Genomic DNA, 57,671 nt, shown 5'->3' with positions numbered 1-57,671 from the left:
CCAGTTAAATGTTTAAAATTATAGTTGTTATATGAATTTAGGTTATTTATAAAATGTGAGTATAGCTAACATACTCGCAAAAAATACCTTACATAAGTATTGACGATGTCAGGTTTTAAAATTTATAATGACGACAGAAAAAAATTCGAATTTAGACATTTTCTTAGTGGGGTTGTTTAATGTTCGGAATATTTGGGAGGACGAATACATGTCGGTTGAAAACGTATTGAAATCAATTCAAGAGAACAACATCGAGTGGGTAGATTTTCGTTTTGTAGATTTAGCTGGTCGTGCACATCACATCTCGTTGCCAGCTTCGGCTGTTGATGCAGACACGTTCGTAAATGGAGTAGCTTTTGACGGTTCTTCTATCCAAGGTTTCCGCGGAATTGAAGAGTCCGATATGGTTATGATGCCAGACCCTGAAGCGACTTATGTCGATCCGTTCACTGCACACCCTACATTGAATGTTATGTGTGATATCTTCACTCCGGATGGCGAGCGTTATGAGCGTGACCCACGCAGCATCGCTGTTAAAGCAGAAGCTTATTTGCAAGAGAGCGGTGTAGGTACAGCGGCATTCTTCGCACCTGAATCCGAGTTCTTCATCTTCGACGATGTACGTTATGAGAGCGGAACGAACAGCTCTTCCTACTATGTAGATTCCGAAGAAGCTTCATGGAACACCAACCGCAAAGAAGAAGGCGGTAACCTGGGCTTCAAAGTTCGCACTAAAGGTGGATATGTTCCAGTAGCGCCAGTGGATACACAACAAGATATTCGTAGCGAAATGTGTCGTCTTTTGGAAGAAGCAGGCCTGTCGATCGAGCGTCATCACCATGAAGTGGCGACAGCGGGTCAAGCCGAAATCAACTTCCGTTTTGATACACTGAAGAAAACAGCAGATAACCTGCTTGCATACAAATACATCGTGCACAACACTGCACGTCAATATGGTAAAGTAGCAACATTCATGCCAAAACCATTGTTCGGTGATAATGGTAGCGGAATGCACGTTCACCAATCCATCTTTGATGGCGATTCCCCATTGTTCTATGACAAAGCGGGATATGCTAACCTGAGTGAAATGGCACTGCACTACATCGGAGGTATCTTGTACCATGCTCCGGCACTGATCGCTTTGACTAACCCTAGTACAAACTCATTCAAACGTCTTGTACCTGGTTACGAAGCACCAGTAAACCTGGTTTACTCCAAAGGTAACCGTTCCGCAGCAGTTCGTATTCCGGTTGCAGCTGTGACACCAAAAGGTTGTCGTATCGAGTTCCGTACACCAGACTCCACAGCTAACCCATACTTGGCATTCTCCGCAATGTTGATGGCTGGTCTGGATGGAATCAAACGCAAAATCAACCCAACTGAGCTTGGATATGGTCCTCTCGATAAAAACATCTATGACCTGTCTGATGCAGATAAAGAAAACATCCGCAGTGTGCCAGCTTCCCTCGAAGAAGCACTTGATGCATTGGCAGCTGATAACGAGTTCTTGACTGAAGGCGGCGTATTCACAAAAGAATTCATTGAAAACTACATCAACCTCAAACGTGATGAAGCAAAAGCAGTAGCGATCCGCATTCATCCGCACGAGTACAGCCTTTACTTCGACTGCTAATCGGTCGGGGTCGGAACAGTTCTTGTTCCAACTTAAAGCCTCCGGGACACGCTCTCGGAGGCTTTTCCTTGAATTAAACAATGTAGTGCTTTAACTTTGCAGGGTGATAAAGGAATTTGATGACCTGAATTTAACACTTCAGTGCATATTGCCCTTGAAGCAGATAGAGAATACTGATATCATAGCGATAATATTTACTTTGAGTGCATTTTGCACAAATCCATAGAGCGACTTTCAATAAGTAAGATATAGATCAAAATGATTCAATTTGTCTATATCTTATACCCGTGAGCGATTCTAATCGAATTGTGTAAAATGCTGTTTGTATGTCAGAGTTACGGATGGAAAGGGCGGGGGATTTTGTGACAAAAAGAGCGTATAACTTTAATGCAGGACCTGCGGCGTTACCACTTGAGGTACTGGAGCGTGCACAGGCGGAATTTGTAGATTTTCGTAATACAGGCATGTCGATTATGGAGATGTCTCACCGTGGAGCGGTGTACGAGTCTGTACATAATGAAGCTCAGGAGCGGTTGTTGTCGCTTCTAGGCAATCCAAAAGGATACAAGGTTCTCTTTCTGCAGGGCGGTGCAAGCACTCAGTTCGCGATGTTGCCAATGAACCTGCTCGGAGCAGGACAGACAGCTAGTTACGTAATGACTGGCAGCTGGGCCAAAAAGGCTCTGTCTGAGGCGAAGTTGATCGGCGAGACACATGTTGCTGCATCTTCAGAAGCAGAGAAGTTTATGAAATTGCCGGATGTTTCGAATCTGAGTTTGCCAGAACGTACGGCTTATGTACATCTGACCTCCAACGAAACGATCGAAGGTACTCAATTCAAGTCGTTCCCGGATACCGGTTCAGTACCTCTGATTGCGGACATGTCGAGTGATATTTTCTGTAAACCATTTGATCTTAATCAGTTCGGCATGATCTACGCGGGTGCACAGAAGAACCTGGGTCCATCCGGAATTACAGTTGTAATTGCTCGTGAGGAACTGGTGAGCGAATCGCCTAAAACGATTCCAACTATGCTTCGTTACAGCACACATGTTGATAACAACTCCCTGTACAATACGCCGCCATCCTTCTCGGTATATATGGTGAATGAAGTATTGAAATGGATTGAAGAACAGGGCGGACTGGCTGGTATTGAGCAAAAAAATACGAAAAAAGCGGAATTGCTCTATAACACAATTGATGCTTCCGGTGATTTCTACCGTGGTTGTGTTGAACAAGAAGATCGTTCCCTTATGAATGTAACCTTCCGTCTTGCTTCTGAGGAACTGGAGAAAAAGTTCATCAAGGCATCGGAGGAAGAAGGATTTGTAGGTCTGAAAGGACATCGCAGTGTGGGTGGTCTCCGTGCCTCCATTTATAATGCTGCTCCTTATGAGAGTGTTAAGGCACTGACAGACTTCATGAGCCACTTCCAGAAGACAAATGGATAATTAGTATAGGTACGGTGTAATGGACCTTCGTGTCTAATCCTGTGCCTTACCAGAGCCTTCCACATTGACGTGTGGAGGGCTTTTCTTTAAGATTAGAGGGTTGTCGTCAACATGAAATGAAAAGGAGATTGAACACATATGGCTTTACACATCGTTCTGGTTGAACCAGAAATTCCGGCGAACACAGGCAATATTTCGCGTACTTGTGCGGCAACCGGGACCCATCTGCATCTCGTACGTCCACTTGGATTTCGAACAGATGATGCTACATTGAAACGTGCAGGGCTGGACTACTGGCATGCTGTTCATATTGAATACCACGACTCATTTGCTGAGGTTCAGGACAAATATCCGGAAGGTCGTTTCTTCTACGCAACTACGAAGGCCAAGAACCGATACAGTGATTTTAATTTTCAGGATGGAGATTTCCTCGTTTTTGGTAAAGAGACTAAAGGCCTGCCACCTGAATTAATTGCTGCGAATCCCGATACATGCATGAAAATGCCAATGACTGGTGACGTTAGATCATTAAATCTGTCCAATTCGGCAGCAATTATTGTATATGAAGCGTTACGCCAGCTCAATTTCCCAGGATTAGAAGGATAGATTCAGGGTATAAATGACGGCTAGAATTCGGTAAAAAAACATTTTTCAAAAAAAAGGACAAAAAATGTTTATTTCCAGCAGGATTCGACAAAATCTTGGCGAATCTATAAACATAGTACAAATGTACCTAGAAATTTAGAGTAAGATAGGAGAGGTGTGCCGTAGCTATGAAGCCAGCTGGAGTAGTTCGCAAAGTTGATCAATTAGGTAGGATCGTATTGCCTAAATCTTTGCGTAAAAGGTATCAAATGAATGAGGGAGATCCTGTAGAAATCTTAGTACAAGGGGACCATATTATCTTGGAGAGATATCGTCCAAAATGTATTTTCTGCGGATCCATCGAGGAAGTCAACGAGTTCAAAGAGCGTTACATATGCGCACAATGTTTAGATGAAATGACTCAGCTTCCACAACACGGATAAGAAGTAACGCCATGGGGTTTATTAACCCCGTGGCGTTTTTTTTGTTTTATTCTCAAGTGGATGGCATAATTGCAAATTGAAAAAAAGATAAAATACGTAGACTAACGCCGGGTGTAAAGGGGTAAAATCTTATCCCATACAGCATTCAGGATGCCTTGCATATTTTCTTCCTCACTATTAATACTTATGACAGCTTCCTTTGAGGGAATTACGATACACAATTGACCATAGGCTCCATCGGCGCGATAAGCGCCATGAGAACACATCCAGAACTGATAGCCGTAGCCTTTTCCCCAATCTCCGTCTCCAGTCGTTTCGATCTGCTGGGACGTAGCCTGTCTGATCCAATCTGCAGGTACAAGCTGTGTGCCTTCCCAAAGGCCCTCCTGCAGCAGTAACTGTCCAAACCGACTCAGTTCCTCATTGCTTATCCAAAGACCTGCACAGCCAAGAGTTACCCCCAGTGGAGAGGTTTCCCACTCTACATCATGGATGCCAAGTGGATCAAATAATCGTGGAGTCAGGTAATCTTTCACGGTTTGGCCGGTAGCAGCCTGTAGCATGGCTGAGATCATAAATGTATCCCCACTGCTATATGTAAATTGTTCTCCAGGTACCCGGTCCAGAGGCAGAGACATATAATATTTCGCCCAGTCCTTTTCGGTCAATGAAGCTCGTTCATCAGCCCAAAGAGGGGGAGAGTCATGGCCCGAAGACATTCGGAGCAGATCACGTAACTTCAATTCCCGTGGAGAGGGGAGATTGTGCTGTGCAATGAGTACATGATCATAAGAGAAATAATCACCAAGTGTCGCATCCAGATGTAACAGACCTTCTTTAAGCGCAAGTCCAACGGCCATACAGGTGAAGGATTTGCTGATGGAATGTTGTACCCTGCGCTGATCCTTATCCCGGTCCCAATGGGCAAGCAGATGCCCTTTTTGTAATATGCGAATGGAAAAAACGTTCAATTGTTGCTCAGTAATCGTATGAATGAATCCTTTGAGTTGCTCAGACATATTAACCTCCCTAATATCAGGTGAAACCTGAGTAAAATCGGTTGGTGAAACGTTTCCGTAATTCGAATGCAAAATCAGAACCCATGTTAGTATAAACCTGGTTTGGTGTCAATTAAAGTTGTAATAGCACTGACTAAATTTTCATTTTTTCGTAATAATAGTGTCTTTCGACGCAAATTTAGACTTGAAACAGCATTTTTTCGAGAAAAAAACGCGAAATTTGTAAAAAGGTTATTGACAGGATTTACTCATCGGGCTTATGATTTATTCGAAACGATTCGAAGAAATCGCTTCCACATTAAAAGTGTTGTAATGAAGTCCATGTGAATCAACGTTGGCTATGTTTTGAAACGATTCGAGAAAATCGTTTCGATAACCCATCGTAATACAAGGGAATCTACAACAGCCTGCGATCCAACGCCAGAGAAACGAATGAGTAAGACAGCAGGCGATGATGAGAGGGGTTACATTATGGCACATATAACGATCGAAACTGGATCGCCAACCTTATGCATGAATACCAGCATACATGTTGTGTCCAGTGACTCCGGAGAGACTTCAGGCGGTACACTATATCTGTTGCACGGGGCAGGCGATAATGCGAGTACCTGGCAGCGGTTAACCACAATTGAGATGTATGCAGCCCAATATGGCTGTACCATCATTATGCCGGAAGCGAATCGAAGCTATTACACGGATATGGAATACGGCCTGAATTACTTCCACTACATCACTCAGGAGTTACCTGAAGTATGCAAGCGTCTACTCAATCTGAATCCTGATCCGGAGAAAACGTACGTCGCCGGTTTATCCATGGGTGGATATGGTGCACTGAAATGTGGACTAACTTATCCAGAGCGATATCGCAAAGTCGTGTCTCTATCCGGCGTAACGGATATCCAGACACGACTTCATGATCCCCATATGCCAGCGACCATGATCAAGGAAATGAAAGCGGTTTTTGGAGAACGTTTACAGGTAAAAGCCGATCAGGATATTTACGCACTGTCGGCCAAGCTGCTGGAACAGGGTGTTCCTTTACCGGATATCCTCAGTTGCTGTGGCGATAGTGACCCCTTCGTAGAGATGAATCGCGACTATGCGAAATACATGCAGGGGACTGCCTTTGATTTTCGGTATGTGGAGACGCCAGGGGCTCATGAATGGAGATTTTGGGAGCACCACCTGAGAACGATGTTTGATTTTCTGTACAACGACAAGACCAAAGTAGAGTGAGGAGATGCAATGTGAAACCTGCAGCCGAAGGACCTAGCAAAAAGCTGAAGGGAAACGTGAAGGGCAATTCGCTCTGGACTGAAATCTGGAAGCACCGAATGACATACACCCTGCTTATTCCGGGGCTTGTCTGGCTAATCCTGTTTGCCTACATGCCGATGGGTGGCCTGTCTCTGGCATTCAAAGATTACAAGGCCAACCTGGGCATCTGGGGAAGTCCATGGAGCGGATTCGAGAACTTCAAATATGTTTTCCGTGATCCAACCTTTATCGACGCAGTATGGCGTACGCTGTACATCAATATTCTGAAACTGATTATTCAGTTCCCATTCCCGATCATTCTGGCGTTGTTGCTGAATGAATTGCGGATGCGCAGAGGGAAAAAATTGTTCCAAACCGTTCTTACGTTCCCGCACTTCCTGTCCTGGATCATCGTATCCGGGGTGGTCATCAATGTGCTGGCATATGACGGACTGGTAAACAGCGCGCTCGGATTACTCGGATTGCCAACGATTAACTTCCTGGGATCCGAATCCAACTTTGTACCAATGTTGCTGTTGACTGATATTTGGAAATCAAGTGGATGGGGCGCGATTATATTCCTGGCTGCCATTTCCGGTATTGATCAGGATCAGTATGAATCAGCACAGATTGACGGGGCTTCTCGTATGCAACAGATGTTCAAAATTACTTTACCGAACATCCTTCCAACCATCACAATCATGTTTATTCTGTCGGTTGGTGGATTGATGTCTTCCGGGTTTGACCAGATCTTCAACTTGGCAAATGCCGCTACCAAAAATGTATCGGAAGTACTCGATGTATACATCTATCGGATTACGTTCCAGTCATCAACCGATTTCTCATTCTCGACAGCGGTCAGCTTGTTCCGTTCCCTGGTGAATATGGCCTTGCTGCTTCTTGCTGACAGATTTGCCAAGTGGCTTGGCGGAGACGGTTTGTTCCGATAAGAGAGGAGGAAAAATGAGATGAGCAAGAAAGCTAACAAAAAACCGAGAATTGGTACAGAAAAAATGACACTTCTCGATTACATTATCTTTGCCGTATTACTAGTGCTTGCCCTGATGATCCTGATTCCGTTCTGGAATGTCATCATGATCTCGTTTGCAACACAAAAAGAATATGCTGACAATCCATTTTTGATGTTCCCTAAAGAATGGACATTGGATTCCTATAAGGCATTGTTCGCTGACGGAACGATTCTGTCGGGGTACAAAAATACAATTATTTTGCTAGTCATCGGCTTGCCACTCAGCTTGTTCCTGACAACAAGCATGGCATATGGCCTTAGTCGCAACAAATTTCCATTTAAGAAATTTATATTTTTCCTGGTACTGTTCACCATGATCTTTAATGGTGGTATCGTACCGCTGTACCTGATCATGAAATCACTTCATCTTACTGGTACGCTGTGGTCTGTTATCCTGGCGGGAAGCTTTAGTGCTTTTAACATGATTCTGATGATGAACTACTTCTACACCTTGCCTGAATCGCTGATGGAATCGGCGAGACTGGATGGAGCCGGAGAGTGGAGAATTTTGTTCTCTGTTGTTCTTCCGCTGGCTACACCAATTATGGCTACAATCACGTTGTTCTACGGTGTAGCTTACTGGAACAGTTGGTATGATGCGATGATATTCCTTCGAAAAGCGGATCAGTTACCGCTCCAGAATGTACTCCGAAATATTATCGTGACATCTACGACGAATGCATCCAATGCATCCAGTGTGGATGCTGCCCAGGCAAGCAACTTCTCAATGGGCATGAAGATGGCAGCCGTATTTGTCACCATGGTACCAATTATGTGTTTCTTCCCAATGCTGCAAAAACACTTTGCCAAAGGGGTATTAACAGGGGCAATCAAGACCTGATTATACGTATAGGATTTTGCAATAAAATTCTACTAAAAACATGGGGGTAAAACATGAAAACGAACAAAAAGTTGTCAGTAAGAGCTCTCTTTGCCATCACGCTTAGTGTAGTTATGCTGATGGTGACCGCTTGTTCCAGCCAAGGAGCTTCAGGTGGTAACGAAAAAGATGCAGAGGGAAATTACAAAGACAACCTGACCATCTCTGTAGCTAACCTGACAGAAATCAAAAACGGGAACCTGGATAATGACTTCCACAAGTTCTGGACAGACAAATTCAATGTAACTTGGGACTACAACTATATCGATTGGGATTCATGGGGCGAGAAGCTTCGTCTGTGGATCAACTCTGGCGACTTGCCGGATGTAGCGGTATGGAACTACGTACATGGCGATGCCATTAACAGTATTGAACAAGGTTTGTTCTACAAATTCCCGGATGACTGGAAAGAACGCTGGCCTAACGTGGCAGCAGCTTACAATTTGACGGGTCTTGGAGACAAGTTGGAAGAATTGACAGGTGGAACATACGTCCTGCCTAGACCAATCTATTTCGAGAACAAACCAGCTGACCCACTGACGAACCAAATTGGTGTCATTGCGCTTCGTAAAGACTGGGCTGAAGCGGTTGGTTTTGAACTGAAAGATGCTTATACAACAACCGAATTGAACGAATATGCTGCGCTAGTGAAAGAAAAAGATCCAGGCAAAGTGGGTAACAAACTTGTACCTCTGTCCTATAATGCGGCAGATGCCATGACAAACATGATTATGCCTAACAGTGTGCATGCCATGACTGACTCTCCGTTCTACAAAGGTGAAGATGGCCAATTCCACTGGGGACCAGCAGATCCTGAAACGCTGACAGGACTTAAATTGATGCAAAAAGCCTATAAAGATGGACTGCTCAATCCTGAGTTCTACACATGGAAAAACAATGAAGGTCAAAACAACTTCAAAGTAACAGGTACAGCTGCTGTAACAAGTCTGGGCGGACTGGCTTCGTACAGACAAGGTCTGGATTCCGATATGAAAAAAAATCTGGGTGTAGATAGTGATGAACTGGTACACACAGCAATCGTAGTAGGCGATGACGGGAAATACCGTAACATGGAGCAAGCCAACTTCTGGTCTGCATTGATCTTCAATCCGGACATCAGTGACGAGAAATTCGAACGGATCATGGATCTGATCGATTACTCTGCAACAAAAGAAGGACAGTTGCTCATCAACATGGGCTTTGAAGGAAAAGATTGGAAATATGATGAAAACAACGAACTCGTTAGCTTGTTGCCAGAAGGAACGGTATTGGAAGATAAATACCCAGCACGTTTCGAAGGTCTGTATCTGCTCGGTGACGACTTCAGTGTTGTAAACCCTGCAATCAAAAAAGATTACCGTGATAGAGCCGTGAAATTGTTCGAAGAAAAAGCAAAACTTGGTACAGAAGGCAAATCGCTTGCACCATACGATTGGGATGTCAACCTGTACGATTCCAAAGCTAAGAGTCAGGCTTCATTCGACTACCAGAACGAATATGCCAACTTGATCCTCAAAAACGGAGATCTAGAGGCGAACTGGAAAGAATGGGTAAACAGTAAAATGTCCCTGGTTCAACCTTATCTGGATGAGCTAAACGATAAATTCTAGTAATCATTCAGTAATTCATTTTGAACCCGGTGCGCGGTCTCTCCCCGAACGCAGCCGGGTTCTTTATTTCAACAACTTATAGTGGAGGATACGATCAGATGAATAACGAGCAGTTGCTAGATCTGGTAAAACAGATGACGTTGGAGGAAAAAACAGCTCAGCTTCTTCAGTTGACTGCCAACTTTTATGAAGGAACAAATGTTGAAGGTCAGATCACAGGGCCGATGGAAGAGATGGGAATTACGGAGCAGTCCGTGGATGCCAGTGGGTCCATTCTGGGGTTGTCCGGTGCGCAGGCCATCATTGATGTACAGCAAGCTTATATGAAAAAAAGCCGTTTGGGCATTCCGCTTTTGTTCATGGCTGACGTAGTTCATGGATTCAAAACCATTTTCCCGATTCCACTGGCGATCGGTTGTTCATGGGACACAGAACTGGCTGAGAAAAGTGCTGAAATTGCAGCACGTGAATCAGCTGTATCCGGTTTGCATGTTACCTTTGCACCTATGGTGGATCTGGTTCGTGACCCACGCTGGGGTCGTGTGATGGAAACGACAGGAGAAGACCCTTATCTGAACAGTTTGTTTGCGGCTGCGTTTGTACGTGGATATCAGGGCGATAGTTTGAAGGATGAGCCAGATCGTCTTGCAGCCTGTGTTAAACACTTTGCGGCGTATGGGGCGGCTGAGGGTGGTCGGGATTACAATACGGTGGACATGTCTGAGCGTAACCTGCGTGAGTACTATTTGCCAGCGTACAAAGCAGCATTGGATGCGGGCGTGGAGATGGTCATGACTTCGTTCAATACGGTTGACGGTATTCCGGCAAGTGGCAATGAGAAGTTAATGCGCGGCATTTTGCGTGACGAGTGGGGCTTTGATGGTGTATTAATCTCGGATTGGGCTTCCATTCGCGAGATGATTGCACATGGTGCTGCAGAAGATGATCGTGAAGCGGCATATCGTGCCATTCGTGCAGGGGTAGATATGGAGATGATGACACCGTGTTATGTTCATCATTTGCCTGAGCTGATTGAGAGCGGTGAAGTGGAAGAAGAGCTCATTGATGAAGCCGTTCTGCGAATTTTGCAACTGAAAGAAAAGCTGGGATTGTTCGACAATCCGCTGCGTGCAGCCGATCCGGAACGTGAGCGCGAAATTGTTTTCTCCAAAGAGCACCGTCAGGTATCGTATGAACTGGCAACAAAATCAGCTGTCCTCTTGAAGAATGATGGCAATGTTCTTCCACTTCAACCGGAAGCTAATGTAGCCCTCATTGGTCCTTTTGCACAGAGTCCAGACATTCTGGGCTGGTGGTCCTGTGAAGGGGTTAAGGAAGATGCAGTTAAGCTGGGAACAGCTCTGCAAGAGCGCCTGACAGGTGGGAAAGTTCAATTTGCTCAAGGCAGTAATGTTCATACGATTACAGCTGAGCAGATTGCCGAAGCCCTGGAAGTGGCAAGCAAAGCAGATCTGATTGTTCTCGCTCTGGGTGAAGACTCTGAGATGAGCGGAGAAGGTGGCTCACGCACGGATATCCGTCTGCCAGCAGCCCAATTGGAATTGGTTAAACAGCTCAAAGCAGCGGGAAAACCGATTGCCACCGTTATTTTCAACGGCCGTCCATTGGATCTGCATGGTGTAATCGATGAATCGGATGCCGTTCTTGAAGCCTGGTTCCCAGGTAGTGAAGGCGGAGCAGCGATCGCAGATGTTCTGACAGGTGTAGTGAATCCATCCGCACGTCTGACGATGTCCTTCCCGCAGTCCGTAGGTCAGATTCCGGTCTATTACAACCATTTCAATACAGGTCGTCCACTGAACCCGGAGAAGACGGAAGAACGTTACGTATCCAAATACATTGACAGCCCGAATGAACCTTTGCTTCCGTTCGGTTATGGTCTTTCATACACTTCGTTCTCTTATGGTGATCTTGAAGTGTCAAGTAATGAGATGACTGCCGAAGAGTCCCTGAGCATTCAAGTACGTGTAACAAACACGGGTGAGCGCGCAGGCGTGGAGACCGTTCAGTTGTACGTTCGTGATGTAACAGGTGAAGTCGTTCGTCCGATGCGTGAGCTGAAAGGATATGTGAAGCTTGCACTGGCGCCAGGCGAGAGTGGTACAGCGACGTTTACGTTAAATGAAGAACAGCTTCGTTATCACCATTCCGACTTAAGCCACCGCAGTGATCGAGGCGAGTTCCATATTCTTGTGGGTGCAAACAGTCGGGATACTCAGAAGAAATCATTCAGACTTGTTTAATCCGGTGAATGGAAAGAGTAATGTGTCAGGCCTTTTGTTATGAAAGGCCTGATAAACATAACAGGGGAGCGAAGAATGTGGTCAGTATCAAGGATATCGCCAAACAGGCGGGAGTTTCCATCTCTACTGTGTCATATGCGCTGAATGGCAGCAACAAAGTGACCGATGAGACGAGTTCCAAAATTTTGGCCATTGCCAAAGAACTGAACTATGTTCCAAATGCCGCAGCAAGAACACTGAAGAAGAGGGAATCCAAAATTCTAGGTGTATTCTTGACCGATTTTAGAGGAGATGTGTACGGAGACTTGCTGAGTGGCATGAAAGCCGTATGTAATGCTCAAGGTTATGACCTGATCGTGTGCAGTGGTAAACAATCCCATCGCATGCTTCCAGAGAGAATGATTGATGGTGCGATCATTCTGGATCATACGTTTGCAAGTGAGGAACTAATGCAGTATGCCGATCGTGGGCACAAAATCGTTGTATTGGACCGTGAGATGGATCATCCCAACATTAATCAGGTTCTGCTGGATAACAAAGCCGGGGCGACACTTGCGATGGAACATCTGATTGAACAGGGACATAAGAAAATCTACGTGGTGACCGGACCGGAAGGTTCGTTTGACTCTGTGCAGCGGTTAAAGGCTGTGAGACAGGTTGCTGAACGTGAAGCCGATGTGGAATGGATTGAGATTACGGGAGATTTTGAAAAGAGTGGTGGAGAACAAGCCGCAGATCAGATTGTGCAGGTGTATGATGGACCCACAGCGGTATTCTGCCTCAATGATGAGATGGCTATTGGCTTGTGTGATCGTCTGGCAGACAGTACACTTGGCGTTGGTCAGGAGATTGACGTCATCGGATTCGACAATATTGAATTGAGCAAGTACGTCCAGCCGAGATTGGCAAGCATTGATTATTCCAAACGCAAGTGGGGATCACTCGCTGCTGAACAATTGATCAAAATTATTGCTGGAGAACCCGTCGATCATGAACGAATTTATGTGACATTAGTTGAGGGTGGGTCGGTGAGTGGGCCTATTCCATCTGATTCGGTTATATCTATGCGGAATGACCGGGCGGTTAGCTATTGATCCCGAATACAGCAAGAGACAAGGCTTAGAAGAATTGAATCATTCTTTTAAGCCTTGTCTCTTGCTATTTCGAGGATGAAGCAATAGAAAAAGCCTCTCCGGAGAGAGGCTTGGCCTTTACAAGCCTTTTGTTTTGTCATTGTTGTAGGATGAAGTGAGAATGCCTGTAATGAAGAGAGTCAATACGATTGCAATAATCCAGAATGTCAGTGAAAATGACATACCCTTCGCACCTCCTGCACAAGCTCATTTTCTTCTATTATAACCATTATAGGTAGAAAAGAAATGCTTCACCCTATTATTTGTAAAATAAAAAGTGTGTGGGCACCGGTCTGAGGCTGCCATCTGAAGGGTTATTAACGACCCGATTATTCAGAATAAGCGAGGATGATCCACCGCCATCCAGATTATAGGCGTCGATCACCCCAAGCTTGTACAACCGCCCTTGCAACTCTTCAAGGGTAGCACCGGAACTTCCGCCCTCATTATATCCGTCAACTACAATAATCAATAACTGATCATCCTTATAATTGCCAATGACTGTACGTGGTGCTCGTTTGGGTGATACTTTCCATTTGTCGGGAATTGCGGTTTTACGTCCATTCTGTAGCAGCACGGGTACAAACGTAGCCCCAAATTGTGGTTGCAGGCGATCCAGTGAGTTTTTGTCGAAGAACTTGCCTCCAACCAGTTTGCCGGCATCGTTAAGTCCTACAAAAAACAGATCTTTGAAACTGGCCTGGAAACCGTTCACGTATTTCCCATCCATGACGGTTGTGCTAAGTGGATAACGTTTGCCGCCACTGTCAGCAAATCCACCTGCGTTGATCCCGGCAATTGCGCCGTTACGCTTCACAGCCTGCATGGTCGTCTCAGAACGCCCAGGCTCACTGTCTAGAGCCATCTGCATGGCCGTAGGGTCTTTTAGCTTGATCTTCATGGCATAGCCCTTATAGCTGCCAGGATTCACTCTGTACATTTCAATCGTTAGCCGGTCACTGTCTACCCGTTCAAATGGAACGCCAAGCTTGGATGAAATCCGTTTGTTGTAGATCGTTTCCGGACGATCCGCTTGGGCGGAAGCCTTCTGCACAAGTGTAGACATCGTACTTGTTGTTTTATTATAGAGCTGTGTCGTTCTTTTAATAGAAGAAGAAGTCTGGACAGCAGCATCTTTTGCCCCCGCAAGCTCTTGGCTAATTGCTTGGGTCCGGGGTGTAATCGTATCCTCTGACAGTTCGGTAGGCATCAAACCTCCGGGTTCAAGTGGGGGACGAAGCAGCAGCAGGCATAATATCAATCCAACAAAAGGAGCGAGTGCAAGCATAAAAAAACGATTAACCTGTTTGACGGGTGTAATCATTTGAGCAGGTCCATCTTTTTCTGGAGTGTCTCCAGTTGTTTTTTGACTTCGCTCAGCTGGGTATACAGTTTGTTGCTGTTATCCGTTTTGTCACTTGCATTATCCTTGGTGAAAGTCAGCAATTCATTGAAGGATTGAACCTGTCCCTGCAGGTCTTCTACTTCCTTGGATATCGTTGTTAGCTGATTTTCGTAGTCGGTTTTTAGCGCTGCAATCTGCTGCTGATTATGGGCTTGAAGCTGGTTAATCATCTGTTGTTGGAGATGGTTACTATAATAGTAGGTTCCAACGACTCCTAGTGCAATGAGGACAATCCACATTACCAGAAACAGCTTGATTGAAGATCCAGCCTTGCCTTTGGCGCTCCGGGTGTGATGGATGTCAGAGGACGGGGCAGATGGTTTCATATCATCACTCCTGGTCATTTATAGGTACAAAAAAATTTCCAGTCCTCATTCTATCATGCCCCTATTGATTACGCAAAAATGAAATTCTTTACTTAATAGAGTAAAAAGAGATTGCATCGGAAGGAAGTCCTAGGATACAATTTCTTATAGATGCAATAAGTAGGAACTTTGGGCAGGTTTTTCGACTTTTTTAGATAGAAATGCAGGAAATTTATACTATATTTTGACCTTTCCGGGGATGGGAAGAGGGACGTCATGGTGTTTTTATAACAAAATACAGTGAAAATAGAGCTTTTTTATCGGCTTCCTCCTGTATTTTTCTGTTTTTCGACATAATCCGACCTATGCTTCTTCTATACTCGGACTGTCGCATAGACAATGGAATTATCATGACAGAAGCTAGAAGTTATTTGTCCAATACATAACAGGGGGAACAACAATGAAAAAAGTATGGCAGGTGGTCATCATAGATATCCACCCCACCAGCATGCTCGGTACAAAATTGATTTTGGAAGAGCAGCAAGATCTGACGGTACGTGGCATGACTTCGACCGGAACAGAAGGGCTCGAACTGGTGAATATTCACCAGCCTGATCTGATTCTTATGGATTATCGTCTTCCGGAGGGTCAGGCAGATCAATATATTGCCCAGATGAAGAATCTGTCAGCTCACAGTCACATCATCATTTTGACGGATGAAGACAATGTGAAGTTGTTTCGTCATCTGATGAGTCTTGGTGCAAGCGGCATGTTATCCAAACAGGCTTCCCCTAGCCAGCTGATTCATCTGATCTCTGGGTTACGTGAGGGCCATGTGTCCATTCCATTGTCGTGGTTAAACAGTGCGGAGTGGGCGCAACCTGTGGAGTCTCCGACAGAAGCACGTGTCATTGAATTAACAGAAACCGAAACTTTTATCATGGAAAGAATTGTTCAGGGTGTAACCTATGATAAAATAGCGAATGAGATCAACGTTAGCAGACGTTCCATTGATAATTACCTGCGTAAAATATACGTGAAGCTGGAAGTCAGCAGTAGAGCACAGGCCATTGAACGTTATGCCTTGCATGCAAGACAAGTGAAGACGGGATCCTGACGAAACAGGTTTGTTCTTCCCATGATCACAACAGTTCGGTATGCATCCGGTCATATTCGATGGCGCGCAGGAATAGGTTGTAGGGCTGCGGACTGCGAGTACAGTTTCGGAATAGGGACGAAAGGGGAACGGATCGATGAAATATTTCTTTGCTTCCCGTACCAACAGGCTTTTGTCATCACCACTGAGGGATATACGTGAGATGTCTGGCAGGGATTATTTCATTTCTCTGGCAGAAGAATTGCCTGCGGAGGAGTTGTTTCCTTTCAAATTGTTGGAAGAAGCAGCCGTGTCTGTCTTTAGTTCAGGCCCCTCCGCACTGCAATATGGAGAGCCAGCAGGCTATACGCCCCTAAGAGAGTGGTTGAACAAAGACTGGAATGCACGCAAAGGCATACGAACGGTACCCGAGCAGATTCTGTTGACCACTGGTACCCAGCAGGCCATCGATCTGGTGATGCGTCTATTACTTGAGCCCGGAGATTCTGTACTGGTTGAACATCCCACATCTCCAGGCTGTCTTGAGGTTCTGGAGATGCAAGGAGCCAAGATTGTGCCCGTAATGGGTGATCGGGACGGCATATTGCCAGACCTTTTGGAGCAACACATGCAGCAGGTTAGACCGAAGCTGCTTTTTGCTGCACCCAGTTTCTCGAATCCGACCGGTGCTTTGTGGAGTATGGAACGGCGGGAGGCTGTCCTTGAGCTGTGTTCGCGCTATGGTGTACTGCTTGTGGAAGATGATTCTTATGGAGAGCTCCATTTCGATGGCCTTGAGCCAACGGAATTCTATCGTAAATATCCTTCACTCTTTGCACTGGATACTGCCGATCAGGGTGGACATGTTCTCTACATTGGTTCATTTAGCAAAACGGTAGCGCCCGCTCTTCGAACCGGATGGGCCGCTGGACATCCTGCGCTGATTCAGGCAATGGCCTCGGTTAAACGGATTGCAGATGGTCAGTCCAGTCCGATGAATCAGCGGCTGTTATATCAACTGCTTGCCCATTCCCCTTTTCGTTGGAGTGATCACCTATCCATGTTGAATCGGGAGTATAAGACAAGACTCAAACTGATGCTTGAACTGTTGAAAAGACCGGGCTGGAAAGGGTGTCAGTACAATATCCCTGAGGGCGGAATGTATCTGTGGGTACAGTTGCCGGAAGGATTAGATAGTGGCGCTCTGCTTAAGGCGGCTTTGCCCAAAGGTGTATCTTTTCTTCCTGGATCACTATGCTCCACAGGTGTACAGGATCAACGTTACATTCGATTGAACTTTAGCCATCCGGGCCGTGATGAATTGCTGCTCGGCATGAACCTGATCAGTGAAGCCATTTCCGAATTTACGGCTCGTAGCTAAGTCAGATCAAAATTAGATTTTGTAGCAAAAATTAAAATTGGTTCATGACCAAAGTGATTACGTTATTGCATCCACTAACATTTTTATATATAATATGAATTAATGAGTTGTTGGTTTCTTTATATAAGCTACAATGGTGGCCAGTTCAGAAAAAGCACTCATATATTTTATCTAACGGGGGAAAATTCAACATGTCTAATATTTTATTTGTTAAAGCAAATGACCGTCCTGCAGATCAAGCAGTCAGCGTTAAATTGTACGATGCATTCTTGAGCGCATACAAAGAGTCCCACCCAGGTGACACAGTTACTGAGTTGGATCTCTACAATACAGAATTCCCATTCTATGGTAACACTGCTATCACAGGTACTTACAAAGCAGCTAACGGTTTTGAACTGACAGCTGACGAGCAAAAAGCAGCTTCACTTGCAGCACAATTGCAAGATCAATTCCTGGCAGCTGACAAAGTTGTATTTGCATTCCCACTGTGGAACTTCACTGTTCCAGCTCCATTGGTAAACTACATTGCTTACCTGAGCCAAGCTGGTAAAACATTCAAATACACTGCTGAAGGTCCTGTAGGACTTGCTGGCGACAAAAAAGTAGCTTTGCTTAACGCACGTGGTGGCGTTTATTCCGAAGGCCCAATGGCAGCTGCTGAAATGTCCCTGAACTTCCTGAAAACAGTTATCGGCTTGTGGGGCATTCAAAACCCTGAAGTGGTTATCGTTGAAGGACATAACGCTTCTGCAGATCGTGCTGAAGAAATCGTTACTGCAGGTCTGAAATTGGCTTCCGAAGTAGCAGTAAAATTCTAATAACACTCTTCTATATAAAACACATCAAAACACCTGTAGTCTCCAGTGGAGATTACAGGTGTTTTTTGCATTCTCATTTTTTTCACATCCGTTACTTCAGATGATTCGGTTCAGATCTTGCCTGTATTTTTTAAGTAAAACTCCGCTGCTTCAGCAATGTGTGCAAGGTCGTCGTTATTTTCACCAGATACAGAATACGTTACATCAAGTTCATTAATGGTTCGTTCAATCATATCATTATCCTCAAGCATGTGTGCATGCTCGGTTAACGCCTGTACTCCCTTAATCGTCAAAATATACTTTCCACGAGAGAGGCGTTCAAACCAGCCATAATAATTTTTTTGCAGAATCGCTGCGGCAGAACCTACGCCTGTCTGTCTGGCAAGGTTGGCCGGAGAGGCTTCTCCGTTCGTCCGTAGAGCGGATGCGACACGCAAAGCCTTCTCACGATATGCTGTGACCAGCTGTCTTCGTGTGCTGCCTCCCGTATTGTAGTCTCCGCTGCGTTCATCGAATTCCTTGAGCAATCGTTTCCGCCGAACACCGCTTTTACGGGCAACCTGATTGCGGCCAGTGAGGGGGATCAGGGCAGAGGGCTCGCACAATACATCAATCAGGGGGGCTTTGGTTTTGTAAAATGTGACAGTCAGCAGCCCTAGACCAAGTTGTCTGCATAGTGCAGTCAGTTCGCTCCAGCGTTGGTTCACGGCTCCACGTTTGCTGCGATTGCGCTCGACGGCCAGATACACGAACGGGCTAAGCTTCAAGCGCTGCATGCCCTGCAGCAACAGGGAGAGGTTAAATGTTTTTTTCATTTCCACAATGAGTGGTTCGTCCTGGTCTGATCTGACTCCGACGAGGTCACAATGTCTGACTTCCGCCTTGACGTCGAAGCCACGCTGCTCGAAGAAAGCCTTCACAGGTGAATATAATTCGGTTTCGTATTTCACTGCCATCGTCCGTGCTCCTTTCCAGAAGTGGCCTGTCTCTGACCATGTGTTGTCCGGTTTCCTGAATTTAGAACCCTCATTATATCATATTCGTTCTTTTTTTTCTGAAGGCACAAGATGTCTGATAGAACAGGGAAAAGCCAAAATTCGAAGCGGTTGATTGAAAAAAAGAGGTCAACTTATCCGAATTGCCGCATAGGTATGTAATACACTTTTCACAACAAAACAAGACGTTTGGACAGAGGGTGGCGGGACTACACAGGACCGCAAGATTGGTATTCAAGCAGGAGCCGCAATTCTATTGATTTCTTCATACCATTCGGAATGGTTGACAATCACACTAAAGGAGCCATGGGAGGTACCAAGCATGAATATTTTTGAACGCGTTGCGGAACATCGGGCAGAGAGTGACCGTTTGACATGGAACGGAACATTTGAAGATTATATTGCACTGCTGAGAGAGGACCCGACTCCGGCAATGACGGCTCACGCCAGAGTGTATGAGATGATTGAATCGTTTGGCGTGGAAGAAGTAGGTGGGCATAAGCGGTACAAGTTTTTTGAACAGGAGATCTTTGGACTGGATCGATCGATTGAAAAGCTGGTTGAAGAATACTTCCACTCGGCAGCACGTCGTCTGGATGTACGTAAGCGGATCTTGCTCCTGATGGGTCCTGTAAGTGGAGGGAAATCGACGCTGGTGACACTGCTGAAGCGGGGGCTTGAACAGTTCTCGCGGACAGAGAAAGGTGCCATATACGCCATTGATGGATGCCCGATGCATGAGGAACCGCTGCATCTGATTCCACTGGAGCTTCGCCCTGAAGTGGAAAAGGAAATTGGAGTCCGCATTGAGGGTAACCTTTGCCCATCCTGCCAGATGAGACTGCGTACCGAATATGGTGGTGATATCAGCAAGGTGCCGGTGGAACGGGTCATTGTTTCCGAAGATAATCGGGTGGGGATAGGAACATTCAGTCCATCCGATCCGAAATCACAGGATATTGCCGATCTGACGGGTAGTATCGACTTCTCCACCATTACCGAGTTTGGTTCCGAATCCGATCCACGTGCCTATCGTTTTGATGGGGAGTTGAACAAGGCGAACCGTGGGTTAATGGAGTTCCAGGAGATGTTGAAATGTGATGAGAAATTTTTATGGAATCTCCTGTCGCTCACGCAGGAAGGGAACTTCAAAGCAGGACGCTTCGCCTTAATCAGTGCGGATGAGATGATTGTGGCGCATACGAATGAATCGGAGTATAAGTCTTTTATCTCCAACAAGAAGAATGAGGCACTGCAATCCCGGATGATTGTCATGCCGATTCCGTACAATCTGAAAGTGTCCGAGGAAGAGAAAATCTATGCCAAGCTCATTCAGCAAAGTGACATGAAGCATGTTCATATTGCACCGCATGCACTGCGGACTGCAGCCATTTTTTCCATACTTACCCGCTTGAAGGAAACGAAAAAACAAGGCATGGATCTCGTTAAAAAGATGCGCATGTATGATGGTGAAGAAGTGGAAGGATACAAAGAAGCCGATCTGCGCGAGATGCAAAATGAGTATTTGGATGAAGGGATGTCCGGCATTGATCCACGGTATGTCATTAACCGGATCTCCAGTGCTTTGATCAAGCAAAATCTTCAGTGCATTAACGCGTTGGACATTCTGCGGGCCATCAAGGACGGTCTGGACCAACATGCTTCGATCACAAAGGAAGAGCGGGAGCGTTATCTGAACTTTATTGCTCTTGCACGCAAGGAGTATGATGAACTGGCCAAGAAGGAAGTACAGAAAGCATTTGTGTACTCATTCGAGGAATCCGCAAGAACGCTATTCGAGAATTACCTCGATAACATTGAAGCATTCTGCAACTGGTCCAAGATTCGTGACCCGCTCACGGATGAAGAGATGGACCCGGATGAGCGTCTGATGCGATCCATTGAGGAGCAGATCGGGATCTCCGAGAATGCAAAGAAAGCGTTCAGAGAAGAGATTCTGATCCGAATCTCGGCATACTCCCGCAAGGAGCGCAAGTTCGAATACAGCAGCCATGACCGTTTGCGTGAAGCGATTGAGAAGAAGTTGTTCACCGATCTGAAAGACATCGTCAAGATCACAACCTCAACCAAAACACCGGATGCAACCCAATTGAAACGTATGAATGAAGTCATTAAACGCTTAATTGAGGAACATGGATACACCGCAGCCAGCGCGAATGAACTGTTACGTTATGTGGGCAGTCTGCTTAACCGCTAATCGGCAACGAACCATTCCGGATCAGGCTCCTGATGCCTGTTGTGAGGCTCCTTCACAGCAGGGTCAGGGCCTTTTTAATTACATGAAGGTCATATTAATCTAAAAAAGCTGACAAATAAGGTTAATTTTAAAGAGAATTAGTTCTAATGGTATATGTATATTTAGGTATTTTAGTCTATAATCAATACATATATTTACAATTTAAAGTAATTTAGTGTTTATTAAGGAGCTGACTGAACCAGATATGAGCAGTATTTCCGCAACAAGACAGAAGCAACTTGATTACATGGGATTAACCGCAGGGGATCTAAAACTGCTTGCCGATCATCGGCCTGTTTTTAAAAAAGTCGTTAATGAAGTGGTAGATCATTTCTACAATCATGTGGGAAATTATCCTGAATTGGTAGATCTGATCGCAAGATTCTCTACCATTGATCGTCTAAAAGAAACACAGAAGATGTACTGGTTATCAATGACTGACGGAATAGTGGATGACGCATATATTGAGCAACGGATTGCGATTGGACTTGTGCATTCACGGATTGGTCTGTCTGAAGATTATTATCTGGGTACCTATATGGTCTACCTGGATATTGCAACGAGCATATTCCAACAGGTTATCCCTGATTCCTGGCATCTTGTCATTCAAGCGCTCAGCAAAATGTTTAATCTGGATTCACAGCTTGTCCTTGAAGCCTATGAGAAGAAAGAAAAAGAAAAGTTACATCAGCTTGCCGATGACCAACAACATACGTTACAGGCGATTACGCAGATTACCCAAGAGCTTACAGGCATGATTAGTGAATTAAATGAGAGTGCAATGGCTATATCGAGTGTAGCCAAAGAAACAGCGGCTTCTCAGGATCAGGCTCAAGTTCTGCTCACGGAATTAACAGGGGAGATCCAGCAGATCGGAAAAATGGGTGAACTCATTCGGGAGATATCGGATCAGAGTCATCTTGTCGGTCTGAATGCAGCGATTGAAGCTGCTCATGCAGGAGAGTTCGGACGTGGCTTCGAAGTGGTTGCCAGTGAGGTGCGCAAGCTTGCAGCCAGTTCTCGGGACGCCCAGGGTAAAATTCAGTCTAATCTGGAGCAGATCATGAAGAAACTGAGCAGTGTGCAGCAGGAGTCAGATCATACCTCTCGCGGAGCACGTAGCCAAGCTTCACGCTCGGCTGAACTCGCTGTATTTGCAACAACAATGGAGAAACTGTCTCTGGATTTGAAGAATCTGGAACAGCAGGAATAGAGCTTAAAAGCATTAGGAACCTTCCATACCGTTTCAGGCTGTTTTAAGCTATAATGGGTAGACAAACCTGCCGATGTTATAGAAAAGCAGCCGGAGACAGGGGATTTGAAAGAGGTTGAGGTGATCAGATGGCTTCTATCCATGATGTAGCCAAGGAAGCGGGAGTATCTGTTGCAACCGTTTCCAAAGTGATAAACGATTATCCTGATGTAAGTGAAAAAACACGCAAAAAAGTCAATATAGCCATCGAATTATTGAAATATCAACCCAATGTGGTCGCACGTGGACTTGTCAAACGCCGTTCATGGACGGTGGGAGTGCTGTTAACGGTTCCGTTTACGAACCCTTTTGTGTCGGAGTTGCTGGAAGGGATCAAAACAGCGCTGGAGAACAGTGGATATGATCTGGTCCGGTTGTCTACTCGATTCGATGATCCGGCGTACTCGTTCATCAAACATTGCCGCAGTCGTAATGTGGATGGCGTTGTGGTATTCGGGGAAGGCAGAGAAAACGCGAGTATTCAGGAACTGGTGGATGCAGAGATTCCAACGATGTTTATCGACACGGATATGTTGGGCAAGCGTGCCGGTTACATTACTACGGATAACGCGAACGGGATCTCAATGAGTGTCAAACATCTGTATGAGCTAGGACATCGCAAGATTGCTTATATCTCAGGGACGTTAGGACCTGCCGTAGCTAATCTGCGATTGGAAGGATATCGGGAAGGGCTGCGAGAATGCGGCATCCCGTATTCTACGGTATATCTGGAAGTCTGCGATTATTCCTTCGACGGAGGAAGCAAGGCTGCCCGACGATTGCTGGCACTTCAGGATCAACCAACGGGAATTGTCTGTGCATCAGACATGTCTGCTTTTGGTGCGATTCATGAAATTGAAAAGCATGGATTGAGTGTACCAGAAGATATCTCGGTTGTCGGGTTCGATAACACGTATTATGCTGAGGTATTCAAACCGGGGTTGACCACGGTGAATCAGAATATCTATTCCATTGGCATTAAGTCCATCGAATATCTGATTGCCATGATCGAGAATCCATCTTATTCTCCTCCTGTGGTGACGGAACCTTCCAATCTGGTCATTCGTCAGACGACAGCACCCTTAAAAGCCTAAAAACGTAAATAGTAAAGATGTTTACACGAAGCACAGCTAATAAGCTGTGCTTTTTGTCGTTCTATATCTCATTTGGAAACATATGGTTTATGGAGTGGTGCAAGTCCTATAGTTTAACGGGTAAACAAAGTTTACTGGCAATCGTATAATGAAAGTGCTTACAATTTTCTGTCCATTAGCATCTATCCATCCTGTATAACGATCTTGTAAAGGGCTGGCACATGGCAGAGTAAAGGTTATTCTTCACAAACAACGAACCAAGGAGGAGATCGGATGCATTTGAGAAAATGGTGGAGCTTGTGCTTATCGGCTGTATTGATCTTCAGTTTGTTCCCAAGTGTGGGAACAGGAGGGACACGTGCTGCGGCTGCGGACGTTAAGACTGGCGAGGATGAAGTACTGTTCGAGGCTAATTTTGAAGATGGTGTGTTGGGACAATGGCGTCCACGTGCGAGTGAAAAGCTTGATATCGTAACGCAAGTAGGTCACGACAGTACACGCAGCCTGAGAACCTCTTCCCGTACCGAAACGTTTCATGGACCCTTAATTGAAGTAATAGACCATGTAGAGAAGGGCAGCACGGTTCATATTTCGTTTTGGGCCATGTACGATGAAGGACCGGACAGTCAGGTCATTAACGGTTCACTGGAGAAAGAGTACAATAACGACGCTTCAAGTCGAGAATATGCTACGTTTGCCTCTGCAACGCTGAACAAAGGACAGTGGAAAAAAATCGAGGCAGATGTGGTGATCCCTGGAGAAAATAGCGGCATCACCGGATTCCGCATGTATGCAGAGACACCTTGGAAGACGTCAGCGGAAGTGACGCCGGCGGATACGATTACTTTTTACGTGGATGATGTTCTGATTACGGAAGCCGAAAAAATTGAAATAGAGCCGAACATTCCGAATCTCGTGGATGTTGTGGGACAACACTATGCAATGGGAGCGGCTATCGACCAGTCTGCACTGGATGCGGAAGATCCGCATTCCCAGCTGTTGACGAAACATTTTAATAGTATTACAGCTGGAAACTTTATGAAAATGGATGCGATGCAACCTCAGGAAGGACAGTTTGTCTGGTCAGAGACAGATCGCCTGGTGAAGTTTGCCGAAGCAAATGACATGGAAATCAGAGGTCATACGCTGTTATGGCATAGTCAGGTGCCGGACTGGTTCTTTACAGATCCAAATGATGCATCGAAACCTGCCACGCGGGAACAGTTGCTTGCACGGATGAAAACCCATATTCAAACCATCGTGACCCGGTACAAAGGAAAGGTTCATACATGGGATGTCGTCAATGAAGTCATCTCAGACGGAGGCGGCTTGCGGAATGAGGCCAGTAATTCCAAGTGGAGAGATATTATTGGGGATGTGGATGGCGACGGAGATGACAGTGATTACATTGAGCTGGCTTTCCGATATGCACGTGAGGCTGACCCTGATGCTGTACTGGTGATTAATGACTATGGAATGGAGGGCAATGGAAACAAGGTGAATGATATGGTGAAGCTTGTAGAGAAGCTGCTTGCCAAAGGAACACCGATTGATGCGGTTGGATTCCAGATGCATGTATCCATGTACGGACCGGATGTAAAGCTTATTCGTGAGGCTTTTGAGAAAGTGATCGCTCTTGGTGTGAATGTACAGGTTACAGAGCTGGACGTTTCGATCTATTCGAGTAATTCTGAACTGGAGATGCCTGTCACAGATGAATTAATGCTGCAACAAGCTTACCGTTATCGTGAACTGTTCGACCTGTTCGACGAGCTGGGAAAACGCGGCGTAATGGACAGTGTTACAGTATGGGGACTTGCGGATGATGGTACATGGCTTGATAATCATCCAGTCAAAGGACGCAAAGATGCACCATTGTTATTTGATCGTAAATTAAAAGCAAAACCGGCATTTTGGGCACTGGTGGACCCTACCACCCTTCCGATCTATCGTAATGAATGGACAGCATTGAAGGCCAGCCCTTCTTTCCCGAATCACAAAGGACAGGAAGATATTCTTTGGGGTGCTGTGAAAGGACTTGAAATTAATCATCTGGCAGATGGTACATCTGCGGTTACGGGTGAGGCTCGTATGATGTGGGATGCCAAAAAGGTGAATTTACGAGTGGAAGTGAAGGATACCACACGTCGCAAAGGGGATCAGGTGCAGGTTTTCCTCGCGGAAGAAGTCAAGGGGACAGGCGCTGCAACTTCTGAAGCTGATCTGTCTGCCAAGAAGAAAAATCCGCCGTCTGCAAATGGTCAATATACGTTCAAACGGGACGGCGGTAAAGGCCAAGACAAAAATACTTACAACGTACAGGAAACAAAAACCGGGTATGTTGTATACGCATCACTTCCTATGTCAGCTACTTTACTTACCGAAGGCCAGGTCTTGTCTCTGGATTTTCGGATTACGGATGAATATGCTGCTGGAAAGACAGCGACCATCGTTTGGAATGATATTTCCAATCAACAGCCCGACAAACCAGCCAACCGGGGCAAACTGAAGCTGGGTTCTGTATTGAAACAAACCAAAGTCACTTATGGCAAACCTGTAATTGATGCGAAAAAGGATAACATCTGGAAAAACGCTGCATCTGTTAAAACGGATGTCTGGGTGGTCGGAAACTCCGGTGCAACGGCAACGGCACAGCTGTTATGGGATGAGAAATTCCTGTACGTATTGGCAGATGTGAAAGATCCTTTGCGAAGCAAATTAAGTTCTAATGCACATGAGCAGGATTCGATCGAGATTTTTATCGACCCGAGCAAAGATCAGACAACATTCTATCAGGAGGATGACGCCCAGTACCGGGTCAATTTTGATAATGAGGCTTCTTTTGGAGGAAATGCACGTAAAGAAAGCTTCAAATCAGCTACCCGATTAACAAGCGGAGGGTATACAGTTGAAGTGGCAATCCCACTAGATAGCGTTCGTGCTGAAGGCCAAAGATGGATTGGATTCGATCTGCAAGTTAATGATGATGGTGCGGGGGATGGCAAGCGAAGCAGTGTGTCCATCTGGAGCGATTCATCAGGTAATTCTTATCAAGATACTTCCGGTTTTGGCAGTCTGTTACTGACTCGCAAATAGAATATTCAGTTGTGAATTAGAATATGAGAATGTTAGCTATTCGACATCGTATATCTGGAAATAAGTGTTGATTTTAAATGCTGGGACGTTTAGACTATATACATTCAAATAAACGGGTTCCAATGTATGACAACGGCTTCAACTAAGTCTGTGGTCACGAGTCAAATGATGCGGAGGGAGTGCCTGTCATCCAGACAGCGCACTCGCTTCTTTTTTACATTTTTGCATACATACAAGGCATTTCCCGGTTGAAAGGACAGAGTGAGTGGAGCACCTACATGGTACGTACAACTTAGAACTTGTTATTTTATCCTATATTATTGCATCGTTAGCTTCATACGCAGCCCTTGACCTTGCAGGCCGTGTAAGTCAGGCTAGCGGGGTGGCGCGGAATGTATGGCTTACCTGCGGTGCAGTCTCGATGGGGCTGGGAATCTGGTCCATGCATTTCGTAGGTATGCTGGCTTTTGTTCTGCCTACGCAAGTCTCCTATTCCACCGGTAAGGTTGTTTTATCTGTTCTACTTGCTATTGTCGCATCGGGGGTGGCCTTGAACATTGCGGGTAGACAATCCGGCAAGATAAGCAAGCTCATGATTGCTGGAGTACTGATGACAGTGGGGATCAGCTCGATGCATTATGTAGGAATGGCAGCGATGTCGACTCCGGTTACGTATGAACCAGGCAGAGTGGTGTTATCCATTCTGATTGCAGCGCTTGCTTCATTTGCGGCATTGTGGCTCATGTTTTTCTTCCGTTATCATCAATCAAGACATACCTGGGTTTACAAGATGGGCAGCGGTCTCATTATGGGTGTTGGAATCTCTGGTATGCATTATACCGGGATGTCAGCTGCACATTTCCATCATTCACATGGCTCGATGGCAAGTTCAGGTATGCAGATTGAGCCAGGCATTCTCGCCTACTTGATTGCATCGGGCACATTTATTGCTTTGGGCTTGACGTTGTTTGGCATATTTATCAATCAGCGAATGTCACAGAAAGATCGACGGATTCATGAGAATGAGCAATGGTATCAGGCCCTGTATCATAACCATTCGGATGCTATTATTTCAGTGAATAAGGAAGGTATTGTCAAAGGGATTAATGCTGCTGTAACAACAATCACCGGATATCCTGAAAAAGGGGTCATGGATCGTTCCATTGATGAGATTGCTCAGCAAATCGATATAAAGTGGATAAGTGAATTTGATTCCATCGATTGGAATGATCATGGGCTGGAGCAGGCGCACTACATGGCCAAAATGAGAGACGTGCAGGGTGAACTTCTGGACCTTAGTATTGTTGTAGTTCCTGTTGTCATTGATGACAGACATGTGGGAAGTCACATTTTGATCAAAGACGTTACGGAGGAGAAACAGGCTCAGGAGAAGATTCGTCACCAAGCTTTGCATGATCCGTTGACGGGGCTGCCCAATCGGCGCAAGTTGGATGATGTGCTGGCTTGTACGATTCACGATTCAGCAGAAAAAGGGAATACTTTTGCCGTTATGGTGATGGATATAGATCGTTTCAAGATGATTAATGATTCGCTGGGACATTCCATTGGAGATGTATTTCTAAGAGAAGTCAGCAGCCGGATCATGAAAGCCATAGAAGCTTCTGATCCCTTGGCTATGGAGAATGTCATGCTGGCCCGCATGGGCGGTGACGAGTTCACACTCGTTGTGACCCAGGATCAAGCGACAGAAGTACGAGTGTCAGAACTTGCAAAACAGATTGTTGAGGCCATTCAGTTACCTTATCGACTGAAGGAGAACGACTTTTACGTAACCGCCAGCATTGGAATTGCGATGTATCCGGATCATGGAGTGGGCGTGGATGCTTTGCTGAAACATGCGGACTCCGCCATGTATGAAGTGAAGAAAAACGGCAAAAATGGTTTCCAATTCTACACTGCCCAACTGGATTCCGAACTATATGAACGCATTGAGCTGGAGGGTTATCTTCGTAAAGCTTTGGAACGCGATGAGATGGTCCTGTACTATCAACCACAGATTCGTACCGAGGATAGCCGCATGATTGGTGTAGAGGCTCTTATACGTTGGAACCATCCACTCAAAGGTCTGCTCGCACCCAATGTGTTTATCCCGCTTGCAGAAGAGACAGGCATGATCTATGAGATTGGCAATTGGACGCTGCGGGAAGCATGCAGGCAGATGAAACTCTGGCATGCCAGCGGCGGACCACTCATTCCGGTATCGGTTAACTTGTCCAGCCAGCAGTTCCACCAATCCAACTTGGTAGAACAGGTCAAGAATGCACTCTTGGAGACAGGGCTGGATGCTCGATATCTGGAGTTGGAAATAACAGAGAGCATGATGATGGATGCAGCCGTATCCACGGCGATTCTTAATGAACTGACAGCACTGGGTGTCAAGATCAGCCTGGATGATTTCGGTACGGGATACAGTTCACTCAGTTATCTGAAGCATTTCCCGATTCACAAGCTTAAGATTGATCGTTCGTTTGTGACGGACATTACAGAGAGTCACAGTGATCAAGCCATTGTGGCGACCATTATATCGATGGCACAGAATCTCAAGATGGAAGTGATTGCCGAAGGCATTGAGACGAAAGGCCAATTGGATATTCTGATGCAGAATGATTGCCGCGAGATTCAGGGATATTATTTCAGTCGCCCACTGCCGGCAAGTGAAGTGGAGCATGATTTTTTTGTGCCGTTGCGATTGCAGGGTAATGGTACACCGCCGGTACCATCCTGATTTTATGTATGCCAAGCGGCAAGTCCCCGTGTATGTCGGGAGCTTGCCGCTTTTTTTGTTTTTTTATGGTATGTCGCCATCCTTCATACGTGATACGAAGGTTCTCTTTTTTAAAAGGGAAAGGGCTGTTGGAACCTCACATAAACTTGCGGTGGTGTTTCTTGCCATCATACGTAAACCAGATCGGTTTATCCTCGACACGTGTCTCCACATGTACGGTGCGTCCCCAGAGGCGATACAGATAAGGCAGGGTACGTTCCATATATTTCAGATCCAACTCGATGCCTTCATATTGATGTTTGAGCACGAGTTCCCCGGTCCGCAGATAATCAGCATCTTGCACGACTAAGTAAGGAGAGCCGCCGTTGACACGTGAAAATACGAGCTGATCCCGTATGTTCTCCCAGGACTTGTCGGTGATTTTCCAGTCCGGGCCTTTTTTCTCAAATACGTAGAGGTCCAGATCCTCGGTTAATTGTTTGGTCATGTAATTGCGGATAAAGGAGGTATCGGAATCGAATTCACGCACCTCGAACATTTTGGCACGACCTTGGCCCGGTTTGCGGCCCCAGCGTTCCTGTTCTTCACGGGTTGGGTTATCCCAGCGCCGTTCAATATCCTCGAAAATCTTCAATCCCAAATAATACGGATTCAGACTTTGTTTGGATGGCTGCACCACGGAGGAGTTGAGTTTGGCAAATTCGATGGTATCCTCACTGTTGAGATCGAGTTCACGGATAATGCGTTGATGCCAGTAGGAGGCCCAGCCTTCGTTCATGATTTTGGTTTCCATCTGTGGCCAGAAATATAACATCTCTTCACGCATCATACTCATGATATCCCGCTGCCAGTCGGTCAACACTTCCGAGAACTCCTGAATAAACCACATGATATCCTTCTCCGGTTCAGGTGGAAAGTGATGAACCTGAATACCTTCCGCGGGTGCTTCTTCGGTCTGCACGTCATCAAGTGACCACAGATCATCATAGCGACCTTCCGGCCGTGGTGCTTTCTCACCGCGCTGCTCCCGCATTTTCATCTCCATATAGCGTTGTTTGTCCAAATGACGGGGTTTAATCAGCTGTGGGTCTACATGTTCCTGAATTGCAATCACGGCATCGATAAATGCTTCAACGGCTTCCGTTCCATACTCCATCTCATAATTGCTGATCCGATCCGCCGTAGCGGCCATGCTTTCGACCATATTACGGTTGGATTTGGAGAAGCGGGCATTGTTTTTGAAAAAATCGCAGTGTGCCAATACGTGGGCTACGATCAATTTGTTCTGAATCAGGGAATTGCCATCCAGCAAGAAGGCATAACAAGGGTTAGAGTTGATGACAAGCTCATAAATTTTGCTGAGTCCAAAATCGTATTGCATTTTCATCTTATGAAATGTTTTACCAAAGCTCCAGTGACTGAATCTGGTCGGCATGCCATAAGCTCCAAATGTATAAATAATATCCGATGGGCAGATTTCGTACCGCATGGGGTAATAATCCAGGCCAAAACCATTGGCAATCTCCATTATCTCGGCAATAGCGTATTCTAGGTCGCGGATCTCATCTGTCATCTAACGCTGCCTCCTTCCCTTTTCTGGAAAAAGCTGCGCAAAGCTTTGTACACTTCGCCTTTTTCTTTGATCACATAATACATGAACTGATCCATCTTGATATGACGGTAAGCCGACATCAGTGTGCTGCTGCGGTTGTACTGATTCACTTCGCCGTATCCAAACATATTGCTACGCTTCATTAACTCGCCGATCAGCTTCACACACCGTTCGTTATCCGAGGTCAGATTATCCCCGTCAGAGAAGTGGAAAGGGTAGATGTTGTAGCTTGAAGGTGGATACCGACTGTCAATAATATCTAGTGCCTTCATATATACAGAGGAGCAGATGGTGCCTCCGCTCTCGCCACGGGTAAAGAACTCTTCTTCGGTTACTTCCTTGGCTTCCGTATGATGGGCGAGGAAAACAATCTCAACTTTCTCATACTGACGGCGTAGAAAACGGGTCATCCAGAAGAAAAAGCTGCGCGCGCAGTATTTCTCAAACGAACCCATGGACCCGGATGTATCCATCATGGCAATGATAACGGCATTGGATTGTGGAATGATTTTATCTTCCCATGTCTTGTAGCGCAGGTCATCCGGACTGATGTGATGGATGCCTGGCGTACCGGTCGTTGCATTGCGACGCAGATTCTCCAGAATGGTACGTTTCTTGTCAATATTGGACTGCATGCCTTTTTTGCGAATATCGTTGAAAACTACGGTATGTGTCTCAATCAGGTCTTTGTCTTTCTGCTTCAGATCGGGTAATTCCAGCTCAGCGAAGAGCATATCTTCCAATTCCTCAATACTAACTTCGGCTTCCACAATATCATGACCAGGCTGATCGCCAGCTTTTTCGCCTTTGCCGGGTTTCTGCGAAGCAGAGGGATCACGACCGATGACGTCTCCGACCTGACTGTCACCGTCTCCTTGACCGACATGTTTTTGCTTCTGGTAGTTATACACAAAACGGTACTCATCCAGACTGCGGATTGGTACCTTGATGATTTGTTTTCCATCAGACATGATGATGTTTTCTTCCGTAATCAGATCAGGCAGATTCTGCTTGATGACATCTTTCACCTTTTGCTGATGGCGCTGTTGGTCCTGGTACCCTTTGCGGTGAAGCGACCAATCTTCCTTCGACACGACGAACGAGTAAGGCTGGTGTGAATTTGACATGTAGGCACCCCCCATTGATTACGCGGCACAGTTTGGCCTGTCGGTAATTAAGTATATTCACGGGCGAGGACGATATGTGATGAGAGTGGATATAAAATGATACAATTACGCAAGTTCACCTCAGAGGTAAGGTGTGTCGTAAGAACAGAACTGCTCCATTTTTTACAGAAACAGTGAACAAGTGTGATATCCTTCCTTTACAATAGGAGAAAGACATCGATCTGGCATCTGATAGAGGTTGTTTAAAAAGGCCAATTACACTTTCTGAACACAGACTATAGAGATGCATGAAAAGGAAGGATTCATGTGAATAAAAAGGCGATCAAGGCTTGGATTATGTATGATTGGGCCAATTCGGCTTATGCAACAACAGTACTGGCGGCAGTATTGCCCGTATTCTATGCTTCGGTGGCTGCCGCAACACTGGATACGGATACCGCCGCCTCCTACCTGGCTTATACACACTCCATTGGCATGTTGTGCGTAGCTCTGCTAACACCGTTGCTAGGCACGCTGGCTGATTTGTCTGGACGGAAAGGCGACTTCCTGCGTGTATTTGCAATTATAGGCGTCCTTGCCACATTGGGATTCAGCGCAATCGGTGAAGGGGACTGGTTCCTTGCTTCCGCGTTGCTGGTCATATCTACGATTGGTTTTGCGGGTGGTAATACCTTTTACGATGCAATGCTGCCGGATCTGGTACCTGTGGAACGAAGGGACATGATATCCTCCAAAGGTTATGCCTATGGTTATATTGGAGGAGGTTTGCTGCTTGCGATGAACCTGCTGATGATTCAGCAACCGGGCTGGTTCGGGATGAGCAATACACTGGCAGGCACAAGACTTGCATTTATCTCCGTCTCGCTGTGGTGGTTATTGTTCTCGATACCGATCTTTCGTCATGCTCCGAGACGGCCTGCTTCACCGGATTTTCCCGTAACGTGGAAAGGGTATGCTGCGGTGGGCGTGCGCAGACTGCGGCAAACCTTTCGTCAGATGCGGCGTTTTCCCCAGTTAATCCGCATGCTGGTGGCTTTCTGGTTTTTTAATGACGGCATTAATACCATCATTCTGATGGCTACGATCTATGGGACAAGTATAGGCATAGGCACAGCCGACCTGATGCTCGCGCTACTGTTAACCCAGTTCATCGGGTTCCCGTGTACATTGTTACTGGGAGCATGGGCACAGCGTTGGGGAGCAAAGCAGGTATTAATCGTTAGCTTATCGGTCTACATATGTATTGTAATTCTCGGTTATTTCATGACACAAGCGATCCACTTCTATGTGCTCGCCGGGTTGGTTGGTGTTGTGCAGGGTGTGAGTCAATCCACAGCGCGTTCCCTATTTAGCAATCTGATGCCGGCAGGCAGAACAGGAGAGTATTTTGGTTTTGTGAATATTACAGGCAAATTCTCTTCGATCTTTGGTCCATTTGTGTTTGGTTATGTTGGGCAAATAACAGGTTCCACACGTTGGGGTATTCTGTCGTTAATTTTCTTTTTCGTCGCGGGTATTGCCGTATTGTTAACCGTGAAGGTACAGGAGGGAATGCAGGATGCTACACGGGCAGATCAGGAAGAAGAGCGAAATAGTAGCGCTGGAGCTCCTGGGAGGAGTTCAAATGTAAGGTTTACCTGATGGTTGTTCACCCGTTTTCATATTAAGTTTCTCAACGGATTACGTATGGCTTCAGGCATTGTTCCTCACAGAACATGTCTGGAGCTTATTCGCGTTTGTGCAATCAGAACATAATTGATTATGAATAAGTGCTTAAATGACAGACAGCAGAATACAGTGAAAGAGTATGAATTTATGAAAAGGTGAAAATAAAAGATTGACATGATACATTTTGTATCATAGAGTAAAACTATAAATACATATTGTATCTGAGAGTTGTCGAATGTAACCATGTGTTTTGCCTCATTCCGGGGGGAGCTTCCGACGGAATATTGCAAAATGCTGACCTATAGCTTGCATATTACTCGTTTTGCCAAACACAAAGGTAGAGTCTGGTCTATCCCAGCTACATATTTATACTAATGAACAGAGGAGAGGCTGCCATTGATCGACGCTCAAGGTAACGGACTTGTTTTCTTACTATGTGTTCCCCGCAGTGGTAGTTCCTTATCCACCGTAATGCTGCAAAATCATAGTCGTATATTTGCCACCCAGGAAATGTGGTTTCTGATGAATCTTGTCGATTTGCCCAAGGCTGATTCACGTGCTTATGGTGGTAGCTCCATCATTCGTCAGTTCTACAATGCCATGGTATCCGAGGATGTTTTCGAAAAGGCGTGCAGAAGTTTTGCTCTTGAAATCTACAATGGATTCCTGGAAGGGAGCGGAGCAGACTTCATCGTTGATAAATCTCCACGGTACTATTACATGCTGGAATGGCTGGATCGTCTGTTCCCTCAGTCCAAGCGTATTCATCTCCAGCGTAATCCTCTGGCCATAGCAGCATCATTCAAAAAGGTAAACCGCCACACAGGAGAAGGATTCGACCTGATTCATAGTCTGCAGAGCCCCAAATTAAATATGAAATCCGTAGATCTCACACTTGGGATGCTCCGCTTGAATGATTATTTTGCCAAACCACATCCCAATGCGTATGAATTGCAATATGAACGATTGGTATCCAATCCTCAGGAAGAACTTGAGAAACTATGCGCGTTTCTGGGAATTCGATATGAACAGGGTATGGAGCAGTATGGACAGTTTCTGGACAGTGCCAAGTCTGACATGTTCTACAGTATGGGCGTGGGTGATCCATTCCTCTCTTCGCATCAAGAGGCACATCAGGGTTCTGTTAACAACTGGAAAAACATATTAGAACCCCATGAAGTTGAACTGTATTGCCGTGTGATGGGGGCAGATCTGTTCCACCGGATGGGATACAGTGAACAGCTGGCAGAAGCCGAACAATGGACGGGTGTACATTATGATGCAAGTCCGGATCAAGAGGTCATTGACCGAATCACGCATCAGTTGACAGCAGCGACCGGTTGTCAGTGGCAACCGCAATACCAGATGCAGCCGGCAGATTCTGTCGTTCATGATCCGCTTGGGAATCTCAATGACCCAGTTGTTGAAGAACCGGAAAAGACAGACCCGACGCTAGCTGCACTGGTAACGATCAGACAGCTGCAAGCCGCATTACGTGCGGCAGATCATCGTCTGGAGCGGGGATACAGTGAGCGAGAACGCTTGAAAGTCCAGCTGGCTTCTGCTCAAAGCAAAATACAGCGTATCAAATCATGGGTACCATTTGGTCATCAGATCAGCGCCTGGGCTTCACAGCGCAAGATTCTACGGGGAGGCAAGTCATGAGCGCCATAGCAGGAATTGTTCACAACGATGGTCAGCAGGCGCTATGGGAAGACAGCTGGCGCTTGTATGCAAGCCTGGGGCATGTCCCTGCGGATACAACAGGGGTGTGGAAAGGCAATGAGGCGTTCCTCAGCTGTCATGCCCAATGGATTACACCGGAATCGGTTAGCGAGAAATTACCTTTATATGATGAGGAAAGTGGTCTGACGATCACGGCAGATGCCATTCTGGATAATCGGGAACAGTTGGCTGATCAATTACAGATATCCAGAGCTGAACTGGCAATGTTGGCGGATAGTGAACTGATCCTGCGTGCCTATCAGCGCTGGGGAGACGATGTGGCTGTCCGATTGCTGGGGGATTTTGTATTTGCCATATGGGATGAGCGGAATCGCAAGCTGTATGCAGCGAGAGACATTACAGGTATGAGAGCTTTTTATTACCGACATGATGGTTCACGTTTTGCCTTCTGCACACTCATGAATCCGTTGCTCGGGCTTGAAGGGGTACATAAGGAACTTGATGAGACCTGGTTGTCCGAATTCCTTGCCATTCCTGACATGCATGATTCAGCAGATATCAATTCGACCGTATATCGGGGAATAAGCCAGCTGCCTTCTGCACATACACTTGTCTTCCGGGATGGGAGACTGGAGCTGAAGCAATATCATCGCTGGAATGAAGTGGAACCTCTAAGGCTGAAATCCGATGGCGAGTATGTAGAAGCGTTTCGGGAGGTCTTTGGGCAGGCGGTTGGATCACGCTTGCGAACGCACAGACAGGTGGCTGCTGCATTAAGTGGCGGACTGGACTCGGGAGCCGTGGTTGGTTTTGCTTCCGGAACACTGAGAAGTCAGGGTAAACGGCTGCAGGCCTACAGTTATGTTCCCGTACCGGATTTTACAGATTATACGTCGAAAACGTTGCTCGCAGACGAACGGCCTTTCATACGTTCAACCATTAATCACGTCGGCAATATCACGGAGAACTACCTTGATTTTGAAGGCAGAAGTCCACTTAGTGAAGTAGATACCTGGCTCGACATTATGGAGATGCCTTATAAATACTTTGAAAATTCGTTCTGGATTCGCGGATTCTATGAAAAAGCGAGCCAGCAAGATGCGGGCATCCTGCTCACAGGCGCACGTGGTAATTTCACCATCTCCTGGGGCCCGGCTCTGGATTATTACGCCAGTCTACTGAAAAGTGGCCGCTGGTACCGCTGGTTCCGTGAGATGCAGCAGTATAGTGAACGAACCGGCATGCCCTTCTCCCGTATAGCCAAGATCACCGGGAAAAAGGCATATCCGGATTGGTTCAAGGCTCAGTCCAAAGGAGCCAGCCAGGCCGCTTCTGTACAGTTGATCCATCCTGATTTTGCGCAAAGAACAGGTGTACTGGAACGACTCAAATCCATTATTGTTCTGCAGGGCGGTGCCCAGGCTGATGCACTCAAAGTCCGTGCCGAGAAATTCAATAATCTGGCCATTGCGAACAAAAACGGTGCTGTAGCCACAAAATGTTCTCTCCGTTATCGGGCTTGGGAACGTGACCCGACCTCTGACGTCAGAGTCATCCGATTCTGCCTGTCTGTACCGATTGAACAATATGTGAAACACGGGACGGATCGTTCATTGATTCGCCGGGCTACTTCACCGGAGTTGCCTGACAAGGTCAGACTGAATCAACGGGTACGGGGTGTGCAGCCGGCAGATTGGTTACATCGCATCATTCCCAATTGGGATGCCTTTACGGCTGAGTTGCGTGCTTTGTGTTCTGACAGCAAGGTCGCTGGCATATTAAACACGGAGCGTATCAAATCTGCCCTGGCGAACTTTCCGAGTCCGAGACCAGAGCTTGCTTCACATCCAGATCTGCGATTGATGATGCATAGTCTGATTGTCTATCGGTTCATTCGGAAATTCTGAATGAGGGCACATGAAAGGAGGTGAATACGATGCAAATGGAAAAAAAGGAATGGCAAGCACCAGCTCTTGAAGTGTTGGAAGTCAATCAAACGATGGCCGGTACTGGCTACAGACAAATTGACTGGGTAACGGTTCACGATGCGGATCTGTACGATCCAACTTCCTAAGTTGTTAAGTTTTATGAAGTGTCATCATACTTAAAGGGCGGAAATGCAACAAATCCAGCTTTTCGCCTCCGCCCTTATATTGAGCAACATGAATATAAGGGCTTTTTTTACATTTTATCACGAAGGAGGCGTCGTTCATTGTTGCCTGTGCATTATGTGGCGTATGGTCTGCGCTGGTCGAGCCAAATTCGAATGCCTGAACTACAGATCGTACCCAAGGATACAGAGACTGATTTTGATGTCGTGGATGTGCACATCGAGTCTTTAGATCTGACCCCATTGTGGGAGGATTGGGATGTAGGCAACGACAACTTTGTGGCACGAGAGGGCAGTCTTTTTTTCAAAATCGAAGATACAGGTCTGTTTCTAATGGAGCAAGGAAAGCGCATTGTCGTATCCCCTATACCGGGTGCAGATGAGAAAAAGGTCAGATTATTCATTCTGGGCACATGTATGGCGGTCATTATGATGCAGCGTGGCATTCTTCCATTGCATGGTAGTGCAGTGGTTATTGATGGCTGGGCTTACGCATTTGTCGGACATTCCGGAGCAGGCAAATCGACACTGTCGGCCGCACTGGCATCACGCGGATATCCGCTTCTCACCGATGATGTTGTTGCACTGACCTGGGATGCCGGAGGAAGAGCTATCGTATCACCTGGTTACCCGCAACAGAAGTTATGGCAGCCCAGTCTGGACGGTTTCGGCATGAAGGAGCAGGATTATGCAACGGTTCACGCTGAGATTACGAAGTATGCGATACCTGTTCAGCACTATTTTCATGAGATGGCCGTACCCCTAGCTGGGATATTCGAACTTGCTCCACAACCAGAGGAGAACCATACATCTGTTCAACTGGTTGAAGTGACGGGGCTAGAACGACTGCATCTGTTATGCTCGCATACGTTCCGTGGTGGACTCGTTGCAAGGCAGGGGCTAGCACAGTGGTTGTTCGAGACGGCTTCAAGACTTTCAGCAAGTGTGGAGATTGGCAGATTGGTCAGAACGGGTGCTGAGTTTACAGCATTTGAGATGGTGGATCGGATCACAGATCATATACGCAAAGGAGTGCATACAGGACAATGACAGCAACTACGCCGATGAATGTGGAAGACCGGGTAACCCGGAAGGAAGGCAATCTGGTCAGTGATATGGGCAGTGAGAAAGTCATGATGAGCATTAGCTCTGGAAAATACTATAATCTGGGGAGTACCGGTGGACGAATCTGGGACCTGATCGCAGAAGAACGCACGCTGGGTGAAGTTGTTGAGGTACTTGCAGCGGAGTATGAGATTGAGCCAGATGTATGTCGTGAGCAGGTGGTGCAATTCCTGGAACATCTGTCCCGTGAAGGTTTAATCGACGTTACTCGCGGAGTGTAGAATCATGTTGCGAAAAATAAAGGTTTATCTCTCGCTCCCGCGGTCGATGCGTCGACTGGTATGGGAGGCCTATATCCTCCTTGGCTGGGCACGCATTCAGAAGGCTATGCCATTTGCCAAAATCGCGCCAGGGCTGGGTACGCCTATGGTAGAAACACCGATGACAGGACTCGAACGCAGCGAGGTCATCACCATACGGAATATTTCCAAAGCGATTTCGCTCGCCAGTAAATATACGTTATGGGAAAGCCGCTGCCTTGTAATGGCGATTGCCGGGATGAAGATGCTTGAGCGACGCAAGATAGAGAGTACGTTATACATGGGGACTGCACGGAATAAGCAAGGACATATGATGGCTCATGCCTGGCTGCGAAGTGGTAAATTGATCGTGACCGGAGCTGATACTATGGACCAATATACGGTTGTCGGTGTGTTTGGCAAACGGTGTCCGGAGAAGGGATCTGGGGAGATTGTCTATGATACATGAAAGTGAACTCTATTCATCAGGGTTTCCGAAGGAGCTTAAGCTGATTTTGAGCATGATTAGAGGTGATCTGACGGCTCTATCCCCTGAAGAATTCAAGGCGGGTTTGCAAGGAACCGATTGGCAGCTCTTTCTGCGGCTTGTCTATCATCACCGCTTATACTCTGTCCTTTATTTGAAAATGAAAGAATTAAACTCTGCAATCATTCCTGTAGATGTTATGGAGAGTCTGAGACAACAATATACGGTCAATACGTTTCGCATGTTACATCTAACAGCTGAAATGGAGCAGGTGTGTGGAGCTTTCCGTGAACGCGGCATCCGCAATATTACACTAAAGGGGCCAGCGCTGGCTCATGACCTCTATGGGGACGTATCCATGCGAACCTCCAAAGATCTGGATATCCTGATTCCTTTGGCTGATGTAGAAGCAGCTGAGAACATTCTGGCTACCCTCGGATACGTATCCAAGGAAGGGGAGCGGGCACCTACAGTGCGCAGCTGGAAATGGCGGGAACATCATATCTGTTACACCCATCCGGTCAAACGGACTCAAGTGGAGATCCATTGGCGTCTGAATCCGGATTCGGGTAAAGAAACCGATTTTGAATTGCTGTGGAAACGCAGCCGGTTCAGTTCATACACACAGACACCTGTCCGTATGCTTGAACAAGAAGATCTATGGGCCTATCTCGTAACCCATGGAGCACGTCATGGCTGGTTCAGACTGCGCTGGTTACTGGATATCGACCAGATGATCCGCAGCATGCCACTTGATGTGAAGAAAGTAGAACGGCGGCTGAAAGCGGAGGGACGTTTATCAATCGGTTCACAGGCTCTTTATCTGGCCTCGGAGCTGCTGAATACGCCGCTGGATGTAGAGTACAGGTCCTTAATGTCCTTGAGTGACCGTACAGGCAAGCGATTAGCCAGCGAAGGCGCAAAGTTCATGAACGATATGCTGGAAAGTCCGGCTGATATGAAGTCTTATCAATCGTATTTGTTTAAACTTCGAAGTACAAAACAGAAATGGTTTTTCTTTATTGAACGTTTATATCCAAGTACATGGGATGTGGATCAATTGCCGCTTCCGCGTTCTTTGTTTTTTCTGTACTTTCCGTTACGTCCGTTTCTCTGGTTCTGGCGGCGAATTAAAAGGTATACGGTGACGGAAAGGGGTAAAGTATGATCTCGGAATTAAGGTATTTCATGCGAAAGTTGCATCATGTTACGGGGCCCATTTTATATTGGAATCTGCTAGGGATGATCTGTATCAGTCTCATGGAAGGGATCGGCATCTATATGCTTGTTCCGATGCTGAGTCTGATTGGCATATTTGAGATGGGCTCCACAGGCTTAAACATTCCCTGGCTTGGCGACGTGTTGAATCGTTTTTCTGAAAATAGCCAATTGTTACTCGTATTGTTCACCTTTGTGTTGATTGTCTCCGGACAGGCCTGGATGCAGCGTCTCCAGACGATCCGTAATACTCGAATCCAGCAGCAATTTGTACGAACGCTGCGCATGGAAACCTATGGTGCCATTATCATGGCGCAATGGTCATTTTTTCTCCAAAAACGAAAATCCGATTTTAACCATATATTAACGACTGAACTTGCACGTGTGAGCCAGGGAACAAGCATTATGCTGCAAATGGCAGCCTCTCTGATCTTTACGGGAATTCAGATTGGTCTCGCTTTCTGGTTATCCGCCAAGTTGACGGCACTTGTGCTGGTCTGTGGATTGTTATTATTTTTTGTATTACGAAAATTCGTCAAGCGGGCCAAGCAGATCGGGGACCAGACCTCTGAATTCTCGCAAAGTTATTATAACGGTATTACCGAGCATTTCAACGGCATTAAGGATATTAAGAGCAACATGCTAGAGCGGTCACATATGAACTGGTTTGAGCGTATGTGCAGACAGATTGAACGCAACGTCATTCAATTTAGTCAATTGAACAGTGGAACACAGCTGATTCACCGGATGTCCGCGGCAATCATTATTGCGGCATTCATCTATCTTTCTCTCCGTGTAATGACGGTGCCTCCAGCAAGTCTGCTGCTCATTATCCTTATCTTTTCCCGATTATGGCCAAGATTTACGGCGATTCAGTCCAATCTGGAGTACATCAGCTCCATGCTGCCTGCATTTCGGGTAGTCAGAGAACTGCAAGCGCAGACGGCGAAGAGTCGTGAGATTAGTGCAGAGATTGCTTCGGCGGAAGACTCTAGTCTTCATAGGATTGAACCAATGATCCTGAAGGAATCTATCACGTGTGAGGATGTCTGCTATCGCTATGAGGGAAGTGATACGTACTCATTGAGAAATGTGCAAGCTTCGATTCCAGCAAGGGGAATGACCGCAATTGTGGGGAAATCCGGAGCAGGAAAGAGCACGCTGATAGATCTGATTATGGGCCTCGTGAGGCCTGAAACTGGTCGTATTCTGATTGACGGTGTTCCTCTGTCAGAAGAACGATTATTGAGCTGGCGAAGTTCCATCGGATATGTCTCCCAAGACCCATTCCTATTTCATACAAGTATTCGTGAGAATCTGCGTCTGGTTGATCCAAATGCAAGTGAAGAGCAGATGTGGCAGGCTTTGCAATTTTCCTCTTCTGCGGCTTTTGTGAGGAAGCTGCCTCAGGGTCTGGATACGATTATTGGTGATCGGGGTATTCGGCTATCCGGGGGCGAACGTCAGCGATTGGTGCTTGCTCGGGCCATGCTGCGTAATCCTTCGGTCTTGGTACTTGATGAAGCAACAAGTGCGCTCGACAGTGAGAATGAACAGTACATTCATGAGGCGCTGGAACGGCTAAAAGGACATGTGACCATTATCGTGATTGCACACCGATTGTCCACGATTCGGACGGCAGATCGTGTCATTGTGCTTGATGAAGGTCGGGTGATTCAAGAAGGCGGGTACCAGCAGTTATCTACTGATCCGGTAGGGACGTTCAGCAAGCTTCTTAATATGCAAGCGGGTGTTGTGGGGCAGTAAAGTAGGTTATGACATAAAGTAAAGAGGCGCGCCACTATGGGCGCGCCTTTCATGTAAGTAGGTTAGTATAATGAGCAAGAATTAATGGACCAGTTCTGTATTGGAAGGGCGCGGAAGCTGGAGAGCTCCGATCTGTTCCAAATGTTGTACGATCTCTTGCACGGCTTTCTCAATGGAAGATTGCTCCGTATCAATGATGAATGAAGGAGATTTTGGTACATCATAGGGGGCGGAAATGCCTGTGAAATGCGGGATGTCACCGTTGCGAGCTTTTTTATACAGCCCCTTGGGATCACGCCGCTCACATTCTTGAATTGAACAGCGCACATAGATTTCAATGAAATCATCTGGTTCAAATAACTGTCTGACCATCTCCCGATCCTGTTCATGAGGAGAGATAAAAGCCGAAAGTACAAACAACCCGGCATCTACCATTAACTTTGATACTTCACCGATTCGCCGCAGATTTTCTTGACGATCCCCTGCTGTAAAACCGAGATCACGGTTCAGTCCATGACGTACATTATCCCCGTCAAGAACATAACAGCGTACGCCTTGGTCGTAGAGATATTGCTCCAGGGCAAATGCAAGGGATGACTTTCCTGCACCTGATAACCCGGTAAACCATATGGCACGACTCCGGTGCCCATTATGCTTCTCCCGGTCTTGTCTGTTGATGCTGGATGATTGCCAGGTTATATTGCGCTCTTCCTTCGACATGAGTATCCCGCCTTTTCCCTACCATGGTATGTATAATATTTTAACATATTTACAAGATTATAGCACCTTACAGATTTCTTCAAAATAAGCGTGAATCGACAAAATATCGGGTATAGATGTAGTACATACATAAGCAATATGCATATATCCAAGGAGTATTTGCATTGAATGATGCAAATGCCCACAACGCAGGAGGAACAATGTCATGAACGAAAACATACAAAACATACAAGTTGGATTCAAATGCCCGGATTGCCAGCAGGATGTCCGAGCGGAATTTATAGATGAACAGGTCCGCACGGTTCGTTGTAAAGGTTGTGACAGAGCGTATACACTTTTGAAGCCAACCATTGGTGATGAAATTCTACTGGATTGGGAGCAGGAGGCTTTGTATCACAAGCTGAGGGCAGAACGATCTGAACTGGATAATCACAATATGTCGGCCTTGATTATCAAAGTTATCGAGCTGCTTACATGGCGTGATCGAGGAGATGGACAGACCCGTGCCATACAGACCGTGAGGGAATGGCTTGCTTCCAGTGGGAAACCCCAGACCTTACTTGAATTGTTTTATCAATCTCCGCCACAACCTGAAAATAAACGTTTCGATCGCTAATGATTTACATACATTGGCCGTTCCTGTGGCATATTACCTGAAGGTATTCGTGTGTGCAAACGACTAACCGAATTTTTCAGGAACAGGAGCGGATAGAATGAAGCGAATGATTCTATATATACTGTTGGGACTGTTATCCATCAGTATGGTACCGGCACAGACTGAAGCATCACCGGTTACCGGAGCGTATCACTTTGGCTTCAAAAAAAGTCAAAATGGTCAACTGCCCTCCATTGATCAGGAAGGCTTTAAATCGATCTTACAACATAACGATGCCATTTTCCTGGGGGATACAAAACAGAAGGAATTGTATCTTACGTTTGATAACGGGTATGAGAACGGATTCACACCTGCCATACTGGATGTTTTGCGTACCAAGAAGGTGCCAGCTGCTTTCTTTGTGACAGGTCATTATCTGAAAGATCAGCCTGAGTTGGTCAAACGTATGGCGGCTGAAGGTCATATTGTCGGTAATCATTCATGGAGTCATCCGGATATGACCCGCATCTCCAATGAAAAACTTAGAGAGGAACTTGAGAAGGTTAAGTCGGAGGTTAATCGGCTGACGGGTCAACAAGCGACCTTTCTACGTCCACCACGAGGGATCTTTAACAATCGCACGCTTGCGGAGAGTCATGCTCAAGGGTATGTGAACGTGTTCTGGTCTGTTGCTTATAAAGATTGGGATACTAATGTGCAGCGTGGTGCACAATATGCTCATCAAGAGGTACTGAAGCAACTTCATCCGGGGGCTGTCATTTTGCTTCATTCGGTATCCAAAGACAACACGGAAGCACTGGCTTCCATTATTGATGAGGCACGTAAGCAAGGTTATGCATTTAAAAGTCTGGATGATTTACGGACCAAAACTTATTGATCCATTATCATAATGAGCAATGGACCAAATGCAGGTCATACAAAAGTTTAGCAAAATATTAAAGGGCATCCTGAGCGATTAAGCTCGGAATGCCCTTTTTGGTTGTATCGGTACGCCCGTCCAAGTATTGGATGTAACCACATACAGAGCCAGAAGAAAGGATTTGGATAATATGATCCGATATTACGTGTAATACTATAAAACAGTGTTATAGATGATTCCAATCGTTTTTGGGCCGCAGTGACTGCATATTACACATCCAGCAGTGGTTAGTTCCACTCGGGCACCCGTTTGTTCCTGCAAAGACTTCTGCAAGTCAAGCGCATCCTCTTCAGCCATGGTGTGCACAACAATCAGCAGGTCTGGATCGATCTGATCCTTCTGGCTGAGTGTATTATTCAGCATTTGTTCCAGAGCTTTCTCCCGTTTACCGCGCACTTTATAGGCAGGTGCCATCTTGCCATCCGTTACCCGGATGACAGGACGAATCTTCAACAGGCTTCCAATCAGGTTCTGCATGCCCGAACAGCGTCCGCCTTTATGCAGATACTCCAGTGTATCGATGACAAACTCCGTGCGTACATTTGATTTCATCGCCTCAATCAGGTGTGTAATCTGAGTCAGGTTTTGTCCTTTATCAGCAGCATGTACAGCTTTCATCACCATCAGCGCAATTCCTGATGAGAGATTCTGTGAGTCAATGACCGAGATTCGACCTTCCGGGAACTCGGAACTCGCTAGTCGTGCATTTTGATAGGTAGAGGAAAGTTCAGAAGATAAGCTGATATATAGAATCTCATCCCCTTGATCTATGTAAGGTTGAAATGCCGTTATGAAATCAGCGGGGGAAGGTGCAGCTGTTTTGGGAAGACGCCCATCTTGGCTGACACGTTCATATAGCTGTTCAGGCTTAATCTCAGCACCGTCTTTCAGTGATTCTTCACCGAACACGACATATAAGGGGATGATACCGATATCGTGCTGCTGGATCCATTCTGGAGCCAGATCACTTGTGCTATCCGCAAAAATTTTGATTCGTGACATGTCAATCTCCTTTGAAAACAATGATTTTGGCAAAAAATATAGATTATACTTATGTGTAAACCCATTCATTTTAATTATAAGGAAACATGACGTTGATGCAAAGCGTTACATCAGCGTTATGCCTACCAAAATAAGTCCAACGAATAACAGAATCATGATTCCATTTAATATGGTTCCGATAATGGCAAAAACTTTCTTTCGATTCTTGAGGACAAGACCAATAATTCCGACGATGCCTCCGGCCAGATTGAGTATCAGGCAGACCAGAATGGCTAATGAAGCCAGAACCACTGCTGGATGCAAGGCTATCTCTTCTGTCTGCAACGGGGTTAGAACTCCGATGGACTCGTTTACAGCCATGGTGGCAATAAAGAATATCAGAATATAACCCAAGATTGCAACCAATCCAATGACAAAGCTGGCGATTCCAGGTCCGGAATGTTTCAGAGGTACCATTGGTTGTCTCTCATGATCTGGCGGGTATGCTTCATACCCATTGTTATTGTATGGATCTGCATGGCCAGGGTTCTGATCCGTGTTGTTATAACCTGAATTATAAGAATCGCGATTATCCATAATGTTGACTTGCCTCCCTTAATCATCGTACTGAGTGTTATTAACCTAATCGATGAGTAATGATTCTCCTTTTAGAGGTTGTTCAAAAAGTCCGCTTTTGATTACGAAAGATGCCTAACGGCATCATCATCATCGAATATGGGATTCACCCGAAATGTCCGTTGCTCACGTAGTTTTCCCTACGCTCCGCTACTCCATTTCTAGCTTCATCCCATCTTCTCGGTACTGAAAACCAATCTTTTTGAACTTGCACTTAAAATACAACGATGACATACCTGTTTACTTTTCCATAAATATCGATAAAAATCAAGGATTTACGCCAGTTTTCTATGATATATTACGATATATAGGGTAGGGATAGGATTAGTAAGTATAAACAGACATATGATCTATGAAGCTCCACCCCGACTGGTAAAGAAGGAGTGGATTCGCTACAATAATAGGAGTGAAGAGTAGTTGAATTAAGGGAGAGAACTTACATGCAACGAAGATGGATGATGCTTGGAGCTGTAATGACCATGCTATCGGTGGCGATCGGCGCGTTTGGTGCTCACATGCTCAAGGATACGATTGGGCCGGCGGCCATTGCTACATATGAGACGGGTGTGCAATATCACATGATTCATGCATTGGCTTTGCTCATTATTGGTTTGACGGCTGGTCAACTTGGAGCATCGACGAAACTGAAGTGGGCAGCGCGTCTGTTGTTTATCGGAATTATCGTGTTCTCGGGCAGCCTGTATGTGCTTAGTATTTCTGGCATCAAGATTCTGGGTGCCATCACACCGATTGGTGGGGTAGCCTTCATTGCCGGATGGTTGTTATTGGCATTAGATGTATGGCAACGAGGTAAGGATCGCTCCTGATCGGTCCAAACCAATCTTGGAGGGTTCAATCCTGCATGAACTATAGAACTAAAAAAGCAACTTGCGTTAGAATGTCCCGTCATTCTAACGCAAGTTGCTTTTTGTTTTAATCCGATGAAGTTAGTTACAGAAACTCATCGATTTCATTGGTTCGGAACGTATACACCTGTTTTTCATCGACATGGTAGATGCTCACAATACTGGTATCTCGATCAAAATTCAGAATACGGCAAGGAATGCTCTGATGTTTACCGTTTTTGTTATTGACAACAATACGGGTGAGTTTATTCTCTTTAATGAGCGTGTCAATCCACGCGTCAAACGAGTTTCCATCGGAAACATTGGATGTTTGGGTGGCAGGCTTTTTCTCGCTAACCGGTTTTTCTTGCTGATTCTGTGTTTTGACTGGAGCAGGTGAGGCAGGTGTCTGAGGTGCAGTGGACGCCTTCTGTGCTGCGTTGGCTTGTGATTTTTTGCGTTCGTTGTGAAGTGTAACGAAAGAGTCCTTCTTGGACTGGAGTGTCGCTTCAATAATTTTGCCTAGCTCTATGCCGGATTGAATCCGAAAGTCCGCAATTTGTTCTTCATTGTTTATGAACTCCAACAGGGACTGCAGTGCCAATGCATTTGAGCGGCTCTTAATAAGTATATCGACATTAAATAAAAAGCCGATGTCCTCTTGATTGGATAAGGTTTCTTTCATTCATCCCAGCCCCGTTAAAAAGTATGTCAGCTCAAAAAAACGCTTCAATTCACTATATCATTAAAAAGGAAATTATCATAGTGCTAGAGGCGCAGAAATATGCCGAAACAATTGGGTGAATATCACAAATAAACCTTATTATTCACGTCTTTTCGAAGATGTCCACAAGACAATCCAGATGAGGAAAACAACATTCGTGAACTGTGGAAGAGGAGGTTGAACGAGAAATTTGTTGAAAGATGCAGTCCATTATTGTTGGAGAGCACGTATTGGCATGTGCGGAGCAACTTATCGTACCTCATTTTGGAGTAGAGTGGCAAAGTGCTGGTACATGTAAATAATGAACCCGTATGAGACAATATTCATTAGTTTTCAAAAGTGTTTAAAGGGAGTTGAGAACGCAAAAAGAAATCAATTGTGACTGTATCTTATGACGAACCCCGTAAAGGCTGTGCTTTTGCTTAGCATCCCTTTAATATGTTGATCTCCAATAGGCTCATGCCCACTCTAATTGTTTGTACTCTGACGTTTAACAACCGTCTTCTCGTTATTATGTTACAATATGCTCATCACACATTAAGGAATGAAGACCATGCATCAAGAGGACAGTGTATTTGAACAGATTATGAAGCAGAAAAGATTGAAGCCTATCAAGCCTGCAACTGCAAAAGTGCAAGTAAAACCAATACATAAAAAGAAACTAGCTCAGGAGCAATTAAGTGAATTGGATGTCCAGTTCAAAAAGTCGGTAGCTGAATCAATAGATCGAAGTGTACTTCATAGACGTGTACTGGGAATTAGAAGAGAGTTAACGGAGATAAGGAAATTAAAGAATGATGAGCATATGTTTTAAGGTAGGCCGAATTTGATTCACCTTGGGTGAGGGGTGCTTTTATTAGTGTTTATTCCCTGCGTTCTAATACCTTCTATCGAATCCCATAGACCCGCTCCTTTTGGCATGGTATAATAATTCCATAATTTAGGAGAAGAGGTCTACATATGAAGAAGTTGGTTTTATCGTTTTTAGTTTTATTATTGTTTGTCGTTTCAACTACATATGAACCAGCAACAGCAGCTACTAAGTATGATTTTAAGAACGTAAATTGGGGTATGACAGTTAATCAGGTTAAAAAGAAAGAAAAATCTAAATTGCTAGATCAATCAAAAATAAAGGATATTTCGTTATTGGAGTACAAAACAACGGGATTCAGAGTCAACGCAAAACTAGTATACATATTCTACAAAAACAAATTAGTACGTGCAGTATACGAGATTTATCCTAATGATTTTAAGAAAACGACTATGGACAGAGTTTATAAATACTTCAGTATAAAACGTGACCTCTTTGACGAATATGATGCTTCAATTAACTTCCAAGATGGTTTAACTCCAAATGGAAAGCGAGTTCATTATGACGATGACATAGAAAAAAATCTACTCTCGGGTGCGGTTGCTTTGGAATGTAATTGGGTAATTGACAAGAAAAAAACCAGTATTAGTTTGATGTTGGCTAGGGTTACTGATGCTGTAAGGCTTAGAGTGATATACACTGATTATAGTTTGAAGTATGACCTTGATGAACTTATAGACGCTCAAAAATATTAACGATTATTATGAGAGCTGCCTCATTTCTGAGGTGGCTTTTTATATTTCATTGAAAGCTCAGTTCTACTATCTAAGTCTGCGAAAAGACTTACCAACAATATATTTGAACTGTAAGTACCTACATTTTCTCAAACACGGCAGGTGTCCACACGACAATACAGAATGAGGCATACAATTATCGTGACCTGTGGAAGAGGAGGTGGATCGGGAAATTATGGTGACGATGGAGCCCATTGTAGTTGGAGAGCATGTATTGGTAGGGGTAGAAGTCAAGCTGCCCAAAACAACGTTGTTGACCATTAACACATCCAAAGGATATATCATGTGCGGAGCACTCGACGTGGGGTTACTTAATGAGAAGCTCGGGGATCGTAAGATTATTGCGGCTCGGGCGGTTGGTGTGCGTACACTGGAGCAATTGTTGCATGCACCTATGGAGTCGGTAACAACAGAAGCCGAGGCGATGGGCATTACGGTTGGCATGACGGGTGTAGAGGCTTTGTTGAAAATGATCTAAGCACTAACAAAAGGGCTCCCCATATGGGAAGCCCTTCTTTAGCGTCTTAGCGTTCTAATACAGAGCCGGGCACATCAGTAGCCACTAGCTCTATACACGAACTTTTTCTTGAATACTCTTATTAAATTAAGCTTCTTCCTTCGCGAACAAGGCAGCCAGGTTTTCTTGGAAAGGTGCGCGAACAACACCTTTTTCCGTGATGATAGCTGTTACATATTCGTTAGGCGTTACGTCAAATGCTGGATTGTATACTTTAACACCTTGAGGTGCTGTGCGTTTGCCAAATCCTTCGGTCACTTCCTCCGCAGCTCGTTCCTCAATCGGAATAAGATCTCCGGATGGAGTAGACAAGTCGATAGTCGACAATGGGCTCGCTACATAGAACGGAATATTGTGTGCTTTGGCAAGCACGGCTACGCTGTAAGTCCCGATTTTGTTAGCTACATCACCATTCGCAGCAACACGATCCGTTCCGACGATAACGGCTTGAATCCAGCCTTTGGACATCACCATGCCTGCCATGTTATCACAGAGCAGCGTAACGTCAATGCCGGCTTGCTGTAGCTCAAAAGCAGTCAGGCGTGCACCCTGAAGTACAGGACGAGTTTCGTCTGCAAATACTTTCAGGTGAATGCCACGTTCCTGTGCGAGATACATTGGAGCAGTTGCCGTACCGTATTTTGCCGTAGCCAGTCCGCCTGCGTTGCAGTGAGTGAGTACACCCATACCATCTTCGAATAAAGGCAGTGCATTCTCGCCGATCATGCGGCATACTTCTTCGTCTTCCTTCTGAATCAACAGAGCTTCTACTTCAAGAGCATCATTGCCCTCATCCAGGCTCAGGCCGGATTCAACGACCTCATTTGCTTTTTGCATCATGCGATCCAGTGCCCAGAACAGGTTCACCGCTGTTGGACGGGAAGTAGCCAGATGAGTACATATGGATTTTACGTGGTCTAACCAACCTTGAACGGTTGTTCCGTCATATGATTTGGCACCCAATACAACACCAAATGCAGCAGCAATACCAATCGCCGGAGCACCGCGTACTTTCATGGAGTGAATGGATTCCCATACTTCCTCGGGTGTGTACAATTTCAGCATGAGGATGGTCTCGGGCAGCAGACGCTGGTCAAGCATTTCAAGCTTGTCCTTTTTCCAGATTAGAGAGGACAGAGGCTGATATTCAGGGGTTGTCATGGGTGGTTCCTCCGTTCCTTATGTTAAGCCTTAGTAGTAGTAACAGCTGTGGATACAATATCCAGTACTTCGCCGATGGTATTCAAGCGACGATTGTTCTTGATCAATGCTTTACCAATGGACAACGCTTTACGCTGAGCATGTTCACGTTCAGTCGCATTTGGAATAGTATCTATATCCGCCACGTGAGCGAGTCCCACGATACGACGAACCATTTTGGCACCTGCGAAGCCAATGGAATCTCTGAACAATTGTTGCACATACAGATCCTGATACCCTGGCGTTTTTGCCATCGGATCAACGAGGTCATTAACCCAGAGGGCACGGAAACGAGATTCGAATTCAGTCCATACATCACGAACCATATTCAGCAAAAGCGTCTCACGCTCACGCAAAGCAGTCTCATCCTGAATCCATCCTGGCAGGGATGCGTAATTCAAGAGCAGGTTCGCAAGGACTGCACCAACATCGAATCCCATGGGGCCGTAATATGCAAATTCGGGATCGATGACCTTGGTTGATTCAGGTGTAACAAAAATGCTGCCTGTATGCAGATCTCCATGAAGCAGTGCCTGTCCATGTGTCAGGAATTTTTCCCGTAGCAAGGCCACTTCAAGGTGAAGCTCTTCATCCGTGCGAAGGGCTTCAGCCTCGTCTTCAATGGAAGCATCATAATTATTTTTCTCGGCGATCCGGTAGGGTTCATCAAAGATCAGATCCTCCGTTATTTTGCATTGATCCGGATTAATGAATCTGCCCTGTTGTTCCTTCTTCAATTGCTGATCCATGCCCAAGTCGGATGTGAAGAACAGCGTTCTTGCCATGAATTCCCCGATATGCTGTGCAAAAAGAGGATAGGAAACACCTTCGATTAGGCCTTTGCGCATGATCACATGATCACTCAGATCTTCCATTACCGTTAACGCAAGGTCATCATCGTAATGATACACTTCGGGTACCATCCCTGGACACAGACGATACTCTTCCTGAAGAATCTCACGTTCAATGCGGGCACGTACCAGAGAGAGCGGCCATGATTCTCCAACCACTTTCGCATAAGGAAGCGCCTGTTTGATAATGATACTTTTATCGGAGTTCTGATCCGTGATGTGGAAAACCAAATTCAGATTGCCGTCGCCGATCTCGTGACAATCCAGATTTGCATCTGCCGCAAATGGACCCGGTAATGTTCTGGCTAGTTCAATTGCATCCTGGGGGGTAAACGGGCGATATTGGGACAAAGGTGCCACCTCCATATATATGAAGAAACAGGAAAACCCACTTCTTTGCTTGGTATATGTCAGTATATCGGAAATAACGCGTTTTTTGAACTTTTTTTTGAGACAAGCCAAGTCGATCCTGATTCGAACTTCCTGTTCCAGGGTAAAAACAAATAGGCCGGACGGTTGAGAGAAACACCGTTAGCAAGCCTCTCCGCTACATGCGGTGACACATTATTAACTCTCTGTTATGCATTGCGGGACAACCTGCTTATCATGGCATGACAGACTAATTTTAAATAAAGGATGGGATTAATATGGCTACAAAAAACAAAACAGATCAAGCAAAATCGGTGGAACAAGTACTTAATCGTCAGGTAGCTAACCTGAACGTATTGTATGTCAAAATTCATAACTATCACTGGTACGTTAAAGGACCTAACTTCTTCACGTTGCATGTGAAATTCGAAGAGTTCTACAACGAAGTTACAGTGCAAATGGATGAAATCGCAGAGCGTATCCTCACGCTGAAAGGTAGCCCAGCAGCTACAATGAAAGAGTATCTGGAGCTTTCCTCTATCCAGGAAGCAGCAGGTGGCGAAGACGCGAAAACAATGGTGCAAAACCTGATCGAGGACTTCGCTACACTTTCGAATGAATATCAGGAAGGTATCGAAGTTGCAGATGCAGCTGAAGATCAACCAACATCCGATATGCTGACAGGCTTCAAGGCTGACCTTGAGAAACACATGTGGATGCTTCGCTCTTTCCTGGGTTAATACAGCCCAAATTTAATCTAAAACTAGCATGTTTCTTACGTAAGCCTTCTGCTCCCCGATTTGTTGTCAGAAATGCCCTGAGCGTCTATACTGCTGACAAGAACGATTGGGAGGGAACCGCTTATGTTAGAACCAACGATGCCGGCTTTAAAAGAATGGGCTTCTGCGATCAAAGCACTGGAAACGGGTCGCCAAATAATGGTGATGCGCAAAGGTGGCATTGTAGAGGAAACCCGACATTTTGAGCTGAAAAGTCCAGCGTTTTATCTGTATCCGACTTATGAACATCAGCGTAAAGAACTGATTAAGTCCTCGGATCAATCCTATGTTGAAGAATCACTGGCCGAATGGGTGCCCGAAGCTTCGACAATCCGTATTACTGCATATGCCGAAGTAACGCAGGATCTGGAGATACGAGATCAGGAGATGCTGGATCGACTTCTTGACTTTCATATGTGGACAGCGGATTTTGCCGAAGACCGTTTGAAATGGAAACGCAAAGATCCGCTCCATGTATTGATTTTACGTGTGTACCTTTTGAAAGAACCGATGGAAATCCCCATACTGCCTGAATATAACGGTTGTCGTTCATGGATTTCTATTCCGAATGGTCCGGTGCCGCGCGAAATGACGCCGGTGGTGGACGTTGCGGATTTTGACGAACAGGTACAGAAGATTAACGAGATGCTCAAATTGTAAATGGTAACGTTATTTAACGGAGGGACTTGTCCATAATATGGATGAGTCCTTTTTTTAGATTAGTGTATAGCAGATGACATAAAAGCTTGAATTGCTGTGATTTTTCTCACTGTGCATTTGTGCGTAAGATGTTTTCTGATTTGATTCAATTTGTCTTTTACTATAGAATCAGAAAGAATAAGGTTTCATGCAAGAGACAAAGGTTCTTAGGAAATGACTTGATTATCATTGAGAATCAGTTTAGAATTATTCTAAAGTGTTCTTGCTTTGAAGATTCGAGTACAGGAGAAATTCAGGGGAAGCCCTGTTCAGATATAATAGGCGCTTTTTCGTTTTCGACAGCAAACATCAATTTAATCAATGGAGGGAAACAATACACATGGCTACGAATTTCGTCATTGAAGGTCTGAAAGCGACGATCGAAGGTAAGGAAATCCTGAAAGGCATCAACCTGGAAATGAAAGGTGGAGAAATCCACGCAATCATGGGTCCGAACGGAACAGGTAAATCAACTCTGGCTTCTGCATTGATGGGCCATCCGAAATATGAAGTAACTGACGGTACAATTACACTTGATGGTGAAGATGTATTGGATATGGCAGTAGATGAGCGTGCACGTGCAGGTCTATTCCTGGCTATGCAATACCCAAGTGAAATTGCAGGTGTTACAAATTCCGACTTCTTGCGTAGTGCAATTAACGCACGTCGTGGCGAAGGTAACGAGATCTCCCTGATCAAGTTCATTCGTCAAATGGAAGGTAAAATGAAAGAACTCGACATGAACCCTGAGTTTGCTCACCGTTACCTGAATGAAGGTTTCTCCGGTGGTGAGAAAAAACGTAACGAGATTCTGCAAATGATGCTGCTTGATCCGAAAATCGTAGTACTTGATGAAATTGACTCCGGTCTGGACATCGATGCTTTGAAAATCGTGGCTAACGGTGTAAATGCAATGAAGAGCGAAGATCGTGGTTTCTTGATCATCACTCACTATCAACGCCTGCTTAACTATATTACTCCTGACTACGTACACGTTATGATGCAAGGTCGTATCGTGAAATCTGGCGGACCTGAACTGGCACACCGTCTGGAAGCTGAAGGATATGACTGGGTTAAGGAAGAGCTGGGAATTACAGACGAAACTGTAGGTCAAGAAGCGTAAAGACAAAACGGAGGAGGATTAATCAATGACTACACAAACAATTCTTCCGGTTGAATCTGAAGCGCTTCGCGCCTTGTCGGAAAGCAACAATGAACCCGGCTGGTTGACCGAACAGCGGCTCGAAGCTTTAAAGCTTGCGAGCGGGCTTGCGCTTCCTAAACTGGAAAAACAAAAAATCGAACGCTGGAATGTCAGCGAGTACGGAACATATAAAACAAGTGAAGCTATTTCTTCTTTGACAGAAGTACCTGCTTCTATCAAAGATCTGGTTCAGGATCAAGCTGAAGGCAGTCTGGTTATCCAGCGCAATTCCGGTACGGTATACTCTAAAGTGTCTGCTGATCTGGCGGCAAAAGGAGTTATCTTTACGGATCTGGCTACAGCGGTTCGCGAACATGGCGATCTGGTAAAAACATATCTGAACACAGCAGTGAAAGCCGATGAGCATTCCCTCGCTGCATTACATGCGGCACTTTGGAATGGCGGGGTCTTCCTGTATGTTCCGAAAAATGTCGAAATCGAAGTACCACTGCAAGCAGTGTTGCTTACGGATGACGCATCTGCAACGTTTGCACCTCACGTGCTTGTGGTTGCAGAAGCGAACAGCTCAGTAACTTATGTTGATAACTATGTATCTGGCGAATTGTCCGCACCTGTTTTCCATAATGGTGTTGTGGAAGTATTCGCAAAATCCGGTGCTAAAGTACGTTTCGCATCGGTTCATCAACTGAGTGTGAATGTAACTGATGTTTCATTCCGTCGTGCAGTGTTGGAGAATGATGCTTCCATCGAGTGGATTGTAGGCGAAATGAACAATGGCGACACAGCGAGCAACACGATGACCGTGCTGAAAGGCAATGGATCAAGTTCTGATTCCAAAGTCATCGCTGTAGGTTCCGGTTCACAGAAAATCAACTACACCACAGAAGCTCGTCACTTCGGCAAGAATACACCAAGTCAGATGATTACACGTGCAGTTATGCGTGAAGAAGCTTCTGCAATCATCAACGGGATCACGAAGATTGAGAAAGGCGCTACCAAAGCCGATGGACAGCAGACAGAGAAAGTGTTGATGCTGAGCCCTAAAGCACGTGGAGACGCCAACCCAATCCTTCTGATTGATGAGGATGATGTAACAGCAGGTCACGCGGCTTCTGTTGGTCAAGTCAATGCCGAGCAGATTCATTACTTGATGTCGCGCGGAATTAACCGTACGGATGCCGAACGCCTGATCATCTATGGCTTCCTGGCTCCGGTGGTGGCGGATATTCCTTTGGAAGCACTGCGCACCCAATTGCAGTCCCTGATTGAGAAGAAGCTGGGACAATGAACCCGTCCATTCGCGAGCAGTTCCCGATCCTCCACCAGGAAATTAACGGACACCCGCTCGTATATTTAGATAGTGCTGCGACTTCACAGAAGCCTCGTGCTGTGATCGAAGCAGTCAAACATTATTATGAGTATGAGAACTCCAACGTACATCGCGGTGTTCATACTCTTGGAAGCCGTGCAACAGACGCTTACGAAGGCGCACGTGAGAAGGTAGCCAAGTTTATCAATGCCCGCCGTACACAGGAGATTATCTTTACCCGCGGGACAACGACAGCCCTGAATCTGGTGGCTTCATCTTATGCCCGCGCCAATTGCAAAGAAGGCGATGAAATTGTTATCACGCAAATGGAGCACCATAGTAATCTGATTCCTTGGCAGCAGGTTGCCAAGGAGACAGGTGCAACATTAAAATACATCCCGCTTCAGCCTGATGGTCACATTGAATTGGCTGATGTTGAGAAGACGATTACAAACAATACTAAAATTGTAGCGATCGCTTATGTATCCAATGTTATGGGTCTGATCCATCCTGTGAAACAAATTGCTGAAATTGCACACCGCAATGGTGCTGTCATCGTTGTTGATGGCGCACAAAGCACACCTCACATGAAGGTGGACGTTCAGGATCTGGACTGTGATTTCTATGCATTATCAGGTCATAAAATGTGCGGACCAACCGGAATCGGTGCACTCTACGGCAAAAAGGCGCTGCTGGAGTCCATGGAACCCATTGAGTTCGGTGGTGAAATGATTGATGATGTGGGTCTGTACGAATCCAATTGGAAAGAGCTTCCCTGGAAGTTCGAGGGTGGAACCCCGATTATCGCAGGTGCGGTAGGGTTGGGAGCTGCCATTGATTTTCTGGAGCAGATTGGTATGGATGAGATCGCACATCATGAGAGTGTGCTGGCAGCTTATGCAACAGAACGACTGGCCGAGATCGATGGGTTAACCATCTATGGCCCA

General features: G+C 45.7%; 50 protein-coding genes (1 of these 50 running past the window's edge). 38 read left to right on the top strand and 12 right to left on the bottom strand.

Annotated elements, in window-relative coordinates; translation table 11 throughout:
* The first annotated feature begins 208 nt into the window (after nt 1–208).
* The 4 genes from glnA to NSQ38_RS26790 all read left to right on the top strand — a co-directional run bounded on the left by glnA (nt 209) and on the right by NSQ38_RS26790 (nt 4,112).
* Complete coding sequence (gene glnA, locus NSQ38_RS26805; RefSeq protein ID WP_074094318.1) at nt 209–1,633, top strand: type I glutamate--ammonia ligase; 1,425 nt, start codon at nt 209–211, stop codon at nt 1,631–1,633.
* Nucleotides 1,634–1,995: 362 nt separating this feature from the next.
* Nucleotides 1,996–3,084, top strand: a complete 1,089-nt coding sequence (serC, locus tag NSQ38_RS26800; protein ID WP_074094319.1) for a 3-phosphoserine/phosphohydroxythreonine transaminase — start codon at nt 1,996–1,998, stop codon at nt 3,082–3,084.
* A gap of 138 nt (nt 3,085–3,222) precedes the next feature.
* The gene (gene trmL, locus NSQ38_RS26795) at nt 3,223–3,690 is read left to right on the top strand and encodes a tRNA (uridine(34)/cytosine(34)/5-carboxymethylaminomethyluridine(34)-2'-O)-methyltransferase TrmL (protein ID WP_339784927.1); all 468 of its coding nucleotides are present in this window, start codon (nt 3,223–3,225) and stop codon (nt 3,688–3,690) included.
* Between the two features lie 167 nt (nt 3,691–3,857).
* Nucleotides 3,858–4,112: an AbrB/MazE/SpoVT family DNA-binding domain-containing protein gene (locus NSQ38_RS26790; RefSeq protein WP_036610032.1), complete on the top strand. Its 255-nt coding sequence runs from the start codon at nt 3,858–3,860 to the stop codon at nt 4,110–4,112.
* A gap of 101 nt (nt 4,113–4,213) precedes the next feature.
* Here the strand turns inward: NSQ38_RS26790 and NSQ38_RS26785 are convergent, their stop codons facing one another.
* A complete protein-coding gene (locus tag NSQ38_RS26785; RefSeq protein WP_339784925.1) occupies nt 4,214–5,131 on the bottom strand; it encodes a serine hydrolase in 918 nt (305 codons plus the stop codon).
* A gap of 471 nt (nt 5,132–5,602) precedes the next feature.
* Between NSQ38_RS26785 and NSQ38_RS26780 the strand changes: the two genes are divergently transcribed.
* The 6 genes from NSQ38_RS26780 (at nt 5,603) to NSQ38_RS26755 (ending at nt 13,266) form a co-directional block, all read left to right on the top strand.
* Entirely contained in the window at nt 5,603–6,367 is a 765-nt protein-coding gene (locus NSQ38_RS26780) for an alpha/beta hydrolase family protein (protein ID WP_145319748.1), read from the top strand.
* Between the two features lie 11 nt (nt 6,368–6,378).
* Entirely contained in the window at nt 6,379–7,338 is a 960-nt protein-coding gene (locus NSQ38_RS26775; RefSeq protein WP_017689585.1) for an ABC transporter permease subunit, read from the top strand.
* 18 nt (nt 7,339–7,356) lie between these two features.
* A complete protein-coding gene (locus tag NSQ38_RS26770) occupies nt 7,357–8,259 on the top strand; it encodes a carbohydrate ABC transporter permease (RefSeq protein WP_289391845.1) in 903 nt (300 codons plus the stop codon).
* A gap of 53 nt (nt 8,260–8,312) precedes the next feature.
* Nucleotides 8,313–9,908 (top strand): ABC transporter substrate-binding protein, encoded by a 1,596-nt coding sequence (locus tag NSQ38_RS26765; protein WP_307538221.1) that lies wholly within the window; start codon nt 8,313–8,315, stop codon nt 9,906–9,908.
* A gap of 98 nt (nt 9,909–10,006) precedes the next feature.
* Complete coding sequence (gene bglX / locus NSQ38_RS26760; RefSeq protein ID WP_339784923.1) at nt 10,007–12,172, top strand: beta-glucosidase BglX; 2,166 nt, start codon at nt 10,007–10,009, stop codon at nt 12,170–12,172.
* A 77-nt stretch (nt 12,173–12,249) separates the two neighbouring features.
* A complete protein-coding gene (locus tag NSQ38_RS26755) occupies nt 12,250–13,266 on the top strand; it encodes a LacI family DNA-binding transcriptional regulator (RefSeq protein ID WP_339784921.1) in 1,017 nt (338 codons plus the stop codon).
* 298 nt (nt 13,267–13,564) lie between these two features.
* Here NSQ38_RS26755 and NSQ38_RS26750 read toward each other — a convergent pair whose 3' ends face one another.
* Nucleotides 13,565–14,629 carry a phosphodiester glycosidase family protein gene (locus tag NSQ38_RS26750; RefSeq protein ID WP_091032697.1) on the bottom strand — a complete coding sequence of 355 codons (1,065 nt, stop codon included), beginning with the start codon at nt 14,627–14,629 and terminating at the stop codon, nt 13,565–13,567.
* Nucleotides 14,626–15,036 carry a uroporphyrinogen-III C-methyltransferase gene (locus tag NSQ38_RS26745; RefSeq protein ID WP_017689578.1) on the bottom strand — a complete coding sequence of 137 codons (411 nt, stop codon included), beginning with the start codon at nt 15,034–15,036 and terminating at the stop codon, nt 14,626–14,628. Before NSQ38_RS26745 ends, NSQ38_RS26750 begins: the two co-directional genes overlap by 4 nt.
* A 439-nt stretch (nt 15,037–15,475) precedes the next feature.
* Here NSQ38_RS26745 and NSQ38_RS26740 point away from each other — a divergent pair, with 439 nt between their 5' ends.
* From NSQ38_RS26740 to NSQ38_RS26730, 3 genes are all read left to right on the top strand, one after another.
* Nucleotides 15,476–16,132: a response regulator transcription factor gene (locus tag NSQ38_RS26740; RefSeq protein ID WP_338593040.1), complete on the top strand. Its 657-nt coding sequence runs from the start codon at nt 15,476–15,478 to the stop codon at nt 16,130–16,132.
* Between the two features lie 136 nt (nt 16,133–16,268).
* Nucleotides 16,269–17,492, top strand: a complete 1,224-nt coding sequence (locus tag NSQ38_RS26735) for a PLP-dependent aminotransferase family protein (protein WP_338593042.1) — start codon at nt 16,269–16,271, stop codon at nt 17,490–17,492.
* A gap of 191 nt (nt 17,493–17,683) precedes the next feature.
* The gene (locus tag NSQ38_RS26730) at nt 17,684–18,310 is read left to right on the top strand and encodes an FMN-dependent NADH-azoreductase (RefSeq protein WP_074094326.1); all 627 of its coding nucleotides are present in this window, start codon (nt 17,684–17,686) and stop codon (nt 18,308–18,310) included.
* A gap of 110 nt (nt 18,311–18,420) precedes the next feature.
* Here NSQ38_RS26730 and NSQ38_RS26725 read toward each other — a convergent pair whose 3' ends face one another.
* Nucleotides 18,421–19,266, bottom strand: coding sequence for a DUF2161 family putative PD-(D/E)XK-type phosphodiesterase (locus NSQ38_RS26725; RefSeq protein WP_339784919.1), 846 nt, complete (start codon nt 19,264–19,266; stop codon nt 18,421–18,423).
* Nucleotides 19,267–19,627: 361 nt separating this feature from the next.
* Here NSQ38_RS26725 and NSQ38_RS26720 point away from each other — a divergent pair, with 361 nt between their 5' ends.
* From NSQ38_RS26720 to NSQ38_RS26700, 5 genes are all read left to right on the top strand, one after another.
* Nucleotides 19,628–21,523, top strand: coding sequence for a PrkA family serine protein kinase (locus NSQ38_RS26720; protein ID WP_036610009.1), 1,896 nt, complete (start codon nt 19,628–19,630; stop codon nt 21,521–21,523).
* Between the two features lie 244 nt (nt 21,524–21,767).
* Nucleotides 21,768–22,775, top strand: a complete 1,008-nt coding sequence (locus NSQ38_RS26715; protein ID WP_047842288.1) for a globin-coupled sensor protein — start codon at nt 21,768–21,770, stop codon at nt 22,773–22,775.
* A gap of 128 nt (nt 22,776–22,903) precedes the next feature.
* Nucleotides 22,904–23,908, top strand: coding sequence for a LacI family DNA-binding transcriptional regulator (locus tag NSQ38_RS26710; protein WP_338593054.1), 1,005 nt, complete (start codon nt 22,904–22,906; stop codon nt 23,906–23,908).
* A gap of 273 nt (nt 23,909–24,181) precedes the next feature.
* Nucleotides 24,182–27,004 carry an endo-1,4-beta-xylanase gene (locus NSQ38_RS26705; protein WP_339784916.1) on the top strand — a complete coding sequence of 941 codons (2,823 nt, stop codon included), beginning with the start codon at nt 24,182–24,184 and terminating at the stop codon, nt 27,002–27,004.
* Nucleotides 27,005–27,269: 265 nt separating this feature from the next.
* Complete coding sequence (locus tag NSQ38_RS26700) at nt 27,270–29,750, top strand: EAL domain-containing protein (RefSeq protein ID WP_339784915.1); 2,481 nt, start codon at nt 27,270–27,272, stop codon at nt 29,748–29,750.
* Nucleotides 29,751–29,886: 136 nt separating this feature from the next.
* Here NSQ38_RS26700 and NSQ38_RS26695 read toward each other — a convergent pair whose 3' ends face one another.
* Nucleotides 29,887–31,323: a SpoVR family protein gene (locus NSQ38_RS26695; protein WP_339784913.1), complete on the bottom strand. Its 1,437-nt coding sequence runs from the start codon at nt 31,321–31,323 to the stop codon at nt 29,887–29,889.
* Nucleotides 31,320–32,489 carry a sporulation protein YhbH gene (gene yhbH, locus NSQ38_RS26690; RefSeq protein ID WP_036609998.1) on the bottom strand — a complete coding sequence of 390 codons (1,170 nt, stop codon included), beginning with the start codon at nt 32,487–32,489 and terminating at the stop codon, nt 31,320–31,322. The genes NSQ38_RS26695 and yhbH overlap by 4 nt, the downstream gene beginning before the upstream one ends.
* Nucleotides 32,490–32,795: 306 nt before the next feature.
* Here yhbH and NSQ38_RS26685 point away from each other — a divergent pair, with 306 nt between their 5' ends.
* The 9 genes from NSQ38_RS26685 (at nt 32,796) to NSQ38_RS26645 (ending at nt 42,789) form a co-directional block, all read left to right on the top strand.
* The gene (locus tag NSQ38_RS26685) at nt 32,796–34,130 is read left to right on the top strand and encodes an MFS transporter (RefSeq protein WP_339784911.1); all 1,335 of its coding nucleotides are present in this window, start codon (nt 32,796–32,798) and stop codon (nt 34,128–34,130) included.
* Between the two features lie 423 nt (nt 34,131–34,553).
* Nucleotides 34,554–35,822 (top strand): sulfotransferase, encoded by a 1,269-nt coding sequence (locus NSQ38_RS26680; protein ID WP_339784909.1) that lies wholly within the window; start codon nt 34,554–34,556, stop codon nt 35,820–35,822.
* On the top strand, nt 35,819–37,750 hold the full coding sequence (locus NSQ38_RS26675) for an asparagine synthase-related protein (RefSeq protein ID WP_339784907.1): 1,932 nt from the start codon (nt 35,819–35,821) through the stop codon (nt 37,748–37,750). The genes NSQ38_RS26680 and NSQ38_RS26675 overlap by 4 nt, the downstream gene beginning before the upstream one ends.
* 35 nt (nt 37,751–37,785) lie before the next feature.
* Entirely contained in the window at nt 37,786–37,917 is a 132-nt protein-coding gene (locus NSQ38_RS26670; RefSeq protein WP_105408482.1) for a paeninodin family lasso peptide, read from the top strand.
* A 138-nt stretch (nt 37,918–38,055) separates the two neighbouring features.
* The gene (locus NSQ38_RS26665; RefSeq protein ID WP_339784905.1) at nt 38,056–39,003 is read left to right on the top strand and encodes an aldolase; all 948 of its coding nucleotides are present in this window, start codon (nt 38,056–38,058) and stop codon (nt 39,001–39,003) included.
* On the top strand, nt 39,000–39,299 hold the full coding sequence (locus NSQ38_RS26660) for a lasso peptide biosynthesis PqqD family chaperone (protein WP_017689560.1): 300 nt from the start codon (nt 39,000–39,002) through the stop codon (nt 39,297–39,299). The genes NSQ38_RS26665 and NSQ38_RS26660 overlap by 4 nt, the downstream gene beginning before the upstream one ends.
* 4 nt (nt 39,300–39,303) lie before the next feature.
* The gene (locus tag NSQ38_RS26655) at nt 39,304–39,786 is read left to right on the top strand and encodes a lasso peptide biosynthesis B2 protein (RefSeq protein WP_074094340.1); all 483 of its coding nucleotides are present in this window, start codon (nt 39,304–39,306) and stop codon (nt 39,784–39,786) included.
* 52 nt (nt 39,787–39,838) lie between these two features.
* Nucleotides 39,839–40,972 carry a nucleotidyltransferase family protein gene (locus NSQ38_RS26650; protein ID WP_339790721.1) on the top strand — a complete coding sequence of 378 codons (1,134 nt, stop codon included), beginning with the start codon at nt 39,839–39,841 and terminating at the stop codon, nt 40,970–40,972.
* On the top strand, nt 40,972–42,789 hold the full coding sequence (locus NSQ38_RS26645) for an ABC transporter ATP-binding protein (RefSeq protein WP_339790718.1): 1,818 nt from the start codon (nt 40,972–40,974) through the stop codon (nt 42,787–42,789). The genes NSQ38_RS26650 and NSQ38_RS26645 overlap by 1 nt, the downstream gene beginning before the upstream one ends.
* A gap of 81 nt (nt 42,790–42,870) precedes the next feature.
* Here the strand turns inward: NSQ38_RS26645 and cysC are convergent, their stop codons facing one another.
* Nucleotides 42,871–43,509 carry an adenylyl-sulfate kinase gene (cysC, locus tag NSQ38_RS26640; protein WP_338593081.1) on the bottom strand — a complete coding sequence of 213 codons (639 nt, stop codon included), beginning with the start codon at nt 43,507–43,509 and terminating at the stop codon, nt 42,871–42,873.
* A 205-nt stretch (nt 43,510–43,714) separates the two neighbouring features.
* Here cysC and NSQ38_RS26635 point away from each other — a divergent pair, with 205 nt between their 5' ends.
* Together NSQ38_RS26635 and pdaA are read left to right on the top strand one after the other, a co-directional pair.
* The gene (locus tag NSQ38_RS26635) at nt 43,715–44,125 is read left to right on the top strand and encodes a hypothetical protein (protein ID WP_338593084.1); all 411 of its coding nucleotides are present in this window, start codon (nt 43,715–43,717) and stop codon (nt 44,123–44,125) included.
* 97 nt (nt 44,126–44,222) lie between these two features.
* Entirely contained in the window at nt 44,223–45,002 is a 780-nt protein-coding gene (gene pdaA / locus NSQ38_RS26630) for a delta-lactam-biosynthetic de-N-acetylase (protein ID WP_339784903.1), read from the top strand.
* 195 nt (nt 45,003–45,197) lie between these two features.
* Here pdaA and NSQ38_RS26625 read toward each other — a convergent pair whose 3' ends face one another.
* A complete protein-coding gene (locus NSQ38_RS26625) occupies nt 45,198–46,046 on the bottom strand; it encodes a DegV family protein (RefSeq protein ID WP_339784901.1) in 849 nt (282 codons plus the stop codon).
* Nucleotides 46,047–46,151: 105 nt separating this feature from the next.
* On the bottom strand, nt 46,152–46,622 hold the full coding sequence (locus tag NSQ38_RS26620) for a hypothetical protein (RefSeq protein WP_339784899.1): 471 nt from the start codon (nt 46,620–46,622) through the stop codon (nt 46,152–46,154).
* A gap of 479 nt (nt 46,623–47,101) precedes the next feature.
* Here NSQ38_RS26620 and NSQ38_RS26615 point away from each other — a divergent pair, with 479 nt between their 5' ends.
* Nucleotides 47,102–47,488, top strand: coding sequence for a DUF423 domain-containing protein (locus NSQ38_RS26615; RefSeq protein ID WP_017689551.1), 387 nt, complete (start codon nt 47,102–47,104; stop codon nt 47,486–47,488).
* Between the two features lie 124 nt (nt 47,489–47,612).
* Here NSQ38_RS26615 and NSQ38_RS26610 read toward each other — a convergent pair whose 3' ends face one another.
* A complete protein-coding gene (locus NSQ38_RS26610; protein WP_339784898.1) occupies nt 47,613–48,191 on the bottom strand; it encodes a hypothetical protein in 579 nt (192 codons plus the stop codon).
* A gap of 592 nt (nt 48,192–48,783) precedes the next feature.
* Between NSQ38_RS26610 and NSQ38_RS26605 the strand changes: the two genes are divergently transcribed.
* The 3 genes from NSQ38_RS26605 to NSQ38_RS26595 all read left to right on the top strand — a co-directional run bounded on the left by NSQ38_RS26605 (nt 48,784) and on the right by NSQ38_RS26595 (nt 50,313).
* Complete coding sequence (locus tag NSQ38_RS26605; protein WP_339784896.1) at nt 48,784–49,044, top strand: hypothetical protein; 261 nt, start codon at nt 48,784–48,786, stop codon at nt 49,042–49,044.
* A gap of 146 nt (nt 49,045–49,190) precedes the next feature.
* Nucleotides 49,191–49,796 (top strand): hypothetical protein, encoded by a 606-nt coding sequence (locus NSQ38_RS26600; protein ID WP_339784894.1) that lies wholly within the window; start codon nt 49,191–49,193, stop codon nt 49,794–49,796.
* A gap of 214 nt (nt 49,797–50,010) precedes the next feature.
* On the top strand, nt 50,011–50,313 hold the full coding sequence (locus tag NSQ38_RS26595) for a DUF1805 domain-containing protein (RefSeq protein ID WP_017689545.1): 303 nt from the start codon (nt 50,011–50,013) through the stop codon (nt 50,311–50,313).
* Nucleotides 50,314–50,439: 126 nt separating this feature from the next.
* Here NSQ38_RS26595 and mtnA read toward each other — a convergent pair whose 3' ends face one another.
* Together mtnA and mtnK are read right to left on the bottom strand one after the other, a co-directional pair.
* Nucleotides 50,440–51,513, bottom strand: a complete 1,074-nt coding sequence (gene mtnA / locus NSQ38_RS26590) for an S-methyl-5-thioribose-1-phosphate isomerase (RefSeq protein ID WP_339784892.1) — start codon at nt 51,511–51,513, stop codon at nt 50,440–50,442.
* 23 nt (nt 51,514–51,536) lie between these two features.
* Entirely contained in the window at nt 51,537–52,754 is a 1,218-nt protein-coding gene (mtnK, locus tag NSQ38_RS26585) for an S-methyl-5-thioribose kinase (RefSeq protein WP_339790716.1), read from the bottom strand.
* A gap of 296 nt (nt 52,755–53,050) precedes the next feature.
* Here mtnK and NSQ38_RS26580 point away from each other — a divergent pair, with 296 nt between their 5' ends.
* From NSQ38_RS26580 to NSQ38_RS26560, 5 genes are all read left to right on the top strand, one after another.
* Nucleotides 53,051–53,512: a Dps family protein gene (locus NSQ38_RS26580; RefSeq protein WP_017689542.1), complete on the top strand. Its 462-nt coding sequence runs from the start codon at nt 53,051–53,053 to the stop codon at nt 53,510–53,512.
* 123 nt (nt 53,513–53,635) lie between these two features.
* Nucleotides 53,636–54,211 carry a DUF1802 family protein gene (locus NSQ38_RS26575; protein WP_339784890.1) on the top strand — a complete coding sequence of 192 codons (576 nt, stop codon included), beginning with the start codon at nt 53,636–53,638 and terminating at the stop codon, nt 54,209–54,211.
* A gap of 379 nt (nt 54,212–54,590) precedes the next feature.
* Nucleotides 54,591–55,373, top strand: coding sequence for a Fe-S cluster assembly ATPase SufC (gene sufC / locus NSQ38_RS26570; RefSeq protein WP_062833524.1), 783 nt, complete (start codon nt 54,591–54,593; stop codon nt 55,371–55,373).
* A 25-nt stretch (nt 55,374–55,398) separates the two neighbouring features.
* The gene (gene sufD, locus NSQ38_RS26565) at nt 55,399–56,703 is read left to right on the top strand and encodes a Fe-S cluster assembly protein SufD (RefSeq protein ID WP_339784888.1); all 1,305 of its coding nucleotides are present in this window, start codon (nt 55,399–55,401) and stop codon (nt 56,701–56,703) included.
* Nucleotides 56,700–57,671, top strand: partial view of a cysteine desulfurase gene (locus tag NSQ38_RS26560; protein WP_076318350.1) — the 5' portion only. It continues 249 nt past the right edge of the window; 972 of the gene's 1,221 nt are visible here — the first part of the coding sequence; its start codon is at nt 56,700–56,702; the stop codon falls past the right edge of the window. The genes sufD and NSQ38_RS26560 overlap by 4 nt, the downstream gene beginning before the upstream one ends.

The sequence above is a fragment of the Paenibacillus sp. FSL R7-0313 genome (assembly GCF_037969885.1).
In the GTDB taxonomy this organism is placed as follows: Bacteria; Bacillota; Bacilli; order Paenibacillales; family Paenibacillaceae; genus Paenibacillus.
Note: the sequence above shows the minus strand (reverse complement) of the source record. Positions and strands in the feature narration are given on the sequence as shown.

Bases quoted from the DNA above. Each gene is read 5' to 3' on its own strand.
- NSQ38_RS26785 (WP_339784925.1), bottom strand. From the start codon at position 5,131: ATGTCTGAGCAACTCAAAGGATTCATTCATACGATTACTGAGCAACAA.
- NSQ38_RS26735 (WP_338593042.1), top strand. From the start codon at position 16,269: ATGAAATATTTCTTTGCTTCCCGTACCAACAGGCTTTTGTCATCACCA.
- NSQ38_RS26625 (WP_339784901.1), bottom strand. From the start codon at position 46,046: ATGTCACGAATCAAAATTTTTGCGGATAGCACAAGTGATCTGGCTCCA.
- NSQ38_RS26595 (WP_017689545.1), top strand. From the start codon at position 50,011: ATGGTGACGATGGAGCCCATTGTAGTTGGAGAGCATGTATTGGTAGGG.
- yhbH (WP_036609998.1), bottom strand. From the start codon at position 32,489: ATGTCAAATTCACACCAGCCTTACTCGTTCGTCGTGTCGAAGGAAGAT.
- mtnA (WP_339784892.1), bottom strand. From the start codon at position 51,513: ATGACAACCCCTGAATATCAGCCTCTGTCCTCTCTAATCTGGAAAAAG.
- pdaA (WP_339784903.1), top strand. From the start codon at position 44,223: ATGAAGCGAATGATTCTATATATACTGTTGGGACTGTTATCCATCAGT.
- cysC (WP_338593081.1), bottom strand. From the start codon at position 43,509: ATGTCGAAGGAAGAGCGCAATATAACCTGGCAATCATCCAGCATCAAC.
- NSQ38_RS26695 (WP_339784913.1), bottom strand. From the start codon at position 31,323: ATGACAGATGAGATCCGCGACCTAGAATACGCTATTGCCGAGATAATG.
- NSQ38_RS26660 (WP_017689560.1), top strand. From the start codon at position 39,000: ATGACAGCAACTACGCCGATGAATGTGGAAGACCGGGTAACCCGGAAG.
- NSQ38_RS26705 (WP_339784916.1), top strand. From the start codon at position 24,182: ATGCATTTGAGAAAATGGTGGAGCTTGTGCTTATCGGCTGTATTGATC.
- NSQ38_RS26655 (WP_074094340.1), top strand. From the start codon at position 39,304: ATGTTGCGAAAAATAAAGGTTTATCTCTCGCTCCCGCGGTCGATGCGT.
- sufD (WP_339784888.1), top strand. From the start codon at position 55,399: ATGACTACACAAACAATTCTTCCGGTTGAATCTGAAGCGCTTCGCGCC.
- NSQ38_RS26715 (WP_047842288.1), top strand. From the start codon at position 21,768: ATGAGCAGTATTTCCGCAACAAGACAGAAGCAACTTGATTACATGGGA.
- NSQ38_RS26765 (WP_307538221.1), top strand. From the start codon at position 8,313: ATGAAAACGAACAAAAAGTTGTCAGTAAGAGCTCTCTTTGCCATCACG.
- sufC (WP_062833524.1), top strand. From the start codon at position 54,591: ATGGCTACGAATTTCGTCATTGAAGGTCTGAAAGCGACGATCGAAGGT.
- NSQ38_RS26620 (WP_339784899.1), bottom strand. From the start codon at position 46,622: ATGGATAATCGCGATTCTTATAATTCAGGTTATAACAACACGGATCAG.
- NSQ38_RS26750 (WP_091032697.1), bottom strand. From the start codon at position 14,629: ATGATTACACCCGTCAAACAGGTTAATCGTTTTTTTATGCTTGCACTC.
- NSQ38_RS26745 (WP_017689578.1), bottom strand. From the start codon at position 15,036: ATGAAACCATCTGCCCCGTCCTCTGACATCCATCACACCCGGAGCGCC.
- NSQ38_RS26605 (WP_339784896.1), top strand. From the start codon at position 48,784: ATGCATCAAGAGGACAGTGTATTTGAACAGATTATGAAGCAGAAAAGA.
- NSQ38_RS26635 (WP_338593084.1), top strand. From the start codon at position 43,715: ATGAACGAAAACATACAAAACATACAAGTTGGATTCAAATGCCCGGAT.
- NSQ38_RS26675 (WP_339784907.1), top strand. From the start codon at position 35,819: ATGAGCGCCATAGCAGGAATTGTTCACAACGATGGTCAGCAGGCGCTA.
- NSQ38_RS26615 (WP_017689551.1), top strand. From the start codon at position 47,102: ATGCAACGAAGATGGATGATGCTTGGAGCTGTAATGACCATGCTATCG.
- NSQ38_RS26600 (WP_339784894.1), top strand. From the start codon at position 49,191: ATGAAGAAGTTGGTTTTATCGTTTTTAGTTTTATTATTGTTTGTCGTT.
- bglX (WP_339784923.1), top strand. From the start codon at position 10,007: ATGAATAACGAGCAGTTGCTAGATCTGGTAAAACAGATGACGTTGGAG.
- NSQ38_RS26710 (WP_338593054.1), top strand. From the start codon at position 22,904: ATGGCTTCTATCCATGATGTAGCCAAGGAAGCGGGAGTATCTGTTGCA.
- NSQ38_RS26575 (WP_339784890.1), top strand. From the start codon at position 53,636: ATGTTAGAACCAACGATGCCGGCTTTAAAAGAATGGGCTTCTGCGATC.
- NSQ38_RS26730 (WP_074094326.1), top strand. From the start codon at position 17,684: ATGTCTAATATTTTATTTGTTAAAGCAAATGACCGTCCTGCAGATCAA.
- NSQ38_RS26720 (WP_036610009.1), top strand. From the start codon at position 19,628: ATGAATATTTTTGAACGCGTTGCGGAACATCGGGCAGAGAGTGACCGT.
- NSQ38_RS26670 (WP_105408482.1), top strand. From the start codon at position 37,786: ATGGAAAAAAAGGAATGGCAAGCACCAGCTCTTGAAGTGTTGGAAGTC.
- NSQ38_RS26770 (WP_289391845.1), top strand. From the start codon at position 7,357: ATGAGCAAGAAAGCTAACAAAAAACCGAGAATTGGTACAGAAAAAATG.
- NSQ38_RS26650 (WP_339790721.1), top strand. From the start codon at position 39,839: ATGATTAGAGGTGATCTGACGGCTCTATCCCCTGAAGAATTCAAGGCG.
- NSQ38_RS26780 (WP_145319748.1), top strand. From the start codon at position 5,603: ATGGCACATATAACGATCGAAACTGGATCGCCAACCTTATGCATGAAT.
- trmL (WP_339784927.1), top strand. From the start codon at position 3,223: ATGGCTTTACACATCGTTCTGGTTGAACCAGAAATTCCGGCGAACACA.
- NSQ38_RS26725 (WP_339784919.1), bottom strand. From the start codon at position 19,266: ATGGCAGTGAAATACGAAACCGAATTATATTCACCTGTGAAGGCTTTC.
- NSQ38_RS26580 (WP_017689542.1), top strand. From the start codon at position 53,051: ATGGCTACAAAAAACAAAACAGATCAAGCAAAATCGGTGGAACAAGTA.
- glnA (WP_074094318.1), top strand. From the start codon at position 209: ATGTCGGTTGAAAACGTATTGAAATCAATTCAAGAGAACAACATCGAG.
- NSQ38_RS26790 (WP_036610032.1), top strand. From the start codon at position 3,858: ATGAAGCCAGCTGGAGTAGTTCGCAAAGTTGATCAATTAGGTAGGATC.
- NSQ38_RS26740 (WP_338593040.1), top strand. From the start codon at position 15,476: ATGAAAAAAGTATGGCAGGTGGTCATCATAGATATCCACCCCACCAGC.
- NSQ38_RS26610 (WP_339784898.1), bottom strand. From the start codon at position 48,191: ATGAAAGAAACCTTATCCAATCAAGAGGACATCGGCTTTTTATTTAAT.